This is a genomic window from Streptomyces sp. NPDC085866 (genome assembly GCF_044541035.1).
Taxonomy (GTDB): Bacteria; Actinomycetota; Actinomycetes; order Streptomycetales; family Streptomycetaceae; genus Streptomyces.
The window spans coordinates 1-57,671 of record NZ_JBITSQ010000014.1 but is presented as its reverse complement, the minus strand read 5'-3'; the positions used below and the strand labels follow the sequence as shown (position 1 = coordinate 57,671).

The following is a 57,671-nucleotide window of genomic DNA, read 5'->3' as shown; positions in this document are numbered from 1 at the left end:
GCGGCAGGGCGACCACGACCGTGAGCAGGAAGTGTGCGGTCGCGAAGCGCAGAAAGCGCAGCCCGCTGAGCCGCCAGCGCACCACGTAGTCCACGGCGAAGATCACCCAGAGGGCCAGCATCACGAGCGCGCACAGGCCGCGCCAGAAGGGCGCCAAGCCGGTCGCCAGGACGCGGATCGCGTAGGCCGTCAAGAAGACCAGTGAGGCCGCGAAGAGGGGAATCTCGGTGTGCTGCCCCCAACGGGCCTCGGGGCTGTCGTCGTCCACCGGCCAAGCTTGGCCGGTGAGTGCCCTCCTGCCGCCCCGGCGACACGCCGCGAACAGGCGAAGCCATATGCTGCCTTGCATGACGAGTGAGCCGGAGCAGCAGATCGGAGTGGGGACGCAGGACGCGTTCCAGCGCCTGTGGACGCCCCACCGGATGGCCTACATCCAGGGCGAGAACAAGCCGACCGGCCCGGGAGCCGGCGACGGCTGCCCCTTCTGCTCCATCCCGGCCAAGTCCGACGAGGACGGCCTGATCGTCCGCCGCGGCGAGCACGTGTACGCGGTACTCAACCTCTACCCGTACAACGGCGGCCACCTGATGACCGTGCCCTACCGGCACGTGGCCGACTACACCGACCTCACCGGGCCGGAGACCGCCGAGCTGGCCGAGCTGACCAAGCAGGCGATGACGGCCCTGCGCACCGCCTCCGGTGCGCACGGCTTCAACATCGGCATGAACCAGGGCACGGTGGCCGGCGCCGGCATCGCGGCCCACCTGCACCAGCACATCGTCCCGCGCTGGGGCGGCGACACGAACTTCATGCCGGTGGTCGGCCACACGAAGGTGCTGCCGCAGCTGCTGGCGGACACGCGGAAGATGCTCGCGGAGGCTTGGCCGGCGGCGTAGATCCCTGGGGCCCTCGGCAGGGGGCACCCCTACGCGTCGTACAGGTCCGCCTTCCGGGGCGACGCGTCCTGCACCAGGCCACTGAGCACGGACGAGCGGTTGCCGAACTTCGCCGTGTCCACGCCGTTCTCCGCCAGGACCCGGAGCGCTGCCGAGTGCACCACCCGCAGCACCGGCGTGGCCGCGCGCAGCGCGTCGTCGGCCATGAAGCGGTGCCGCCAGGGCTGGTCGGCCCAGGCGTGCCGGAGACCGAAGGGCTCGGGCAGCGCGAGGGAGCCGCCGAGCCAGTTGAGGAGCGGCGGATACCAGGTCAGCGGGGCGCGCGCGGCGAGCCTTACCACCTCGTCGGTGCGGACCAGCGGCAGCTTGACCGTCCGGGTCTCCCACGGCTTGAGGGACTTGGCGACCTCCTTGGTCGGCGCCGCCGACTTCGCGGTGAACAGCGGGTTCACCGGCCCCAGCGCGTGCCCGGTCACCTCGATGCGCAGCGTCTCGTGCAGCACGGTCACCGTGATCAGCATGGTGAGGACCAGCTGGCCGTCCCACAGGGTCCACTGCACGCCCAGATAGTGCCGGTCGCCGCTGCCGAACTGCTGCTTGTTGCAGATGTCCTGTATGGCGTGCGGCTTGACCTGGAACGCCTCGACGTCGGTGCCCCCGGGCCGGGACACCTCCTTGGCGTTCTCCCCGATCGGCGTGACGATCCAGTGCCGTATCGAGGGCCGCGGGAAGCCGCCGGTGTTCAGCGGGCCGCGCTCCAGCATCCGCAGCTGGTCGTGGATCGCGCGCACCACGTCCCAGCTGCGGAAGGGGTGGATCTCCCGGGTGGGGTCGGCGGGCACCAGGTCCTCGGCGAGCTGCCACGCACCCCAGCGGGTGCCCATGCCGAGTATGCCCTTGGGGCCTGCGTAGAAGACCGAGTTGGACTGCTGCTCGGCGCTGAGCCGGGCCAGCGACTGGCGCAGCTGCTCGGCCGCGGTCTCGCCGGGGCTGCGCGGCACGGCCTCGGGGACCTTGGCGCCGACGCTGGTGCCCGAGAGCAGGCCGTCCCAGCGCGCCCGCAGGTCCTTCGCGGTGCGCTCGCAGATCTGCTTGGCCCAGAACCAGCCCAGCACCGGGGCGACGACGCATCCGCGCGCGTACCACGCCCAGAACCCGCTGAACGGCATCTTCAGCAGGAAGAGCGCCGCGATCACACCGACCCCGGCGAGCAGGGCGGTGGCGAGCGCCCCGGCCCGCTTGTCGTCGCGCTTGGCGACGTACGTGCGCAGCTGGAAGACGAGCAGCCAGCCGATGAGGCCCGGCAGGAAGATCAGGCCGCACACCACCATGACCAGGGACAGCCGGTTGTCCCGCTCCCGGCGGATGTTGTTGGCCGCCAGGCAGTGCTCCACGACGACCTGGGGCTCGGCGCCGAAGGACTGGATGAGCGGCTTGCGCCCGGGCGCGAGCATGCGGTCGACGACGGCCCGCGAGAAGGCCTCGCCGAGGTTGGGCTTGAGCAGGGCGATCCGGCCGGCCTTGACCGTCGACTGGTGCCACTCGTTGTCGGTCTTCTTGATGTCCTCGACCACGTTGTCCCGGTAGGCCGCCGAGGCCAGCGCGAAGGTCGCCGCCTGTCCCTCGTCGCCGGACACGGGCACCTGCGGTCCGTCCCACTCCGTTCCAACCGACATTCCCGCCCCCATCGCCGCCGGTGTCGCTTCTGCGGCCTTCCCGACTTCCCTGCCCCGCACACCTGTTGAACAGCCCGTCGTGCCGATAACACGCCACTACCGCACGAGTTCGGCACACCGTGATCAGGTGATCAGCGTATCCGCAGCCACTGACACCGCGTCGGCGGACGGCCGAAGCCGCCCGCCGGCGCATGACGTCCACCGGTGGTGAACTACGCGGATTCTCCCGCCTGTTCGCGGATCCGCTCGGCGATCTGCGGCGGCATCGGCTCGTGCCGGGCGTACGCCCGGTCGAAGCGCGCCGTCCCGTGCGACAGGGAGCGCAGGTCGATCGCGTAGCGGCCGATCTCGAACTCGGGCACCTCGGCGCGGACCAGCGTCCGCCCGGAGCCCACCTGCTCGGTGCCGAGCACCCGGCCGCGCCGGCTCGACAGGTCGCTCATCACCGGGCCCACGTAGTCGTCGGCGACCAGCACCGTCACCTCGGCCACCGGCTCCAGCAGATGGATCCGCGTCTGGCCCGCGGCCTCGCGCAGGGCCAGCGCGCCCGCCGTCTGGAAGGCGGCGTCGGAGGAGTCCACCGAGTGCGCCTTGCCGTCCAGCAGCGTGATCCGCACGTCCACCAGCGGATACCCGGCGACCACGCCCTTCGCGGCCTGCGCCCGTACGCCCTTCTCCACGGACGGGATGAACTGGCGTGGTACGGCGCCCCCCACCACCTTGTCCACGAACTCGATGCCCGAGCCGCCCGGCAGCGGCTCCACCTCGATCTCACAGATGGCGTACTGCCCGTGCCCGCCGGACTGCTTGACGTGCCGACCGCGTCCCGCGGCCTTCGTCGCGAACGTCTCCCGGAGGGAGACCCGGTGCGGGACGACGTCGACCTGGACGCCGTACCGGCTGCGCAGCCGCTCCAGGGCGACGTCCGAGTGGGCCTCGCCCAGGCACCACAGGACCACCTGGTGGGTGTCCTGGTTCTGTTCGAGGCGCATCGTCGGATCCTCGGCGACCAGCCGGCTCAGCCCCTGCGAGAGCTTGTCCTCGTCCGCCTTGCTGTGCGCCTGGATGGCGAGCGGCAGCAGCGGGTCGGGCATCTGCCACGGCTCCATCAGGAGCGGGTCGTCCTTGGCCGAGAGCGTGTCCCCGGTCTCGGCGCGGCCGAGCTTGGCCACGCACACCAGGTCGCCCGCGACGGCGTGCGTCACCTGGCGCTGCTGCTTGCCGAAGGGCGTGGACAGGGCGCCGATCCGCTCGTCCACGTCGTGGTCCTCGTGCCCGCGGTCGGCCATGCCGTGCCCGGAGACGTGCACCGTCTCGTCGGGGCGCAGGGTGCCGGAGAAGACGCGGACCAGCGAGATCCGGCCGACGTACGGGTCGGAGGCGGTCTTCACGACCTCGGCGACCAGCGGGCCGCTCGTGTCGCAGGCCTTCAACTCGCGCGGCTTGCCGTCGATGGTGGTGACCCCGGGCATGGGGTGCTCGAACGGGGTCGGGAACCCGCCGGTGATCAGTTCCAGCAGCTCGACCGTGCCGAGGCCCTGCCGGGCGCCGTCGGCGGCGGGGGCCGCCGCCAGGACCGGGAAGAAGGTGCCGCGCGCGACGGCCCGCTCCAGGTCGTCGATCAGCGTCTTGACGTCGATCTGCTCGCCGCCCAGGTAGCGGTCCATGAGGGTCTCGTCCTCGCTCTCGGCGATGATCCCCTCGATGAGCCGGTTGCGGGCCTCCTCGATCTCCGGCAGCTGGTCCTCGCCGGGCTCGGACTCCTTGCGCTCGCCGGACGCGTAGTCGAACAGCTTCTGCGACAGCAGCCCGATCAGCCCGGTCACGGGCGCGTGCCCGTCGGGGCCCTCCGGCCCGCGCAGCGGCAGATACAGCGGCAGCACGGCGTCGGGGTCGTCGGCGCCGAAGGCCTCCGCGCACACCCGGGTCATCTCCTCGAAGTCCGCCCGGGCGGCCTCCAGGTGCGTGATCACGATCGCGCGGGGCATACCGACGGCCTGGCACTCCTCCCACACCATGCGGGTCGAGCCGTCCACGCCGTCCGATGCCGAGACGACGAAGAGGGCCGCGTCCGCCGCTCGCAGACCGGCCCTCAGCTCGCCGACGAAGTCGGCGTACCCAGGAGTGTCGAGGACGTTGATCTTGAACCCGTCCCATTCAACCGGGGCCAGGGAGAGCTGCACCGAGCGTTGCTGCCGGTGCTCGATCTCGTCGTAGTCGGAGACGGTGCCGCCGTCCTCCACGCGGCCCGCCCTGTTCACAGCCCCCGCGGTCAGCGCGAGGGCCTCCACCAGAGTCGTCTTGCCCGAACCGGAGTGGCCGACCAGCACCACATTCCGTACGGACGCGGGGTGGTCGGCCGCCTCTGCCCTGCCGGCGGCCCCGGGGTGTGTTTGCGCCTTGTCGCCCATGATCCTGCCTCCCGTGGACGGTGAGGTCACTGTGGGCGCGGACACGCGGCACCGCGTGCACTGGCGGCTCCTGCGACGCCCGCGGTCCTTCGAGCTTTCCACTCCCGTCATGCTGCGTCCATACGACGGACGCCGATCGCGCCACGCGCCCCCCGCGCGGGCGGGTGTGCAAGGGTTCACGGCACGTCTGCGGGTGCCCGCCCGTCACGTACGTGCGCGCGTGACTACGATGGGCCAGCCGGTGGCCACCAGGGCCGCGGCGCCACGACCGTCGGGAAGGCCATGCTGAACAAGTACGCGCGTGCATTCTTCACGCGTGTCCTCACACCGTTCGCCGCGTTTCTCATCCGGCGAGGCGTCAGCCCGGACGCGGTCACGCTCATCGGCACGGCCGGTGTGGTCGCGGGCGCGCTGGTCTTCTTCCCCCGGGGCGAGTTCTTCTGGGGCACGATCGTGATCACGCTGTTCGTCTTCTCCGACCTGGTCGACGGCAACATGGCCCGCCAGCTGGGCCGCTCCAGCCGCTGGGGCGCCTTCCTGGACTCCACGCTCGACCGGGTGGCCGACAGCGCGATCTTCGGCGGCTTCGCCCTGTGGTACGCGGGCAACGGCGACGACAACGCCCTGTGCGCCGTCTCGATCTTCTGCCTGGCCAGCGGCCAGGTGGTGTCGTACACCAAGGCGCGCGGCGAGTCGATCGGGCTGCCGGTCGCCGTCAACGGCCTCGTCGAGCGCGCCGAGCGGCTGGTGATCTCGCTGGTGGCGGCCGGTCTGGCCGGCCTCCACAAGTTCGGCGTCCCGGGCATCCAGATCCTCCTCCCGATCGCCCTGTGGATCGTCGCCGTGGGCAGCCTCGTCACTCTCGTGCAGCGGGTCGTCACCGTCCGTCGCGAGTCCGCCGAGGCGGAGGCCGCGGCGCAGCAGAACGCGTCCCAGGGGAGGGAGGCGGCGAAGTGAGCACCGCCGACCGGCTCACCGACGGGCTGTACGGCCTCGGCTGGAGCACCGTCAAGAAGCTTCCGGAACCCGTTGCGGTCCGCCTCGGCCGGTCCATCGCCGACCTCGCCTGGAGGCAGCGCGGCAAGGGCGTCCTGCGGCTGGAGGCGAACTACGCCCGCGTGGTGCCCGACGCCGGCCCCGAGCGCCTCGCCGAACTCTCCCGCGCGGGCATGCGCTCGTACCTGCGCTACTGGATGGAGTCCTTCCGGCTGCCCGCCTGGAGCGCCGAGCGCGTGAGGACGGGCTTCGACTGCACGGACGTGCACCACCTGACCGACGGGATCGCCTCCCCCCGGGGCCTGATCCTCGCGCTGCCGCACATGGCCAACTGGGACCTGGCCGGCGCCTGGGTCACCACCAAGCTTCAGACGCCGTTCACCACGGTCGCCGAGCGGCTGAAGCCCGAGACGCTCTACGACCGCTTCGTCGCCTACCGCGAGGGCCTCGGCATGGAGGTCCTGCCGCACAGCGGCGGCACCGCCTTCGGCACCCTGGCCCGGCGGCTGCGCGACGGCGGCCTGGTCTGCCTGGTCGCCGACCGTGACCTGTCCGCGTCCGGCGTCGAGGTCGACTTCTTCGGCGAGCGGACCCGGATGCCCGCGGGCCCGGCCCTGCTCGCCCAGCAGACCGGCGCGCTGCTGATGCCCGTCACGCTCTGGTACGACGACTCGCCCGTCATGAAGGGCCAGGTGCATCCCCCGATCGAGGTACCGGAGACAGGCAACCGGGCCGAGAAGACGTCTGTCATGACACAGGCACTGGCCGACGTCTTCGCCAAGGGGATCGCCGACCACCCGGAGGACTGGCACATGCTCCAGCGCCTGTGGCTCGCCGACCTCGACCCCGCGAAGGGACCCTCGTGAGAATCGGGATCGTCTGCCCGTACTCCTGGGACGTGCCCGGTGGCGTCCAGTTCCACATCCGCGACCTCGCCGAGTACTTCATCCGCCTCGGCCACGAGGTCTCCGTCCTGGCCCCGGCCGACGACGACACCCCGCTGCCGCCGTACGTCGTCTCGGCCGGCCGCGCGGTCCCGGTGCCGTACAACGGCTCGGTGGCCCGCCTGAACTTCGGCTTCCTGTCGGCCGCGCGGGTGCGGCGCTGGCTGCACGACGGCGCGTTCGACGTGGTCCACATCCACGAGCCGACCTCCCCGTCGCTCGGCCTGCTGACCTGCTGGGCGGCCCAGGGACCCATCGTGGCCACCTTCCACACCTCCAACCCCCGCTCGCGCGCGATGATCGCCGCGTACGCGATCCTGCAGGCCGCGCTGGAGAAGATCAGCGCGCGCATCGCGGTCAGCGAGTACGCCCGCCGCACCCTGGTCGAGCACCTGGGCGGCGACGCGGTGGTCATCCCCAATGGTGTCGACGTCGACTTCTTCGCCAAGGCCGAGCCGAACCCCGAGTGGCAGGGAGACACGCTCGGCTTCATCGGCCGGATCGACGAGCCGCGCAAGGGCCTGCCGGTCCTGATGAAGGCCCTCCCGAAGATCCTCGCCGCCCGCCCGCAGACGCGCCTGCTGGTCGCGGGGCGCGGGGACGAGGAGGCGGCCGTCGAGGCGCTGCCCGAGGAGCTGCGCTCCCGCGTCGAGTTCCTCGGCATGATCAGCGACGAGGACAAGGCGCGCTTCCTGCGCAGCGTCGACCTGTACCTCGCGCCCAACACCGGCGGCGAGAGCTTCGGCATCATCCTCGTGGAGGCCATGTCGGCGGGCGCCCCCGTCCTCGCCTCCGACCTGGACGCCTTCGTCCAGGTCCTCGACCAGGGTCAGGCCGGCGAGGTCTTCGCCAACGAGGACGCGGACGCCCTGGCCGAGGCCGCCGTCCGCCTGCTGGCGGACCCCGACCGCCGGGCCGAACTGCGCGAGCGGGGCAGCGTCCACGTACGCCGCTTCGACTGGTCCACCGTAGGCGCGGACATCCTGTCGGTGTACGAGACGGTCACCACCGGTACGTCGGCGGTGGCCACCGACGAGCGCACGGGATTCAGGGCACGGTTCGGGCTGGCGCGGGACTGAGGCGAGGGTCTGCTCCGGCCGGCCTCGCGGGCCGACTAACCTTCGCCCGTGACCGCAACCCTCATCTGGATCTTCGTCGCGCTCGTCGTCATCGGCCTGTACCTGAGCTGGACGGCCGGCCGGCTGGACCGGCTGCACGTGCGGATGGACGCCGCACGGGCCGCGCTGGACGCACAGCTCCTGCGGCGGGCCTCCGTGACGCAGGAACTGGCGACCTCGGGCGTGCTGGACCCGGCCGCCTCGATCGTGCTCTACGAGGCCGCGCACGCCGCCCGGCAGGCCGAGGAGGAGCAGCGGGAGGTGGCGGAGAGCGAGCTGAGCCAGGCGCTGCGCGCGGTGTTCGAGGATCCGCAGCAGGTCGAGGCCGTACGGGAGGCCCCGGGCGGCGAGTCGGCGGCCTGTGAGCTGGCCGAAGCGGTACGCCGGGTCCCCATGGCCCGCCGCTTCCACAACGACGCCGTGGGAGCCGCCCGCAGGCTCCGGGAGCACCGCAAGGTGCGCTGGTTCCGACTGGCCGGCCACGCCCCCTTCCCGCTGGCCTTCGAGATGGACGACGAGCCTCCCGCGGCCCTGGTGGAGCGGGTCTCCTGAACCTTTGGTGGACCAAAAGGATCCACCGGGTTGCCATTGGCCCTTGCTGTGGCCTGGTCCACTCGCGTTTCCTCTCTGGAGCAGAAAACCCTCTTTCACTTCAGTGAGGTCACCCGTGTCCACCACCGAGAACCAGGCTCCCGAGACCGGCACCGCCCGCGTGAAGCGCGGTATGGCCGAGCAGCTCAAGGGCGGCGTGATCATGGACGTCGTCACCCCGGAGCAGGCGAAGATCGCCGAGGACGCGGGCGCCGTCGCGGTCATGGCCCTGGAGCGGGTGCCGGCCGACATCCGCAAGGACGGCGGCGTGGCCCGCATGTCCGACCCGGACATGATCGAGGGCATCATCAACGCCGTCTCCATCCCGGTCATGGCGAAGTCCCGCATCGGCCACTTCGTCGAGGCCCAGGTGCTGCAGTCCCTCGGCGTCGACTACATCGACGAGTCCGAGGTCCTCACCCCGGCCGACGAGGTCAACCACTCCGACAAGTGGGCCTTCACCACCCCCTTCGTCTGTGGCGCCACCAACCTGGGCGAGGCCCTGCGCCGCATCGCCGAGGGCGCGGCGATGATCCGCTCCAAGGGCGAGGCCGGTACCGGCAACGTGGTCGAGGCCGTCCGCCACCTGCGCCAGATCAAGAACGAGATCGCCCGTCTGCGCGGCTACGACAACAACGAGCTGTACGCCGCCGCCAAGGAGCTGCGCGCCCCGTACGAGCTGGTCAAGGAGGTCGCCGAGCTGGGCAAGCTCCCGGTGGTCCTCTTCTCCGCCGGTGGTGTCGCCACCCCGGCCGACGCCGCGCTCATGCGCCAGCTCGGCGCCGAGGGTGTGTTCGTGGGCTCCGGCATCTTCAAGTCGGGCGACCCGGCCAAGCGCGCCGCCGCCATCGTGAAGGCCACCACCTTCTACGACGACCCGAAGATCATCGCGGACGCCTCCCGCAACCTGGGCGAGGCCATGGTCGGCATCAACTGCGACACCCTCCCCGAGGCCGAGCGCTACGCGAACCGCGGCTGGTAAGGCACCGGAACACATGAACACCCCCGTCATAGGCGTCCTGGCCCTCCAGGGCGACGTGCGGGAGCACCTCATCGCCCTGGCCGCGGCAGACGCCGTGGCCAGGCCGGTGCGGCGCCCCGAGGAACTCGCCGAGGTCGACGGTCTCGTCCTGCCCGGCGGCGAGTCCACCACCATCTCCAAGCTGGCCGTCCTCTTCGGAGTGATGGAGCCCCTCCGCGCGCGCGTACGCGACGGCATGCCCGTCTACGGCACCTGCGCCGGCATGATCATGCTCGCGGACAAGATCCTCGACCCGCGCTCGGGCCAGGAGACGATCGGCGGCATCGACATGATCGTGCGCCGCAACGCCTTCGGACGGCAGAACGAGTCCTTCGAGGCGGCGGTCGACGTCAAGGGTGTCGGGGGCGATCCTGTAGAGGGCGTCTTCATCCGCGCCCCCTGGGTCGAGTCCGTCGGGGCCCAGGCCGAGGTGCTCGCCGAGCACGACGGCCACATCGTCGCGGTCCGTCAGGGCAACGCGCTCGCCACGTCGTTCCACCCGGAACTGACCGGCGACCACCGCGTGCACTCCCTGTTCGTCGACATGGTGCGCGCCAACCGGACACCGGAGTCCTTGTAGGATCTCTGGAGTTCGTTGCAGAGATGGGTTACGCGAAGGAGACAGGCAGATGTCCGGCCACTCTAAATGGGCTACGACGAAGCACAAGAAGGCCGTGATCGACGCCAAGCGCGGCAAGCTCTTCGCGAAGCTGATCAAGAACATCGAGGTCGCGGCCCGCATGGGCGGCGTCGACATCGAGGGCAACCCGACTCTCTACGACGCCATCCAGAAGGCGAAGAAGCAGTCGGTCCCGAACAAGAACATCGACTCCGCGGTCAAGCGCGGCGGTGGTCTCGAGGCCGGCGGTGCCGACTACGAGACGATCATGTACGAGGGCTACGGCCCCAACGGTGTCGCGGTGCTCATCGAGTGCCTCACCGACAACCGCAACCGCGCCGCCTCCGACGTCCGCGTCGCCATGACCCGCAACGGCGGCAACATGGCCGACCCGGGCTCGGTGTCGTACATGTTCAGCCGCAAGGGCGTCATCATCGTCCCCAAGGGCGAGCTGACCGAGGACGACGTCCTGGGTGCCGTCCTGGACGCGGGTGCCGAGGAGGTCAACGACCTCGGTGAGACCTTCGAGGTCATCAGCGAGGCCACCGACCTGGTCGCGGTCCGCACCGCCCTCCAGGAGGCCGGGATCGACTACGACTCCGCCGAGTCCAGCTTCGTGCCGTCCGTCCAGGTCGAACTGGACGAGGAGGGCGCCAAGAAGATCTTCAAGCTGATCGACGCGCTCGAGGACAGCGACGACGTGCAGAACGTCTTCGCCAACTTCGATGTCAGCGACGAGATCATGGAGAAGGTCGACGCGTAGCGCCGCCGCGGGCTTCGCAGGTTCTCACGGGCCGACGGGACACCCCGTCGGCCCGTCGCCTTGTCGGGAGTTGGTGCGGGGCGTTGTCGGTGGCACCCGATAGCCTGCACAAACAGGCGATCGAAGGGAGGGGCGCGTGCGCGTGTTGGGGGTGGACCCGGGGCTGACGCGGTGCGGAGTCGGTGTGGTCGAGGGGGTCGCGGGCCGGCCGCTCACCATGCTCGGTGTCGGTGTCGTACGAACACCCGCGGACGCCGATCTGAGCCTCCGGCTGCTCGCCGTCGAGCAGGGCATCGAGGAGTGGCTGGACGAGCACCGACCCGAGTTCGTCGCCGTCGAACGCGTCTTCAGCCAGCACAACGTGCGCACGGTGATGGGCACCGCCCAGGCCAGCGCCGTCGCCATGCTGTGCGCCGCCCGGCGCGGCATCCCGGTCGCCCTGCACACCCCCAGCGAGGTCAAGGCCGCCGTCACCGGCAGCGGCCGCGCCGACAAGGCCCAGGTCGGGGCGATGGTCACCCGCCTCCTGCGGCTCAGCGCCCCGCCGAAGCCGGCCGACGCCGCCGACGCACTCGCCCTCGCCATCTGCCACATCTGGCGCGCCCCCGCCCAGAACCGGCTCCAGCAGGCCGTCGCCCGGCACACAGTCCACGCAACGAAAGGCCGTACGGCATGATCGCGTTCGTCAGCGGCCCGGTCGCCGCCCTCGCCCCCGACTCCGCGGTGGTCGAGGTGGGCGGCATCGGCATCGCCGTCCAGTGCACCCCGAACACGCTCTCCGGCCTGCGCATGGGCCGACAGACCAAGCTCGCCACCTCCCTGGTGGTGCGCGAGGACTCGCTGACCCTGTACGGCTTCGTGGACGACGACGAGCGCCAGGTCTTCGAACTGCTGCAGACCGCCAGCGGGGTGGGACCGCGCCTCGCCCAGGCGATGCTCGCCGTGCACACGCCTGACGCGCTGCGCCGTGCCGTCGCCACCGGTGACGAGAAGGCCCTCACCGCGGTCCCCGGCATCGGCAAGAAGGGCGCGCAGAAGCTGCTGCTCGAGCTGAAGGACCGGCTCGGCGCCCCCACCGGCGCCCCTGCGGTCGGGGCCCCGGTCACCCAGGGCTGGCGCGACCAGCTGCACGCGGCCCTCATCGGCCTCGGCTACGCCACCCGTGAGGCCGAGGAGGCCGTGACCGCAGTGGCGCCCCAGGCGGAGGCGGCGGGCGGCACACCCCAGGTGGGCCAGCTGCTGAAGGCCGCCCTGCAGACCCTGAACCGAGCCCGCTGACCCCCCCATAGCCGAAGGCACATCACATGAACTGGGACGACACGACCGACGGCGCCGCCGAGGAGCAGCTCGTCGGCCCAGCCGCGGAGCGGCTGGTGGGCTCTGTCGCCGACCGCGAGGACCAGGCCGTCGAGGCCGCCCTGCGCCCCAAGGACCTCGGCGAGTTCATCGGCCAGGAGAAGGTGCGCGAGCAGCTCGACCTGGTCCTGCGCGCCGCACGCGCGCGGGGGGCGACCGCCGACCACGTGCTGCTCTCCGGCGCGCCCGGCCTGGGCAAGACCACCCTGTCGATGATCATCGCGGCCGAGATGGGCGCACCCATCCGCATCACCTCCGGCCCCGCCATCCAGCACGCCGGCGACCTCGCCGCGATCCTCTCCTCCCTCCAGGAGGGCGAGGTCCTCTTCCTGGACGAGATCCACCGCATGTCCCGGCCCGCCGAGGAGATGCTGTACATGGCCATGGAGGACTTCCGCGTCGACGTCATCGTCGGCAAGGGCCCCGGCGCCACCGCCATCCCCCTGGAGCTGCCCCCGTTCACACTGGTCGGCGCCACCACGCGCGCGGGCCTGCTGCCGCCCCCGCTGCGCGACCGCTTCGGCTTCACCGCGCACATGGAGTTCTACGAGCCCGCCGAACTGGAGCGCGTCGTGCACCGCTCGGCGCACCTGCTCGACGTCGAGATCGAGCCGAACGGCGCCGCCGAGATCGCCGGCCGCTCCCGCGGCACGCCCCGTATCGCCAACCGTCTGCTGCGCCGCGTACGCGACTACGCACAGGTCAAGGCGGACGGCGTGATCACCCGCGAGATCGCCGCGGCCGCCCTCGCCGTCTACGAGGTCGACGCGCGCGGCCTCGACCGCCTCGACCGGGCCGTCCTGGAGGCGCTGCTGAAGCTGTTCGGCGGCGGTCCGGTGGGCCTGTCCACGCTCGCCGTCGCGGTGGGGGAGGAGCGCGAGACCGTCGAGGAGGTCGCCGAACCTTTCCTGGTCAGAGAGGGTCTGCTGGCCCGCACCCCACGGGGCCGGGTCGCCACTCCCGCGGCCTGGGCCCACCTCGGACTGACCCCGCCCCGCTCGCCTGCCGGGGGAAACGGACAACAGGACCTGTTCGGGGCGTGACGGCTCCGTGACGGCGAGGGCAATGGCGGGGGCAGGAACTCAGGTGCCATGCTGAGCGTTGTTCCATGCACGCGGACTCGCTTAGACTCCGCCGATGCCGCTCTTGTGGGCGGCGCCGACCAACCCCCATCCATCTGGCCGCTCACCGCGCGGTCGCGCGAAGGAAATTCCGTCCCGTGAATGCCTTTACCCTTCTCCCCTTCATCGTGCTCATCGCGGCCATGTTCCTGATGACGCGCTCGGCCAAGAAGAAGCAGCAGCAGGCCGCCAACATGCGGAACGAGATGCAGCCCGGCTCCGGTGTCCGCACCATCGGGGGGATGTACGCGACGGTCAAGGAGGTCAACGAGGACACCGTCCTCCTCGACGCCGGCCCCGGCGTGGACCTCCTCTTCGCCAAGAACGCGATCGGCGCCGTCCTCACGGACGACGAGTACAACCGCATCGTCCACGGCATCGAGCACGACCTGAAGTCCGACGCCGACATCGTCCCGGACGACGCCTCCTCCCTCACCGAGACCGACGAGTCTGCCGACGCCGCTGCCGCCGCCTCCGACGACAAGGCCGTGGACCTCGGTAAGAAGGACGCCGCCGAGGACAAGGCCGACGAGGCCCCCGAGGCCGCCGAGGACAAGGCGGACGAAGAGCCGAAGAAGACCGACGGCGACACCGACACGAAGTAGTCACGTCCGGGGTGCGGGGCGCGGTCCGACCGCACCCCGAGCACCCCGGGCGCGTCTGTTTTCCGTACGGGAGCCCGACACCATGTCATGGCCGACCGCGCCGACCGGGCGCGGGGCGGCCCGAGAGGGAGTACGAGAAGGTGGCAGCACCTAAGAAGGGCCGGAGCGCGAGCGCCCAGAGCAAGCCAGGGCGCTCGCTGGCCCTCATCCTGATCGCCATCGTGGCGCTGACCGGAGGGATGTTCGCCTCCGGGCACAAGACTCCGCGTCTCGGCATTGACCTCGCCGGTGGTACGAGCATCACGCTCAAGGCGAAGGCCGACCAGGGATCCGCGATCAACAAGGCCAACATGGACACCGCGGTCGACATCATGAACCGCCGTGTCAACGGCCTGGGCGTCTCCGAGGCGGAGGTGCAGACCCAGGGGAACGATCACATCATCGTGAACATCCCCAAGGGCACCAACTCCAAGGAGGCCCAGCAGCAGGTCGGCACCACCGCCAAGCTGTACTTCCGCCCGGTGCTCGCCAGCGAGCCCACGGGATCCGCCGCGAGCCCCTCGCCGAGCGGGTCCCCCAGCGGCAGCAGCTCGCCGAGCCCGTCGAGCAGCGCCTCCTCGAAGGAGAAGGCGTCCTCGTCCTCCTCCGGGTCCCCGACGCCGACGGCCACCGCCACCTCGCAGGGCCGCGCGGTCACCGACGCCCTGAAGGCCGACGCCACGCCGTCGTCCTCCGGCTCCCCGAGCGCCACGTCCTCGCCGAGCCCGTCCGCGTCGTCCTCCGGCGGCAGCGCCGAGGCCACCAAGCTCCAGGCGCAGTACGCCGCGCTGGACTGCTCCGACTCCGCCCAGCGCGCCAAGGCCGGCACGAACGCCAAGCCCGGCGAGCCCACCGTGGCCTGTGGTGAGAACAAGAAGGTCTGGTACAAGTACGTGCTCGGCCCGGCCGCCGTGGACGGCACCGAGGTCAAGAAGGCCGCGGCGGTCTTCGACACCCAGGGTGCCTCCGGCTGGCAGGTCCAGATGACCTTCACCTCCAGCGGGTCGAAGAAGTTCGCGAACATCACCGGCGAGCTGGCCAAGAACCAGTCCCCGCAGAACGAGTTCGGCATCGTCCTCGACGGCCAGGTCGTCTCCAGCCCGTTCGTGCAGACGGCCATCTCGGGCGGCCAGGCGGAGATCTCCGGCAGTTTCACGCAGAAGGAGGCGCAGAGCCTCGCCAACATGCTGTCCTACGGTGCGCTGCCGCTGTCGTTCCAGGAGGAGACCGTCACCACGGTGACCGCCGCACTCGGCGGTGACCAGCTGCACGCCGGTCTGCTCGCCGGCGCGATCGGTCTCGCGCTGGTCGTGATCTACCTGATCGCCTACTACCGCGGTCTGTCGATCGTGGCCATGGCCTCCCTGCTGGTCTCCGGGATCCTGACCTACGTGATCATGGCGCTCCTCGGACCGGCCATCCACTTCGCGCTGAACCTCCCGGCCGTCTGCGGTGCCATCGTCGCCATCGGTATCACCGCGGACTCGTTCATCGTGTACTTCGAGCGCATCCGGGACGAGATCCGCGAGGGCCGCACGCTGCGGCCCGCCGTCGAGCGTGCCTGGCCGCGCGCCCGGCGCACGATCCTCGTCTCCGACTTCGTGTCGTTCCTCGCGGCCGCGGTGCTGTTCATCGTGACCGTGGGCAAGGTGCAGGGCTTCGCGTTCACGCTCGGCCTGACCACCGTGCTCGACGTGGTCGTCGTCTTCTTCTTCACCAAGCCGCTGATGACGCTGCTCGCCCGCCGCAAGTTCTTCGCGAACGGCCACAAGTGGTCCGGCCTCGACCCGAAGAGCCTGGGTGCCCAGCCGCCCCTGCGCCGCACCCGCCGTCCCGCCGGTCCCGCCGCCGGCTCTGCCGACCCGAAGGAGGCGTGAGCGATGTCGAAACTCGGCAACCTCGGCGCTCGTCTGCACCGCGGCGAGATCAGCTACGACTTCGTCGGCAAGCGCAAGATCTGGTACGGCGTCTCGATCCTGATCACCATCACGGCCATCCTCGGCCTGGCGGTGCGCGGTCTGAACATGGGCATCGAGTTCCAGGGCGGCGCAGTCTTCACGACGCCGACGAGCATGAGCACGTCGGTCGCGAAGGCGGAGGAGTACGCGAAGTCCGCCTCCGGCCATGACGCGGTCGTACAGAAGCTCGGCAACGGCAGCCTGCGCATCCAGATCGCCGGTATCGACACCGACAAGTCGGACCAGATCAAGCAGACGCTGGCCAAGGACCTGAACCTCAACCCGGAGAAGCTCGCCGCCGACCTGGTCGGCCCGAGCTGGGGCGAGCAGATCGCCAACAAGGCCTGGGAGGGCCTGGCGATCTTCATGGTCCTCGTGGTGATCTACCTGGCGATCGCCTTCGAGTGGCGCATGGCCGTCGCGGCCCTGGTCGCGCTGATCCACGACATCACCATCACGAGCGGTATCTACGCCCTGGTCGGCTTCGAGGTCACGCCCGGTACGGTCATCGGTCTGCTGACGATCCTCGGTTACTCGCTCTACGACACGGTCGTCGTCTTCGACAGCCTCAAGGAGCAGACGAAGGACATCACCAAGCAGACCCGCTGGACGTACAGCGACATCGCCAACCGTTCGATCAACGGCACGCTGGTCCGCTCCATCAACACCACCGTGGTCGCGCTGCTGCCGGTGGCGGGCCTGCTGTTCATCGGTGGCGGCTTCCTCGGGGCCGGCACGCTGAACGACATCTCGCTGTCGCTGTTCGTCGGCCTCGCGGCCGGTGCGTACTCCTCGATCTTCATCGCCACGCCGCTCGTCGCCGACCTCAAGGAGCGCGAGCCGGCGATGAAGGCGCTCCGCAAGCGGGTCCTGGCCAAGCGTGCCCAGGCCGCCGCCGAGGAGGGCTTCGCGGACGCGCGGTCCGCCGCCGGTGACGAGCCCGATGACGCCGCTCCCGCCGTGGTGGGTCCGCGCAACCAGCCGTCGTCCCGCACCCGGGGCCGCGGCCGACCCTCGGGGAAGCGCCGATGACGGACATCAGGGAGTTGTTGCTCAGCCGCATCCGTGACGTGGCGGACTACCCGGAGCCCGGTGTGATGTTCAAGGACATCACGCCGCTCCTGGCGGACCCGGCCGCCTTCACGGCCCTCACGGACGCGCTGGCCGAGATCGCCGCCAACACCGGTGCGACCAAGGTCGTCGGCCTGGAGGCCCGGGGTTTCATCCTGGGCGCCCCGGTCGCGGTCCGCGCGGGCCTCGGCTTCATCCCCGTGCGCAAGGCGGGCAAGCTCCCCGGGGCGACCCTGCGTCAGGCGTACGACCTGGAGTACGGCTCGGCAGAGATCGAGGTGCACGCGGAGGACCTGTCCTCCGGTGACCGTGTGCTGATCGTGGACGACGTCCTCGCGACCGGTGGCACCGCCGAGGCCGCGATCCAGCTCATCCACCGGGCGGGCGCCGAGGTCTCCGGTCTCGCGGTGCTCATGGAGCTGGGCTTCCTGGACGGTCGTGCCCGTCTGGAGCCGGCGCTGAACGGGGCCCCGCTGGAGGCGCTGCTCCAGATCTGACAGGTCTGACGGAACCGAGCACCTGTGCTCCACGGCCGCTCCGGCACCACCGGGGCGGCCGTCGGCGTTCCGGTGCGGGACATGTGCCGCATGCCGGGAAAACACCTCGAAGCCACTTCCCGGAATCCCGCGCCCGTCCCTGGTGTTTCAGGGGTAGACGGTCCTCACAGCCGCCTGAAGGCGATGACTGGGCGCAGGATCGCTACCATGGGGTCTCCGGAGCCTGACCGGGGGACCCGGATCGCGCACGAGGAGTCCTCTTGCCAGACGAGGCCCAGCCACTGACCGCCGCCAAGCCCGAGCCCGCCTCGGCACCCGCGGCCAAGCCCGCGCCGAACGTGTCGCACGCGAAGAGCGACACCCGCGGGGCGGTCGAGCACGCCCAGTCCGCTCCCGTGGAGAAGGCTGCCGAAGTGGCCCGCCCCAAACCGTCCCCCAGCCTCGACTCCGCTCGAGCGGGGAGCACCCCGTCGCCCGGACGCCCGGCCACCAACCAGCCTGCCCGCACCGGCTCCTCCAACCGTGTCCGCGCCCGCCTCGCCCGTCTCGGTGTCCAGCGCGCGAACCCGTACAACCCCGTGCTGGAGCCGCTGCTGCGGATAGTGCGCAGCAACGACCCGAAGATCGAGAACTCGACGCTCCGGCAGATCGAGCGTGCCTACCAGGTCGCCGAGCGCTGGCACCGGGGGCAGAAGCGCAAGAGCGGCGACCCGTACATCACGCATCCGCTCGCCGTCACCACCATCCTCGCCGAGCTGGGCATGGACCCGGCCACCCTCATGGCGGGCCTGCTGCACGACACCGTCGAGGACACCGAGTACGGCCTGGACGACCTGCGCCGCGACTTCGGCGACGTCGTCGCCCTCCTCGTGGACGGCGTCACCAAGCTGGACAAGGTCAAGTTCGGCGAGGCCGCGCAGGCCGAGACCGTGCGCAAGATGGTCGTCGCGATGGCCAAGGATCCCCGCGTCCTGGTGATCAAGCTCGCCGACCGCCTGCACAACATGCGCACCATGCGCTACCTCAAGCGCGAGAAGCAGGAGAAGAAGGCGCGCGAGACGCTGGAGATCTACGCGCCCCTCGCCCACCGCCTGGGCATGAACACCATCAAGTGGGAGCTGGAGGACCTCGCGTTCGCGATCCTCTACCCCAAGATGTACGACGAGATCGTACGGCTGGTGGCCGAGAGGGCACCGAAGCGTGACGAGTACCTGGCCATAGTGACCGACGAGGTCCAGACCGACCTGCGCGCCGCCCGCATCAAGGCGACCGTCACCGGACGCCCGAAGCACTACTACAGCGTCTACCAGAAGATGATCGTCCGCGGCCGCGACTTCGCGGAGATCTACGACCTGGTGGGCATCCGTGTCCTGGTCGACACCGTCAGGGACTGCTACGCCGCCCTCGGCACCGTGCACGCGCGATGGAACCCGGTCCCCGGCCGGTTCAAGGACTACATCGCGATGCCCAAGTTCAACATGTACCAGTCGCTGCACACGACGGTCATCGGACCCAACGGCAAGCCCGTCGAACTGCAGATCCGCACCTTCGACATGCACCGCCGCGCCGAGTACGGCATCGCCGCGCACTGGAAGTACAAGCAGGAGGCCGTCGCCGGCGCCTCCAAGGTCCGCACCGACGTGCCCAAGGCGGGCAAGGGCAAGGACGACCACCTCAACGACATGGCGTGGCTGCGCCAGCTGCTCGACTGGCAGAAGGAGACCGAGGACCCCGGCGAGTTCCTGGAGTCCCTGCGCTTCGACCTCTCCCGCAACGAGGTCTTCGTCTTCACGCCCAAGGGCGACGTCATCGCGCTGCCGGCCGGCGCCACCCCGGTCGACTTCGCGTACGCCGTCCACACCGAGGTCGGTCACCGCACCATAGGAGCGCGGGTCAACGGCAGGCTCGTACCGCTCGAATCCACCCTGGACAACGGCGACTTGGTGGAGGTCTTCACCTCCAAGGCGCCCGGCGCGGGTCCGTCCCGCGACTGGCTCGGGTTCGTCAAGTCGCCGCGCGCCCGCAACAAGATCCGGGCCTGGTTCTCCAAGGAGCGTCGCGACGAGGCGATCGAGCAGGGCAAGGACGCCATCGTCCGCGCCATGCGCAAGCAGAACCTGCCGATCCAGCGCATCCTCACCGGTGACTCCCTCGTCACGCTCGCGCACGAGATGCGCTACTCCGACATCTCCGCGCTCTACGCGGCGATCGGCGAGGGCCATGTCTCCGCGCAGAACATCGTGCAGAAGCTCGTCCAGGCGCTCGGCGGCGAGGAGGCGGCCACCGAGGAGATCGACGAGGCCGTCCCGCCGACCCGCACCCGCGGCCGCAAGCGCCGCTCCAGCGCCGACCCCGGTGTCGTGGTCAAGGGCGTCGACGACGTGTGGGTCAAGCTGGCCCGCTGCTGCACGCCCGTCCCCGGCGACCCGATCATCGGCTTCGTCACGCGGGGTAGCGGTGTATCGGTTCACCGGAGCGACTGCGTCAACGTGGAGTCACTGTCCCGTGAGCCGGAGCGCATCCTCGACGTGGAGTGGGCGCCCACCCAGTCCTCGGTCTTCCTGGTCGCCATCCAGGTCGAGGCCCTGGACCGCTCCCGCCTGCTGTCGGACGTCACCCGCGTCCTGTCCGACCAGCACGTCAACATCCTCTCCGCGGCCGTCCAGACCTCCCGCGACCGCGTGGCCACCTCTCGCTTCACCTTCGAGATGGGCGACCCGAAGCACCTCGGCCACGTCCTGAAGGCCGTACGGGGCGTGGAGGGCGTGTACGACGTCTACCGTGTGACCTCGGCGCGCAGCCGGTCGTAGGGACACCCACGCACGAGGAAGGGCCCCGTACGCCACGTACGGGGCCCTTCTCGGTGCGAAGCGGGGATCAGCCGCCGAACTCCTGCAGGCCCTTCAGAGCCTGGTCCAGGAGCGCCTGACGGCCCTCCAGCTCACGCTCCAGCTTGTCGGCCTTGGCGTTGTTGCCCTGGGCGCGCGCCTGCTCGATCTGCGCCCGCAGCTTGTCCACGGCGGCCTGCAGCTGACCGGTCAGACCCTCGGCACGCGCGCGTGCCTCCGGGTTGGTCCGGCGCCACTCGGCCTCCTCGGCCTCCTGGATGGCCCGCTCGACCGCGTGCATCCGGCCCTCGACCTTCGGCCGCGCGTCCCGCGGGACGTGACCGATGGCCTCCCAGCGCTCGTTGACCGAGCGGAAGGCGGCCCGGGCGACCTTGAGGTCCGTGACCGGGAGGATCTTCTCGGCCTCCTCGGCCAGCTCCTCCTTGAGCTTCAGGTTCTCCGCCTGCTCGGCGTCCCGCTCGGCGAAGACCGAGCTGCGGGCGGCGAAGAACACGTCCTGGGCGCCGCGGAAGCGGTTCCACAGGTCGTCCTCGTGCTCGCGCTGGGCGCGGCCCGCGGCCTTCCACTCCGCCATCAGCTCGCGATAGCGCGCCGCCGTCGGACCCCAGTCCGTCGAACCGGACAGCGACTCGGCCTCGGCGACCAGCCGCTCCTTGGTCTTGCGGGCCTCCTCGCGCTGCGCGTCCAGCTGCGCGAAGTGGCCCTTGCGACGCTTGGAGAACGCCGACCGGGCGTGCGAGAAGCGGTGCCACAGCTCGTCGTCGGACTTGCGGTCCAGCCGCGGCAGCCCCTTCCAGGTGTCCACCAGCGCCCGCAGCCGCTCACCGGCGGCCCGCCACTGGTCGGACTGCGCCAACTGCTCGGCCTCGGCGACCAGGTCCTCCTTGGCCTTGCGGGCCTCGTCGGACTGCTTGGCCCGCTGGACCTTGCGCTCCTCACGCCTGGCCTCGACCGTCGCCACGAGCTTGTCGAGACGGGCCCGCAGCGCCTCCAGGTCGCCCACCGCGTGGTGCGCGTCCACCTGCTCGCGCAGGTGGTCGATCGCGGTCTGGGCGTCCTTCGCCGACAGGTCCGTCGTCTGCACTCGCTTCTCGAGGAGGCCGATCTCGACAACCAGGCCCTCGTACTTGCGCTCGAAGTAGGCAAGCGCCTCCTCAGGGGAGCCGGCCGCCCAGGAACCGACGACCTGCTCGCCGTCGGCCGTACGCACGTACACGGTCCCCGTCTCGTCGACGCGGCCCCACGGGTCGCTGCTCACAGCGCCTCCTCCACATGATGCCCGCGGGGGCCTCGGCGCCCCGGGCATCGTCCACAGTTTCGTCACGGCCAACATAGGCGACCAGCGGGTTGCCTGTCCGCATCCAGCGCGACCGAAATTCCGCAGTTGGCCGTGTTGAGCGCCGGTTCGGCGTCAGGACTTGGTGACCGTCGCCTTGTTGATCACGACCGTAGCGTTCGGGGCACCGTCACCGGCACCCGTGTTCTCGCCCGCGGCCGCGATCTTGTCCAGCACCTTCAGGCCCGCCGCGTCGATCGTGCCGAACGGCGTGTAGCTGGGCGGCAGCGGGCTGTCCTTGTAGACGAGGAAGAACTGGCTGCCGCCGGTGTGCTTCTGGCCGGTGTTGGCCATCGCCACCGTGCCCGCCGGGTACTTGTTGCCCTTCAGGCTCGCGTCCTTCAGGTTCTCGTCCGGGATCGTGTAGCCCGGACCGCCGCTGCCGACGCCCGTCGGGTCCCCGCACTGCAGCACGTAGATGCCGTTCGTGGTCAGGCGGTGGCACTTGGTGTGGTCGAAGAAGCCCTTGCCCGCCAGGAAGTCGAACGAGTTGACGGTGTGCGGCGCGGCCGACGTCTTCAGCGCGATGCCGATGTCACCGCACGTCGTCGCGAGTTTCATCGTGTACTTCGCCGACGTGTCGATCGACATCGCCGGCTCCTTCTTCCAGGTCTCCTTCTCGATGGAGCCCGCGGCCGGCTTCGCGCAGGGGTCCGGCGCCTTGCTGGTCGGCGCGGCGCTCGGCGTGACGTCGGCGCTCGCGTTGGTCTTCTTGTCGTCGTCGTTCTTGAGTACACCGGTCGTGTACAGCGCGACACTGCCGATCACGACCACGCCCAGTACCGACGCGATCACGGAGTTGCGCATATTCGCCTTGCGCCGCGCGCTGGTGCGTCGCTGCTGCTGCCGCAAGAACTTCTCCCGGGCGAGCTGACGCCGCCGCTGCTCCTGGCTGACCACCGGGTTCTCTCCTCATGCGTGTCGTGTGTCGACCGGTACGCGTGCGACCTGTGAGCCGACAGCTGCGTGTAGCCCCGTACCGTATATGGGTTCGCTGAGGAAACGGCAGCGCCGGTAGGCTCTGGACCACGGGCTGCCGGCCCGTAAGCCCTCCCGTATCGACACAACGAAGGACGATCGTGCTCATTGCCGGGTTCCCCGCCGGGGCCTGGGGGACGAACTGTTATCTCGTCGCCCCCGCCGCCGGTGAGGAGTGCGTGATCATCGACCCGGGCCACCAGGCCGCCCAGGGCGTCGAGGAAGCGCTGAAGAAGCATCGGCTCAAGCCCGTCGCCGTCGTCCTCACCCATGGCCACATCGATCATGTGGCCTCGGTCGTCCCCGTGTGCGGCGCGCACGACGTACCGGCCTGGATCCACCCCGAGGACCGGTACATGATGAGCGACCCCGAGAAGGCGCTCGGCCGGTCCATCGGCATGCCGCTCATGGGCGACCTGACCGTGGGGGAGCCGGACGACGTCAAGGAGCTGACCGACGGCGCGAGGCTCGCCCTCGCCGGGCTGGAGTTCTCCGTCGCGCACGCACCGGGCCATACCAAGGGGTCGGTGACCTTCCAGATGCCCGAGACCGCGGACATCCCCTCGGTCTTCTTCTCCGGGGATCTGCTGTTCGCCGGCTCCATCGGACGCACCGATCTTCCGGGTGGCTCCATGGAGGACATGCTCGACTCGCTGGCCCGCGTGTGCCTGCCGCTCGAGGACTCCACCGTGGTGCTGTCCGGCCACGGCCCCCAGACGACCATCGGCCAGGAGCGCGCCACCAACCCCTATCTGCGGCAGGTGGCGGCCGGCCAGGGAGCCTTCCAGGCTCCCCGACGAGGAATGTGACGAGAGAGCTTCCGTGAGCACCTTTCAGGCCCCCAAGGGCACGTACGACCTGATTCCGCCGGACTCCGCCAAGTACCTGGCGGTCCGCGAGGCGATCGCGGCCCCGCTGCGCAACTCCGGCTACGGCTACATCGAGACGCCCGGCTTCGAGAGCGTCGAACTCTTCGCACGCGGTGTGGGTGAGTCCACCGACATCGTCACCAAGGAGATGTACGCCTTCGAGACCAAGGGCGGCGACAAGCTGGCCCTGCGCCCGGAGGGCACGGCGTCCGTCCTGCGCGCGGCCCTGGAGGCCAACCTGCACAAGGTGGGCAACCTCCCGGTCAAGCTCTGGTACTCCGGCTCGTACTACCGCTACGAGCGCCCCCAGAAGGGCCGCTACCGCCACTTCTCCCAGGTCGGAGCCGAGGCGATCGGCGCCGAGGACCCGGCGCTGGACGCCGAGCTGATCATCCTCGCCGACCAGGCGTACCGCTCCCTGGGCCTCAGCGACTTCCGCATCCTGCTGAACAGTCTGGGCGACAAGGAGTGCCGTCCGGTCTACCGGGCCGCTCTGCAGGACTTCCTGCGCGGCCTGGACCTCGACGAGGACACGCAGCGCCGCACCGAGATCAACCCGCTGCGCGTGCTCGACGACAAGCGGGAGTCGGTCCAGAAGCAGCTGGGCGGCGCCCCGCTCCTGCGCGACTACCTGTGCGACGCGTGCAAGGCGTACCACGAGGAGGTCCGCGAGCTGATCTCCGCGGCGGGCGTGTCCTACGAGGACGACCCGAAGCTGGTCCGCGGCCTGGACTACTACACCCGCACCACCTTCGAGTTCGTGCACGACGGTCTGGGCTCCCAGTCCGCGGTGGGCGGCGGAGGCCGCTACGACGGCCTGTCCGAGATGATCGGCGGCCCCGCGCTGCCGTCCGTCGGCTGGGCCCTCGGCGTCGACCGCACGGTCCTCGCCCTGGAGGCCGAGGGTGTGGAGCTGGACATCCCGTCCGCGACCAGCGTCTACGCGGTGCCGCTCGGCGAGGAGGCCCGGCGGGTCCTGTTCGCGAAGGTCACCGAGCTGCGCAAGGCCGGTGTCGCCGCGGACTTCTCCTACGGCGGCAAGGGCCTCAAGGGCGCCATGAAGAACGCCAACCGCAGCGGGGCCCGCTACGCGATCGTCGCCGGCGAGCGCGACCTCGCCGAGGGCGTCGTGCAGCTCAAGGACATGGAGTCCGGCGAGCAGGCGGCGGTCGGCGTGAACGACATCGTGGCCGAGCTGCGGTCGCGGCTCGGTTAGCCGCACACGCGCGCGCGTGGGCGCCGGATGCTCCCTGGGGGCGTCCGGCGCCTTCGTCGTCCTCGGGTACGGGTGCTGTCCGGAACCGAACGGACGGGACCGGTCGTACGTACATCCTTATGCGGAGCGAACGGTGCGCACCCAGGTGCGTGCGGCACAATGACCGGTGCCCGAAGATGGTCCAACTCTCAAGTGACGGAATCGGCGTGATGAGCAAGACGACAGTCAAAGACGTCTCCACGGAGCCCGGGCCCGAGCGTGCCGTCGATGCACCCCACACGGTGGGCGGCAGCCGCGCCTTCGCCCTGCTGCTGGTGATCACCGGTGCCGCCGGACTGCTCGCCGCCTGGGTCATCACGATCGACAAGTTCAAGCTGCTGGAAGCCAAGGTCGAGGGCAAGACGTTCACCCCCGGGTGCAGCCTCAACCCGGTCGTCTCCTGCGGCAGCGTCATGGAGAGCAAGCAGGCCGCCGCCTTCGGCTTCCCCAACCCGATGCTCGGCCTGGTCTGCTACGGCATCGTCATCTGCGTCGGCATGAGCCTGCTGGCCCGTGCCCGCTTCCCGCGCTGGTACTGGCTGACCTTCAACTTCGGCACGCTCTTCGGCGTCGCGTTCTGCACCTGGCTGCAGTTCCAGTCCCTGTACCGGATCAACGCGCTGTGCCTGTGGTGCTCGCTGGCCTGGGTCGCCACGATCACCATGTTCTGGTACGTCACCTCGTTCAACATCCGCAACGACTTCCTGCCGTCCCCGCGCTGGCTGAAGTCCTTCTTCGACGAGTTCACCTGGGTCGTGCCGGTCCTGCACGTCGGGATCATCGGCATGCTGATCCTGACCCGCTGGTGGGACTTCTGGACCAGCTGACGGCCCGGACCGGATCGTCAGTGACGTACTGAGCTTTCCGGGGGACACCCCCGGGCCCCGGTAGGGTTTTCTGCGTGGAAGCCGACCTGTTCACCGCCGCAGCAGAAGAACGCCAGGAGAAGGACCCGGCCGGCAGCCCCCTGGCGGTCCGCATGCGCCCGCGCACCCTCGACGAGGTGGTGGGCCAGCAGCACCTGCTCAAGCCGGGATCCCCGCTGCGCAGACTGGTCGGCGAGGGCAACGGTGGCCCGGCCGGACCCTCCTCGGTGATCCTCTGGGGCCCGCCCGGCATCGGCAAGACGACCCTCGCCTACGTCGTGTCCAAGGCCACCGACAAGCGGTTCGTGGAGCTGTCGGCGATCACCGCGGGCGTCAAGGAGGTCCGCGCGGTCATCGACGGAGCCCGCCGCGCCACCGGCGGCTTCGGCAAGGAGACCGTCCTCTTCCTGGACGAGATCCACCGCTTCAGCAAGGCCCAGCAGGACTCCCTGCTCCCCGCGGTCGAGAACCGCTGGGTGACCCTGATCGCCGCGACCACGGAGAACCCGTACTTCTCGGTCATCTCCCCGCTGCTGTCCCGCTCCCTCCTCCTCACCCTCGAACCCCTCACCGACGACGACATCCGGGGACTCCTGAAGCGGGCGCTGACCGACGAGCGCGGCCTCAAGGCGGCCGTCTCCCTCCCCGAGGACGCCGAGGACCACCTCCTGCGCATCGCAGGCGGTGACGCCCGCCGCGCCCTGACGGCCCTGGAGGCCGCCGCCGGGGCGGCCCTCGACCAGGGCGAGACGGAGATCACCCTCCAGACCCTGGAGCAGACCGTCGACCGGGCCGCGGTGAAGTACGACCGCGACGGCGACCAGCACTACGACGTCGCCAGCGCCCTCATCAAGTCGATCCGCGGCTCCGACGTCGACGCCGCCCTGCACTACCTGGCCCGCATGATCGAGGCCGGCGAGGACCCCCGCTTCATCGCCCGCCGCCTGATGATCTCCGCCAGCGAGGACATCGGCCTGGCCGACCCGGGCGCGCTGCCCATCGCGGTCGCCGCCGCCCAGGCCGTCGCCATGATCGGCTTCCCCGAGGCCGCTCTCACCCTCAGCCACGCCACCATCGCCCTCGCGCTCGCCCCCAAGTCCAACGCCGCGACCACCGCGATCGGCGCCGCCATGGAGGACGTACGCAAGGGTCTGGCCGGAGCCGTCCCGCCGCACCTGCGGGACGGGCACTACCAGGGCGCGGCCAAGCTCGGCCACGCGCAGGGGTACGTGTACCCGCACGACCTGCCCGAGGGCATCGCCCAGCAGCAGTACGCCCCCGACGCCCTCAAGGACCGCGAGTACTACACGCCGACCCGGCACGGAGCCGAGGCCCGGTACGCGGACGCCGTCGAATGGACCCGCAAGCACCTCGGTCGCAAGCGGTCCTGAGCGCCCTGTAGAATCCCTCGAAGTGCTGAGTCCCGCGCAGTCAGAGCGGGACAGCCAGCCGGAGACCCAGTCCCTCGGGACTGACTCCAGGAGCGTCGCGCACCGTCGAACGGTGTCGCGGGCAGCCCACCACCACCCGGATCCCGGGAGAGGTCGGTGGGCCACTCGCGTGCTGCACGTATGTGCCCAGACCAGGGGAACGGCTGCCCGGCAGGTCCGATGCGGACCCGGCGGGATTCCCCGGCTGCGGATGCGACCTCCCTCAACGCTGACAAGCCGAAAACTAGGAAAGAGACAAAAGACAGTGGCGAACCAGTCCCGCCCCAAGGTCAAGAAGTCGCGTGCCCTCGGCATCGCGCTGACCCCGAAGGCCGTCAAGTACTTCGAGGCCCGCCCCTACCCGCCGGGTGAGCACGGCCGCGGCCGCAAGCAGAACTCGGACTACAAGGTCCGTCTGCTCGAGAAGCAGCGTCTGCGCGCGCAGTACGACGTGTCCGAGCGCCAGCTCGTCCGCGCCTACGAGCGTGCCTCCAAGGTCCAGGGCAAGACCGGCGAGGCCCTGATCATCGAGCTGGAGCGCCGCCTCGACGCGCTGGTCCTGCGTTCGGGCATCGCCCGCACGATCTACCAGGCCCGCCAGATGGTCGTCCACGGCCACATCCAGGTCAACGGCCAGAAGGTCGACAAGCCGTCCTTCCGCGTCCGCCCGGACGACGTCGTGCAGGTCCGCGACCGCTCCAAGGACAAGACGCTCTTCCAGATCGCCCGTGAGGGTGGCTTCGCCCCCGACGGTGAGACCCCGCGCTACCTGCAGGTGAACCTCAAGGCCCTGGCGTTCCGCCTGGACCGTGAGCCGAACCGCAAGGAGATCCCGGTGATCTGCGACGAGCAGCTCGTCGTCGAGTACTACGCCCGCTGATCCCAGCCCCGGCGCAGCACCTCAGCCCGCCGTCTCCCCGCCCTTCCGGGTGGGCGAGGCGGCGGGTTCGTGTTTCCCGGCGTCCCCGAGGGCATGCGACACCGGCCCGCGTGGCGCGGGAAGGGCCTGCAGCGGGCGCACACCGCCGCCTCCCAGCGCCCGCGCCACGGCCGCGTCCCCGTCCAGCCGCGCTCCCTCGCGCGCGCACTCCTCGTACCGCTCGTCGCCGAGTGCCTGCCGGGCCGTCGCCTCGCACAGCTCGTGCGGGGCGTTGTAGTAGGCGGAGCCGAAGAGCGGCAGCCCCACCGACGGCCACATCCGGCCTGCGGCGCCCTGCAGGACCGCCGCCTCGGCCGGGTCGCCCTGGGCCGCCGTCACCAGGGCGAGCAGTTCCAGGGACAGCACCGAGCCGAGCAGATCGTGGAAGGCGTGCGCGTTGTCCAGACAGTCCGCGAGCAGTTCCCGCGCGGCGGCCGGATCCCCGTCCCGCCAGGCCGCGTAGGCCAGCACGTACAGCGCGTACGAGCGCGCCCAGCGCTCGCCGTGGTCCTCGCACACCCGGCGCACGTCCTCGCACAGCCGCACCGCGTCCGCAAGGTCCCCCTGGAACGCCTGTGTCATCGCCAGCTCCACCTGGGCCATCAGCACGTTGCTGTTCAGCTCGCCGATCTCCCGGTAGCGGTCGAGGGCCGAGCGCAGCAGCGTTTCTGCGCGTGCCATGTCATCCGTGACCAGGGCCAGACAGCCGGTGCGGTGCTCCGCGTACGCCACCGCCGTCACGTCCGCGACCCGCTCCGCCTGCACCCGGCACTCCCGCAGCGCGGTCAGCGCCGGCACGGTGTCGCCCTGCAGGATCGCCACATAACCGAGCACCCACAGCGCCTTCAGCCGGGACTGCTCGTACTCCGAATCCAGCTCCACGCTGCGCTCCAGCCAGCGCCGGCCCTCCGACAGCCGCCCGCAACCCGCCCAGCAGAACCACAGCGAGCCCGCCAGGTACTGCCCCAGATGCGCCTCGTCCGGCTCGGTCAGGCAGAACTCCAGGGCGGTGCGCAGGTTCGGCAGCTCGGCCTCGACCCGCGCGGCCACCTCACGCTGCCGGGGCGAGAACCACTCCAGCTCGCACCAGGTCGCCAGGCCCAGGTACCAGTCGCGGTGCCGCCGCCGCAGCCGTACCGCGTCCCCCGTCGCCTCCAGCCAGTCGGCGCCGTAGGCCCGGACCGTGTCCAGCATCCGGTAGCGGGAGCCCGTCGGGGTCTCCTCGCGGGAGATGACCGACTGCGCGAGCAGCTCCGCCAGCACGTCCAGGACGTCCTCGGCGTCGAGCCCGTCCCCGCTGCACACGTACTCGGCCGCCTCCAGGTCGAAGGTCTGGGCGAACACCGAGAGCCGCGCCCACAGCAGCCGCTCGGTCGGGGTGCACAGCTCATGGCTCCAGCCGATCGCCGTACGCAGCGCCTGATGGCGGGGGAGAGCGTCCCGGCCGCCGCCGGTCAGCAGCCGGAACCGGTCGCCCAGCCGCTCCAGCAGCTGCGCCGGGGACAGCGCCCGCAGCCGCCCCGCGGCCAACTCCAGAGCCAGCGGGAGCCCCTCCAGCCGGCGGCACAGTTCCCGCACCACCGGGCAGTCGCCCGTCTGCGGCCCGTGCTGCCGGGCCCGGTCCGTGAACAGCTGGACCGCCTCGTCCTCGGCGAGCGGGGCCAGCGGGAACAGCCGCTCGCCGGTCAGCCCCAGCGGACGCCGTCCCACGGCCAGCACCCGCAGCTCCGGCAGCCTGCGCAGCAGCTCGGACACCAGGTCGGCGCAGGCCGCCACCAGATGCTCGAACCCGTCCAGCACCAGCAGGAATCGGCGGCCGGCGAGACGGTCGAGCAGGGTCTCCCGGGGTAACCGGGTGGTGTGGTCGGTCAGCCCCAGCGCCTCCACGACCGCGTACTCCACGAACTGCGGATCCCGAACCGGCGCCAGCTCGACCCTCGCCCAGGCCCGCGGCTCCGCTCGCGGCGCCGACCGGGCCGCCGCCCGTGCGGCCAGCCGGGACTTGCCCACGCCGCCGACCCCGGTCACCGTCACCAGCCGGGCCGCCTCCATCGCCTCGGCCAGCTCGGCGAGTTCGGCCGAGCGCCCGACGAAAGCGGTGAGTTCAAGGGGTGGATCGCCGTCCGTGGAGAGGTCGGGGCGCTGAGGAACTCGCATGGGACACGGAGCGTACTGAACCGTGTTCATTCCGTACAATCGCTTCCCGCAACTCCGCCGTCCGCCGACCGTAATCCGGTACGGAGCCCCACCCCTGGCGCGATAGGCTCGGTGCACTGCTATTTCATGGTCCAGATGTTCAGAGCACGTTTCAGGGAGCGGGTGCGCACAGTGTCCGGTGGAGAGGTGGCCGGGATCCTGGTGGCCGTCTTCTGGGCGATCCTGGTCTCCTTCCTCGCCGTCGCACTGGCGAGGCTGGCCCAGACGCTCAAGGCGACCACCAAGCTCGTGGCGGACGTGACCGACCAGGCCGTCCCGCTGCTCGCCGACGCCTCCGCCACCGTGCGTTCCGCGCAGACCCAGATCGACCGTGTCGACGCGATCGCCTCCGACGTCCAGGAGGTCACGTCGAACGCCTCCGCGCTCTCGACCACCGTCGCCTCCACCTTCGGCGGCCCGCTGGTCAAGGTCGCGGCCTTCGGCTACGGCGTGCGCCGGGCGATGGGCGGCCGCAAGGACGTGCCCGCCAAGGAGCCCAGGCGTACCGTGATCGTGGGCCGTACGGTCCCGGCGGCACGCAAGCGGAGCAACCGGGGAAAGAAGGACTGACCGAGCGATGTTCCGCCGTACGTTCTGGTTCACCACGGGTGTCGCCGCCGGTGTGTGGGCCACCACCAAGGTCAACCGCAAGCTGAAGCAGCTGACCCCCGAGAGCCTCGCCGCGACCGCGGCCAACAAGGCCCTGGAGACCGGTCAGCGCCTCAAGGACCGCGCGGTCGGCTTCGCGCTCGACGTCCGCGACAACATGGCACAGCGGGAGGCCGAGCTGGGGGAGGCGCTGGGCATCCAGGAGAACCCCGAACTCCCCGCACCTCGGCGGTACACCGCCATCGAGAACAGCGAGAACCGCAGCAACCCGAAGTACATCGAAGCCCCGATGTACTCGTACGACCGGAATGAGGACCACTGATGGAGTCGGCCGAGATTCGCCGCCGCTGGCTGAGCTTCTTCGAGGAGCGCGGGCACACCGTCGTCCCTTCGGCGTCGCTCATCGCGGACGACCCGACTCTGCTCCTCGTCCCCGCCGGCATGGTGCCCTTCAAGCCCTACTTCCTGGGTGAGGTCAAGCCGCCGTTCCCGCGCGCCACCAGCGTGCAGAAGTGCGTGCGCACGCCCGACATCGAAGAGGTCGGCAAGACCACGCGTCACGGCACGTTCTTCCAGATGTGCGGCAACTTCTCCTTCGGCGACTACTTCAAGGAAGGCGCCATCAAGTACGCCTGGGAGCTGCTCACCACGCCCCAGGACAAGGGTGGTTACGGCCTGGAGCCGGAGAAGCTCTGGATCACCGTCTACCAGGACGACGACGAGGCCGAACGCATCTGGCACGACGTCGTCGGCGTGCCCAAGGAGCGCATCCAGCGCCTCGGCATGAAGGACAACTACTGGTCCATGGGTGTCCCCGGACCCTGTGGCCCCTGTTCCGAGATCAACTACGACCGCGGCCCCGAGTTCGGCGTCGAGGGCGGCCCCGCCGTCAACGACGAGCGGTACGTGGAGATCTGGAACCTCGTCTTCATGCAGTACGAGCGTGGCGAGGGCATCGGCAAGGACAACTTCGAGATCCTCGGCGAGCTGCCCAGCAAGAACATCGACACGGGCCTCGGCATGGAGCGCCTCGCCATGATTCTGCAGGGCGTGCAGAACATGTACGAGATCGACACCTCCATGGCCGTCATCAAGAAGGCCACCGAGCTGACCGGCGTGGCCTATGGCGACGCCCACGACTCGGACGTCTCGCTGCGTGTGGTCACCGACCACATGCGTACGTCGGTGATGCTCATCGGCGACGGCGTCACCCCCGGAAACGAGGGCCGCGGCTATGTCCTGCGCCGCATCATGCGCCGCGCCATCCGTAACATGCGCCTGCTGGGTGCCACCGGCCCGGTCGTCCTCGACCTGATCGACACCGTCATCGCCATGATGGGCCAGCAGTACCCGGAGCTGGTCACCGACCGCGAGCGCATCGAGAAGGTCGCCCTCGCCGAGGAGAACGCCTTCCTCAAGACGCTGAAGGCCGGCACCAACATCCTGGACACCGCCGTCACCGAGACCAAGCAGGCCGGCTCCACGGTCCTGCCCGGCGACAAGGCGTTCCTGCTCCACGACACCTGGGGCTTCCCGATCGACCTCACCCTCGAGATGGCCGCCGAGCAGGGGCTGTCCGTGGACGAGGACGGCTTCCGCCGCCTGATGAAGGAGCAGCGGGAGCGCGCCAAGGCCGACGCCCAGGCCAAGAAGACCGGCCACGCCGGCGCCGGCGCCTACCGCGAGATCGCCGACAAGACCGGCGAGACCGACTTCATCGGCTACACCGACACCGAGGGCGAGACCACGATCGTCGGCATCCTCGTCGACGGCGTGTCCTCCCCGGCCGCCACCGAGGGCGACGAGGTCGAGATCGTTCTCGACCGTACCCCGTTCTACGCCGAGGGCGGCGGCCAGATCGGCGACACCGGCCGCATCAAGGTGGACTCCGGTGCCGTCATCGAGATCCGCGACTGCCAGAAGCCGGTCCCCGGTGTCTACGTCCACAAGGGCGTCGTCCAGGTCGGCGAGGTCACCGTCGGCGCCAAGGCCCACGCCTCGATCGACCACCGGCGCCGCAAGGCCATCGCCCGCGCCCACTCGGCCACCCACCTGACCCACCAGGCCCTGCGCGACGCCCTCGGCCCGACGGCCGCCCAGGCCGGTTCCGAGAACCAGCCCGGCCGCTTCCGCTTCGACTTCGGCTCCCCGTCGGCCGTCCCGACGGCCGTGATGACCGACGTCGAGCAGAAGATCAACGAGGTGCTCGCCCGCGACCTCGACGTACACGCCGAGATCATGGGCATCGACGAGGCCAAGAAGCAGGGTGCCATCGCCGAGTTCGGCGAGAAGTACGGCGAGCGCGTCCGCGTGGTGACCATCGGCGACTTCTCCAAGGAGCTGTGCGGCGGCACGCACGTGCACAACACCGCCCAGCTGGGCCTGGTGAAGCTGCTCGGCGAGTCCTCCATCGGCTCGGGTGTCCGTCGTATCGAGGCGCTGGTCGGCGTCGACGCCTACAACTTCCTCGCCCGTGAGCACACGGTCGTCGCCCAGCTCCAGGAGCTGATCAAGGGCCGTCCGGAGGAGCTCCCGGAGAAGGTCTCCGCCATGCTCGGCAAGCTGAAGGACGCCGAGAAGGAGATCGAGAAGTTCCGCGCCGAGAAGGTGCTGCAGGCCGCCGCCGGTCTCGCCGAGTCCGCCAAGGACGTCCGCGGTGTCGCCGTCGTCACCGGCCGGGTCCCGGACGGCACCACGCCGGACGACCTGCGCAAGCTGGTCCTCGACGTGCGCGGCCGCATCCAGGGCGGCCGGGCCGCCGTGGTCGCCCTGTTCACGGTCAACAACGGCAAGCCGCTGACCGTCATCGCCACCAACGAGGCCGCTCGCGAGCGCGGTCTCAAGGCCGGTGACCTGGTCCGTACCGCCGCCAAGACGCTCGGCGGCGGCGGTGGCGGCAAGCCGGACGTCGCCCAGGGCGGCGGTCAGAACCCGGCCGCCGTCGGCGAGGCCGTGGAGGCCGTCGAGCGACTCGTCGCCGAGACCGCCAAGTGACAGTTAAGTAAGGAAACGGTCGGAAATGCGCAGAGGACGCCGACTCTCGATCGACGTCGGGGACGCCCGGATCGGGGTCGCCTCGTGCGACCCCGACGGGATCCTCGCCACTCCGGTGGAGACCGTCCCCGGCCGGGACATCCCGGCCGCCCACCGCCGGCTCAGGCAGCTGGTGGAGGAGTACGAACCGATCGAGGTCGTCGTCGGACTCCCTCGCTCCCTCAAGGGGGGCGAGGGCCCGGCCGCGCAGAAGGTACGCGCCTTCGTCCAGGAACTCGCCAAGGGCATCAAGCCCGTTCCGGTCCGGCTGGTGGACGAGCGGATGACGACCGTGACGGCCAGTCAGGGACTGCGCGCCTCGGGGGTGAGATCCAAGAAGGGCCGGGCCGTCATCGACCAGGCAGCAGCCGTCATCATCCTGCAGCAGGCCCTGGAATCCGAACGGGTGTCAGGTAAACCACCCGGCGAGGGCGTCGAAGTGGTCATCTGATCGCGATACGGTAACGTTCCGCGCGATGCGGCGGTGTTCGAACAGCCGCCGCACAGCAAGAGGCGGAACGGAAGCCGGTCCACCGGCCATGCGACCGTCGGCCTCGCGGCTCTAGGGGATCGATGACTGAGTATGGCCGGGGCCCTGGCTCCGAACCGTGGCATCCGGAGGACCCGTTGTACGGGGACGGCGGATGGAGAGGACAGCAGGCCCACGTGGGCCAGCAGTCCTCCTACGACGGCCAGGCGCAGCAGCAGTACCCGCAGCCGCAGTACGGCGACTGGACCCAGGACCAGCAGTCCGGGTACGACCAGCAGCAGTACCAGTACTACAACGAGCAGGGCCAGCAGCAGTACGGCCAGCAGTACACCGGTCAGGACCAGCAGTACGCGGTGCAGACCCCGCAGCAGTACCAGCACCAGGAACACCAGGGCGGCTGGGACGCGTCCGGCACGCACGGCCAGGTGCCGTACACGCCCGACCCCGGCGACCCGTACGGCCAGCAGCCCGCGGCCTACGGCGGGGAAGCGCCCGACTTCTACGGCACCGAGGACGCCTACCCGCCGCCGGTGCCGCCCAGCCGCAGGCGTCCCGAGTCGAAACCGGAACCGGACCCCGAGACCGGCTGGGACCCGGGCGAGGACCAGGGCGAGCACGCCTTCTTCGCCGGAGGCGGCGATGACGACGATGCCGACGACGAGGCGGACAGCCGGTCCGGCCGTGGCGAACGGCGCGGCAAGAAACCCGTCAAGAGCAAGAAGCGGCGCACCGGCTGCGCCTGCATGGTGGTCGTCCTGGTCTTCGGCGGGGGCCTCGGTACCGTCGGTTACTTCGGCTACAAGTACTACCAAAATCGTTTCGGCCCTGCCCCGGACTATGCGGGCAGCGGCAACGGCGAGCAGGTCACGGTCACCATCCCGAAGGGCGCCGGCGGCTGGGAGGTCGGTCAGAAGCTGAAGGAGGCGGGCGTCGTCGAGAGCGCGGAGGCGTTCGTCTCCGCGCTGCAGGCGAACCCCAAGGGCAAGGGGCTCCAGCAAGGCGTCTATACGCTGGAGAAGCAGATGTCCGCCGCCAGCGCCGTGCAGTTGATGTTCGACCCGAAGAGCCAGAACAACGTGATCGTCACACCCGGCGAGCGCAACGCGGGTGTCTACGCGGCGATCGACAAGAAACTCCAACTGTCCACCGGCACCACTCGGAAGATCGCCAAGCAAGAATACAAGAAGTTCGGTCTGCCGAGCTGGGCGCAGAACAGCAGCGCAATCCAGGACCCGTTGGAGGGTTTCCTGTTCCCGGGTACCTATGCGGCCGCGAAGGGCATGAAGCCCGACGCGATCCTGAAGCAGATGGTCACCCAGGCCAAGGAGAGGTACGCCACCTACGACCTGCCGTCGAAGGCGAAGACGCTGGGTCTGGACAACGCCTTCCAGCTCATCACGGTCATGAGCCTGGTCCAGGCCGAGGGCAAGACGCACGACGACTTCCGCAAGATGGCGGAAGTGGTCTACAACCGTCTGAAGCCCACCAACACCGAGACCAACCAGCTGCTCCAGTTCGACTCGACGTACAACTACCTCAAGGGCACGAGCAACATCCACATCTCCGAGAAGGAGATCAACAGCAATCAGAGCCCGTACAACACGTACACCCACAAGGGCCTTCCGCCCGGTCCGATCGGCAACCCCGGTGAGGACGCGATGAAGGCGGCACTGAATCCGACGCACGACGGCTGGATGTATTTCGTGGCGACCGACGGTGTGAACAACACCGAATTCGCCAAGACCAACGAAGAATTCGAAAAGCTCAAGGACAAATTCAATGCCTCCTCGGGCAACTGACGCCCGCCGGGCTGCCGTGCTCGGTTCGCCCATCGCCCACTCCCTCTCCCCGGTGCTGCACCGGGCGGCCTACGACGCACTCGGACTCACCGACTGGTCGTACGGCCGCTTCGAGATCGACGAGGCCGCCCTGCCCGGCTTCATCGAGAAGCTCGGGCCGGAGTGGGCGGGGCTGTCGCTGACCATGCCGCTGAAGCGGGCGGTCATCCCGTTGGTGGACGAGATCAGTGAGACGGCCGCGTCGGTCGATGCCGTCAACACCGTGGTCTTCACCGAGGACGGCCGCCGCATCGGCGACAACACCGACATCCCGGGCATGGTGGCCGCCCTGCGCGAGCACGGCATCGAAGAGGTCGGATCCGCGGCGATCCTCGGTGCCGGCGCCACCGCCTCCTCGGCGCTGGCCGCGCTCGCCCGGATCTGCACCGGCGAGGTCGTCGCCTACGTCCGAAGCGAGGCCCGCGCCGCCGAGATGCGCCAATGGGGCGAGCGGCTCGACGTGGACGTCCGTACGGCGGACTGGGCGGACGCCCAGCAGGCCCTGAAGGCGCCCCTGGTGATCGCCACCACCCCGGCCGGCACCACCGACGCCCTCGCCACCGCCGTACCCGAGCGCCCCGCCACCCTCTTCGACGTGCTCTACGAGCCCTGGCCCACCGAGCTGGCGGCCCGCTGGTCGATGTTCGGCGGCGCCGTCGTCAGCGGCCTCGACCTGCTCGTCCACCAGGCCGTTCTCCAGGTCGAGCGGATGACCGGCATCTCCCCGGCGCCCCTGGAAGCCATGCGGCACGCCGGCGAGAAGGCGCTCGCCGCGCGCTGAACGGCCGCCTCCGTTCCGCCGCCCCGTCCCGCCTGCTGGACCAGCGGCCGGATACCGACCCCGGACGTGGGAGGATCGGAGGTGGCGGACCGGGGTCGCGCACCCGGTCGCGCCGTCGCCGTACGCGAGGACGCGCGTACTCAGGGCAGTACCGGGCGCGAACACTGAGGAGCACCGTTGAGCAGGCTGCGTTGGCTGACCGCGGGGGAGTCCCACGGTCCCGCACTTGTCGCGACGCTGGAGGGGCTTCCCGCCGGCGTGCCGATCACCACGGAGATGGTGGCGGACCACCTGGCGCGGCGGCGGCTCGGCTATGGCCGCGGTGCGCGGATGAAGTTCGAGCGTGACGAGGTCACCTTTCTGGGTGGCGTCCGGCACGGTCTCACCATGGGCTCCCCGGTCGCGATCATGGTGGGCAACACCGAGTGGCCCAAGTGGGAGCAGGTCATGGCGGCCGACCCGGTCGACCCCGAGATCCTCGACGGCCTCGCCCGCAACGCGCCGCTGACCCGGCCCCGGCCCGGCCACGCCGACCTCGCCGGCATGCAGAAGTACGGCTTCGACGAGGCCCGTCCGATCCTGGAGCGCGCCTCCGCCCGCGAGACCGCCGCGCGCGTGGCGCTCGGCGCCGTCGCCCGCTCCTACCTGAAGGAGACGGCCGGCATCGAGATCGTCTCCCACGTCGTCGAGCTGGCCTCCGCCAAGGCCCCCTACGGCGTCTACCCGACCCCGGCCGACGTCGAGAAGCTGGACGCCGACCCGGTGCGCTGCCTGGACGCCGACGCGTCGAAGGCGATGGTCGCGGAGATCGACCAGGCCCACAAGGACGGCGACACGCTCGGCGGCGTGGTCGAGGTGCTCGCCTACGGCGTCCCGGTCGGCCTCGGCTCGCACGTGCACTGGGACCGCCGGCTGGACGCCCGGCTCGCCGCCGCCCTCATGGGCATCCAGGCGATCAAGGGCGTCGAGGTCGGCGACGGCTTCGAGCTGGCCCGGGTGCCCGGCTCCAAGGCGCACGACGAGATCCTCAGCACCCCCGAGGGCATCAAGCGGTCCAGCGGGCGCTCCGGCGGCACGGAGGGCGGCCTGAGCACCGGCGAGCTGCTGCGCGTGCGCGCCGCGATGAAGCCGATCGCCACCGTGCCCCGGGCCCTGCAGACCGTCGACGTCTCCACCGGCGAGGCCGCCCAGGCCCACCACCAGCGCTCCGACGTGTGCGCGGTCCCGGCCGCCGGCATCGTCGCCGAGGCCATGGTGGCGCTCGTCCTGGCCGACGCCGTCGCGGAGAAGTTCGGCGGCGACTCCGTCCCGGAGACGCGGCGGAACGTGCAGTCGTACCTCGACAACCTCGCCATCCGGTGACCGCCGTGCCTGCGGTCGTACTGGTCGGCCCGATGGGCGTGGGCAAGTCCACCGTCGGCCGACTGCTGGCCGAGCGCCTCGGGGTCGTCTACCGGGACACCGACGACGACATCGTCGCCGCCGAGGGCCGGACCATCGCCGAGATCTTCGTGGACGACGGCGAGTCCGTCTTCCGCGCGATCGAGAAGCGCGCGGTGCACACCGCGCTCGCCGAGCACGAGGGCGTCCTCGCGCTCGGCGGCGGGGCGATCCTCGACGCGGACACGCGCTCGCTGCTCGGTGGGCACCGGGTGGTCTACCTCTCCATGGACGTGGAGGAGGCGGTCAAGCGCACCGGCCTCAACGCGGCCCGCCCGCTGCTCGCGGTCAACCCGCGCAAGCAGTGGCGCGAGCTGATGGAAGCCCGCCGCCACCTGTACGAGGAGGTCGCCACCGCCGTCGTGCCGACCGACGGCCGCACCCCCGAAGAGGTCACCCGAGCAGCGCTGGACGCACTGGAGTTGAAGGAAGCATGAGCGAGGCAGTCACCCGGATCCAGGTCGCCGGCACCGCGGGCACCGACCCGTACGAGGTACTGGTCGGCAGGCAACTCCTGGGCGAGCTGGCCGGGTTGATCGGCCCGAAGGCCAAGCGCGTCGCGGTGATCCACCCCGAGGCGCTCGCCGAGACCGGGGACGCACTGCGCGCCGACCTGGCCGAGCAGGGCTACGAGGCCGTCGCCGTCCAGGTGCCCAACGCGGAGGAGGCCAAGACCGCCGAGGTCGCCGCCTACTGCTGGAAGGCGCTGGGCCAGTCCGGCTTCACCCGCACCGACGTCATCGTCGGCGTGGGCGGTGGCGCCACCACGGACCTCGCCGGGTTCGTGGCCGCGACCTGGCTGCGCGGAGTGCGCTGGATCGCCATCCCGACCACCGTGCTGGCCATGGTGGACGCGGCGGTCGGCGGCAAGACCGGCATCAACACCGCCGAGGGCAAGAACCTGGTCGGCGCGTTCCACCCGCCGGCCGGTGTCCTGTGCGACCTGGCCGCACTGGACTCCCTCCCGGTCAACGACTACGTCTCCGGGCTCGCGGAGATCATCAAGGCCGGCTTCATCGCCGACCCGGTGATCCTCGACCTCATCGAGGCCGACCCCGAGGCCGCTCGCACTCCGGCCGGCCCGCACACGGCCGAGCTGATCGAGCGCTCGATCCGGGTCAAGGCGGACGTCGTCTCCTCCGACCTGAAGGAATCCGGGCTCCGGGAGATCCTGAACTACGGCCACACGCTCGGTCACGCGATCGAGAAGAACGAGCGCTACAAGTGGCGGCACGGCGCGGCGGTCGCGGTCGGCATGCACTTCGCGGCCGAACTGGGGCGTCTGGCGGGCCGGTTGGACGACGCGACGGCGGACCGCCACCGCACCGTCCTCGAGTCGGTCGGCCTGCCGCTGCACTACCGCTACGACCAGTGGCCCAAGCTGCTGGAGGCGATGAAGGTCGACAAGAAGTCCCGCGGTGACCTGCTGCGCTTCATCGTCCTGGACGGGCTGGCGAAGCCGACCGTCCTGGAGGGCCCGGACCCGGCCGTCCTCCTCGCCGCCTACGGAGAAGTGGGCCAGTAGGAAGTGGGCCAGTAAGTCCTCTGCTGTTCCCTTCCGTCCGATTCCCTTTCCGGGCCGGGCACTTCGGACCGCCCCCGGTCGTTTCACCAAACGACGGCCGGGGGCGGTACCGTTCGGTAGGGAGCGGGCTCCGTACCCGCCTGCCAGCGCCAAATGTGTGTACGAGACGGAGTGGCAACGGATGCAGCACGCAGTGGGGTCTCCGCTGCCGCCGCCCCACCAGCCGGGGCAGGGACCGCACGCCGGCTGGGCGTCGGCCGCACACCACCCGGGAGCCCCACAGGGTCCCGCACCCGTGCCCCCGCCGCCACCCGGCTACCCCGGAGTCGGACCGGGATCCGTCCCCCCGTCGGCCCCCATGTCGCCCGCGCCTCCGCAGCACGCCCCCGTCCCGCCGCCCGACACGACCGGTCATGTACCGCTGCCGCCCGGCGGTCCGGTCGGTGTGCCCACCGCGCCTCCGGCCGCGGCCGCCGTCCCCGACCCGACGACCACCACCCTGGCGGTCCTGCTGATCGGGCCCGCGGGCGCAGGCAAGACGAGCGTGGCCAAGTACTGGGCGGACCACCGCCGGGTGCCCACCGCCCACATCAGCCTGGACGACGTACGCGAATGGGTCCGCGCGGGCTACGCGAACCCGCAGTCCGGGTGGAACGACAACTCCGAGGCCCAGTACCGCCTGGCCCGCCGCACCTGCGGCTTCGCCGCCCGGAACTTCCTGGCCAACGGCATCTCGTGCATCCTTGACGACGCCGTCTTCCCGGACCGCCCCGTCGTGGGCCTCGGTGGCTGGAAACGGCACGTCGGCCCCGGCCTGCTCCCGGTCGTCCTCCTTCCGGGCCTCGACATCGTCCTGGAACGCAATGCCGAGCGCACCGGCAACCGCCGCCTCACCGACGAGGAGGTGGCCCGCATCCACGGCCGCATGGCCGGCTGGTACGGCTCGGGCCTCCCGATCATCGACAACTCCCAGCTGGACGTCCCCGGCACGGCCCACGTACTGGACGACGTCCTGACCAGGGCCATCGCAAGCCCACCGAGCTGGTAGCCGAGGGACGACCGGTCCTGCCGTAGGGATGCGGGACCGTATCGATGCGCGGCTGCGCAGTGCGGGTGCGATCACCCCCCCACCGGCCCGCACCCGGAAACGCCACCGGTCCCACCCCACTCGGCCCCCATCAACCAGCACAAGCCGGACAAAACTCCTACGATCATCTCATGTCAGAGGTGTACGCGACCCGCCGAGCCCAGCTCAGGGAACGCTGCAACGCGGCCGGCACCGCAGCAGCGCTCATCTCGCGCCCCGCCAACGTGCGCTATCTCGCCGGTGCAGCCCCACGGGGCTCCGTGCTGCTGCTGGGCAAGAGCGAGGATCTGCTGGTCTGCGCCGGCCCGCTGGACGACCGGCCGACCGAGGGCCGTCCCGACGAGGCCCTGATCGTGCATGTCCTGCCCACGCCGGGTGGCGACTCCGCGGTCACGGCAGCCGGCCTCGCCGCAGCACAGGGGGCCGAATCCCTCGCAGTGGAGGAACACCACCTCACCGTCGCCCGCCACCGGGCCCTGTCCTCCGTCGCCCCCAGGCTGCGCCTCGCCGACCTCGGTGGAGCCGTCGAGCAGCTCAGGGTCGTCAAGGACGAGGAGGAGATCTCCTGCCTCCGCATCGGCGCCGAGATCGCCGACCAGGCCCTCGGTGAGCTGCTGGAGTCCATCCTGGTCGGCCGCACGGAACGGCACCTGGCGCTGGAGCTGGAGCGGCGCCTGGTCGACCACGGCGCCGACGGGCCCGCGTTCGCGACCTCGGTGGCCACTGGCCCGAACTCCGGCCGCCGCGGCCACCGGCCCACCGACCGCCGTGTGGAGGAGGGCGACTTCCTCTCCGTCTGTCTGGGCGCCACCTACCGCGGCTACCGCTGCGAGATCGGCCGCACCTTCGTCATCGGCACCTCGCCCGCCGACTGGCAGATCGAGCTGTACGACCTGGTTTTCGCAGCCCAGCGGGCCGGACGCGAGTCCCTGGCGCCGGGCGCCGCCTACCGCGAGGTCGACCGTGCGGCACGCCAGGTGCTCGGCTCCGCGGGCTATGCTGAGGCTCTACCGCCGCTGACGGGACACGGCGTCGGACTCGAAATCGACGAGGACCCGCAGCTGGCCCCTGCGGCCATGGGTAAACTGGACGCTTGCGTGCCGGTCACCGTCGAACCGGGGGTCCACCTCCCGGGCCGGGGCGGCGTCCGGATCGATGACACGCTCGTCGTACGCCCTGAGGCGGACGGCGGACCCGAGCTACTCACCATCACGACCAAGGAGCTGCTCGCGCTCTAGCCTCGCGCTGTGCGCGTGCCCCGGGGTCGTACGTCAGTCCAGGAGATTCCGCAACCGTGGCTTCCACGAACGACCTCAAGAACGGCATGGTGCTCAAGCTCGAAGGCGGCCAGCTCTGGTCCGTCGTCGAGTTCCAGCACGTCAAGCCCGGCAAGGGCCCGGCCTTCGTGCGCACCAAGCTCAAGAACGTGCTCTCCGGCAAGGTCGTCGACAAGACCTTCAACGCCGGTGTCAAGGTCGAGACGGCCACTGTCGACAAGCGCGACATGCAGTTCTCGTACATGGACGGCGACTACTTCGTCTTCATGGACATGGAGACCTACGACCAGCTGATGGTCGACCGCAAGGCCGTCGGCGACGCCGCCAACTTCCTCATCGAGGGCTTCACCGCCACCGTCGCGCAGCACGAGGGCGAGGTGCTCTTCGTCGAGCTCCCGGCCGCCGTGGAGCTCGTCATCCAGGAGACCGAGCCGGGCGTCCAGGGCGACCGCTCCACCGGTGGCACCAAGCCCGCCACCCTGGAGACCGGCCACCAGATCCAGGTCCCGCTCTTCATCACCACCGGTGAGAAGATCAAGGTCGACACCCGTACGAGCGACTACCTCGGCCGGGTGAACAGCTAACCGTGGCTGCCCGCAACACGGCTCGCAAGCGCGCCTTCCAGATCCTCTTCGAGGGCGACCAGCGCGGCGCCGACGTCCTGACGGTCCTCGCGGACTGGATCCGGCTGTCCCGGTCCGACACCCGGCAGCCGCCGGTGAGCGAGTACACGATGCAGCTGGTCGAGGGCTACGCGGAGCACGCGAGGCGCATCGACGAGCTGATCTCCCAGTACGCGGTGGGCTGGACCCTCGACCGGATGCCGGTCGTCGACCGGAACATCCTGCGCCTGGGCGCCTACGAGCTGATCTGGGTGGACGAGACCCCGGACGCCGTCGTCCTGGACGAGATGGTGCAGATCGCCAAGGAGTTCTCCACGGACGAGTCGCCCTCGTTCGTGAACGGTCTGCTCGGCCGGCTCAAGGAGCTGAAGCCGTCGCTGCGCCGGGACGAGGCGTAAGCGGTACGACAAGCGCCAAAGGGCCCGCAGCGAGCGCATGCTGCGGGTCCTTTGGCGTTCTGTGCCCACAACGCCGTGGAAGCGCCGCGGGAGGGCGGGTGCGGGCCGGCTGCGGCTGGTCGCGCCCAGGCGGCGGAGCCGTACAAAAAGCCGCCGGGGTGGCCCGAACCGTACGGTTCGGGCCACCCCGGCGGCACGTTTCTGCTCAGATGCTGCAGGCGGTCAGGCCTCTTCGTGGGTGGCGACCGCGCGACGCGCGTCCGCGTCCAGGACGCCCCAGCTGATCAGCTGCTCGGTCAGGACCGAGGGGGACTGGTCGTAGATGACGGCGAGGGTGCGCAGGTCGTCCTGGCGGATCGAGAGCACCTTGCCGTTGTAGTCGCCGCGCTGGGACTGGATGGTCGCCGCGTAGCGCTGCAGGGGGCCCGCCTTCTCGGCCGGCACGGTGGCCAGCCGCTCCAGGTCCAGGACGAGCTTCGGCGGCGGCTCGGCGGCGCCGCCCGGCGTGGTACCCGGCAGGAGCTCCTGCACGGGGACACCATAGAAATCGGCCAACTCGGCGAGACGCTGCACGGTCACGGCGCGGTCACCGCGCTCATATGAACCGACCACCACGGCCTTCCAGCGACCCTGGGACTTCTCCTCGACACCGTGGAGGGAAAGGCCCTGCTGGGTGCGGATGGCCCGGAGCTTGGCCCCGAGCTGTTTGGCGTATTCGCTGGACATATAGCTCCCCGGACACTGTGTCGACGCGGTCGGCTGGGTTTCCCGCCGCGCGGCTGGTAACTCACTGTGAGGTTACGCAGCGTGACTCTCATGCGTCAAGCCGAATGGTCCACACCGACTCTTCCGTGGTAGTGGCAACCGATTGCGCCAAGTGGGTGATCGACGCCCGCTCCGGACCTGCTACGGTAGATGGCGCAAATCCGACGTCCTTTAAGGTCCGTCCCGTGAGGCGGAGAAGGAGGTCCGTTTCGTATGGACTCGCACGCGAACCTGCATGCGTCCGATGCGCGGCCCGTACTCGAAGGCCCCGACATCGCACGAGTGCTGACCCGTATCGCCCACGAGATCGTCGAGCGCGCCAAGGGCGCCGACGACGTGGTGCTCCTCGGCATTCCGACCCGGGGTGTCTTCCTCGCCCAGCGGCTCGCCGCCAAGCTGGAGCAGATCACCGACCGCAAGGTCCCCGTCGGCTCGCTCGACATCACCATGTACCGCGACGACCTGCGCATGCACCCGCCGCGTGCGCTGGCCCGCACCGAGATCCCCGGTGACGGCATCGACGGCCGTCTGGTCGTCCTCGTCGACGACGTGCTCTTCTCCGGGCGCACCATCCGTGCCGCCCTCGACGCCCTGAACGACATCGGGCGCCCGCGCGCGGTCCAGCTCGCGGTCCTGGTCGACCGTGGCCACCGCGAACTGCCCATCCGCGCCGACTACGTCGGCAAGAACCTCCCCACGTCGCTGCGGGAGACGGTCAAGGTCCAGCTCGCCGAGGAGGACGGTCGCGACACCGTGCTGCTCGGTGCGAAGCCGGCCGACCAGTAGCAAGTCAGGCGCGCACGGCCGCTTCGGCGTGCCGACACGCGCACCGGTTTGCCTCAATCCTCCCGATGAACTGCCTTACGGAGCCTGACAGATGCAGCGTCATCTCATCTCGGCCGCCGACCTCACCCGCGACGACGCCGTCCTGATCCTCGACACCGCCGAGGAGATGGCCCGGGTCGCCGACCGGCCGATCAAGAAGCTGCCGACCCTGCGCGGCCGCACGATCGTCAACCTCTTCTTCGAGGACTCCACCCGGACCCGGATCTCCTTCGAGGCCGCCGAGAAGCGGCTGTCCGCGGACGTCATCAACTTCTCCGCCAAGGGCTCCAGCGTGTCCAAGGGCGAGTCCCTGAAGGACACCGCGCAGACCCTGGAGGCGATGGGCGTCGACGCCGTCGTCATCCGGCACGGCGCCTCCGGAGCCCCCTACCGCCTGGCCAACTCCGGCTGGATCGACGCCGCCGTCATCAACGCCGGTGACGGCACCCACCAGCACCCCACGCAGGCCCTGCTGGACGCCTTCACCATGCGCCGCCGCCTGGTCGGTCGGGACGCCGGCCTCGGCCAGGACCTGGCCGGCAAGCGGATCACCATCGTCGGCGACGTCCTGCACAGCCGGGTCGCCCGCTCCAACGTCGACCTGCTGCACACCCTCGGCGCCGAGGTCACCCTCGTCGCGCCGCCCACCCTGGTGCCGGTCGGCGTCGAGACCTGGCCCTGCGAGGTGTCGTACGACCTCGACAGCACCCTGCCGAAGTCCGACGCGGTGATGATGCTCCGGGTCCAGCGGGAGCGGATGAACGCCGCCTTCTTCCCGACCGAGCGCGAGTACTCGCGGCGCTACGGCCTCGACGGCGAGCGCATGGCGAAGATGCCCGAGCACGCCATCGTGATGCACCCCGGCCCGATGGTCCGCGGCATGGAGATCACCGCCGAGGTCGCCGACTCCGAGCGCTGCACCGTCGTCGAGCAGGTCGCGAACGGCGTCTCCATCCGGATGGCCGTCCTGTACCTGCTGCTCGGTGGAAACGAGCCCGCCGTCACCCACACCCGCACCAACGAGGAGAAGTAAGAACCATGAGCAAGATCCTTATCCGTGGTGCGAAGGTGCTCGGCGGCGAGCCGCAGGACGTGCTGATCGACGGCGGGACGATCGCCGAGGTGGGCGCCGGACTCAGCGCCGAGGGCGCCGAGGTCGTCGAGGCCGCCGGCAAGGTGCTGCTGCCGGGCCTGGTCGACCTGCACACCCACCTGCGCGAACCGGGCCGCGAGGACTCCGAGACCGTGCTGACCGGCACGCGCGCGGCCGCCTCCGGCGGCTACACCGCCGTGTTCGCCATGGCCAACACCTTCCCGGTCGCCGACACCGCCGGTGTGGTCGAGCAGGTCTACCGGCTCGGCCAGGAGCACGGCTACTGCGACGTCCAGCCCATCGGCGCCGTCACCGTCGGCCTGGAGGGCCGCAAGCTCGCCGAGCTGGGCGCGATGCACGAGTCGGCCGCCGGGGTCACCGTCTTCTCCGACGACGGCAAGTGCGTGGACGACGCCGTGATCATGCGCCGGGCGCTGGAGTACGTGAAGGCCTTCGGCGGTGTCGTCGCCCAGCACGCGCAGGAGCCGCGGCTCACCGAGGGCGCCCAGATGAACGAGGGCATCGTCTCGGCCGAGCTGGGCCTGGGCGGCTGGCCGGCCGTCGCCGAGGAGTCGATCATCGCCCGGGACGTGCTGCTCGCCGAGCACGTCGGCTCCCGGGTGCACATCTGCCACCTCTCGACCGCGGGCTCGGTGGAGATCGTCCGCTGGGCCAAGTCCCGCGGCATCCAGGTCACCGCCGAGGTGACCCCGCACCACCTGCTCCTCACCGACGAGCTGGTGCGCACCTACAACCCCGTCTACAAGGTCAACCCGCCGCTGCGCACCGAGCGGGACGTGCTCGCCCTGCGTGAGGCGCTCGCCGACGGCACGATCGACATCGTCGCCACCGACCACGCCCCGCACCCGCACGAGGACAAGGACTGCGAGTGGGCCGCGGCCGCCATGGGCATGGTCGGTCTGGAGACCGCGTTGTCGGTGGTTCAGGAGACCATGGTCGACACCGGGTTGCTGGACTGGGCCGGCGTCGCCGACCGCATGTCCGTCAAGCCGGCGCAGATCGGACAGGCCACCGGTCACGGCCGTCCCGTCTCGGCTGGTGAGCCCGCCAACCTCACCCTCGTCGACACGGAATACCGTGGCTCGGTGGACCCCGCGGGCTTCGCCTCACGCAGCCGCAACACCCCGTACGAGGGACGCGAGCTGCCGGGCCGTGTCACCCACACGTGGCTGCGGGGCAAGGCCACGCTCGTCGACGGGAAGCTCACGTGACACCTGTAATCCTGCTGGCCGAGGCCCAGAAGTCGGCCGAGGTCACCGACTGGCCCGCCCGCATCGGCTGGCTGATCGGCCTCGCCCTCTTCGTCGCGCTCATCTACTGGCTGATGCGCGAGGGCTGGAAGTGGCGCGGCACGCTCCAGGGCGACCTGCCCGAGCTGCCCAGCGCGCCGCAGGAGCCCGGCGAGGCCAGACTGACGATGAGCGGCCGCTACCACGGCTCGACCACGGCCGGGCAGTGGCTGGACCGCATCGTGGCCCACGGCCTCGGCACCCGCAGCCGGGCCGAGCTCACCCTCTCGGACGCGGGCCTGGAGGTCGTACGCCCCGGGGCGACCGACTTCTTCGTCCCCACCGCCGAGCTGCGCGGGGCCCGGCTCGACAAGGGCATCGCCGGCAAGGTCCTCACCGAGGGCGGCCTGCTGGTGGTGACCTGGGCCCTCGGGGACAAGCTGATCGACTCCGGCTTCCGCTCCGACCACGCGGCCGAGCACACCGAATGGGTCGACACCCTCAACCAGATGACCAACGACACGGAAGGCGCACGATGACGACCTCCACCAGGGGAGCCGCCAAGGTTCCCGCCGTACTCGTCCTGGAGGACGGCCGCACCTTCCGCGGCCGTGCCTACGGGGCCGTGGGGGAGACCTTCGGCGAGGCCGTGTTCTCCACCGGTATGACCGGCTACCAGGAGACCCTCACCGACCCGTCGTACGACCGCCAGATCGTCGTCGCGACCGCCCCGCAGATCGGCAACACCGGCTGGAACGACGAGGACGACGAGTCGAGCCGTATCTGGGTCTCCGGCTACGTCGTGCGCGACCCCGCGCGCGTGCCGTCCAACTGGCGGGCCAAGCGCTCCCTGGACGACGAGCTGGTCGCGCAGGGCGTGGTCGGCATCTCCGGGATCGACACCCGCGCCCTCACCCGCCACCTGCGCGAGCGCGGCTCGATGCGCGCCGGCATCTTCTCCGGCGAGGCCATCGCCCCCGAGGCCGAGCTGCTCGAGCGCGTACAGGCCCAGCCGCACATGAAGGGCGCGAGCCTCTACGAGGAGGTCGCGACCAAACAGGCGTACGTCGTCCCCGCGATCGGTGAGAAGCGCTTCACCGTCGCTGCCATCGACCTCGGCATCAAGGGCATGACCCCGCACCGCATGGCCGAGCGCGGCATCGAGGTGCACGTCCTCCCGGCGACGGCCTCCGTGGACGACGTCTACGCCGTCGCCCCGGACGGCGTCTTCTTCTCCAACGGCCCCGGCGACCCGGCCACGGCCGACGGCCCGGTGGCCCTCATGTCCGCCGTCCTGGAGCGCAGGACGCCGCTGTTCGGCATCTGCTTCGGCAACCAGATCCTCGGCCGCGCCCTCGGCTTCGGCACCTACAAGCTGAAGTACGGCCACCGGGGCATCAACCAGCCGGTCCAGGACCGTACGACCGGCAAGGTCGAGGTCACCGCGCACAACCACGGCTTCGCCGTCGACGCGCCGCTCGACAAGGTCAGCGACACGAAGTTCGGCCGCGCCGAGGTCTCGCACGTCTGCCTGAACGACGACGTCGTGGAGGGGCTGCAGCTGCTCGACCAGCCGGCCTTCTCCGTCCAGTACCACCCCGAAGCGGCAGCGGGCCCGCACGACGCCGCCTACCTGTTCGACCGCTTCGTTTCCCTGATGGAGGGCCAGCGTGCCTAAGCGCACCGATATCCAGTCCGTCCTGGTCATCGGCTCCGGCCCGATCGTCATCGGCCAGGCCGCCGAGTTCGACTACTCCGGCACCCAGGCGTGCCGCGTGCTCAGGGCCGAGGGCCTGCGCGTGGTCCTCGTCAACTCCAACCCGGCGACGATCATGACCGACCCGGAGATCGCCGACGCCACCTACGTCGAGCCGATCACCCCCGAGTTCGTCGAGAAGATCATCGCCAAGGAGCGCCCGGACGCCCTGCTGCCCACCCTGGGCGGCCAGACGGCCCTGAACACCGCCATCTCGCTGCACGAGAACGGTGTCCTGGAGAAGTACGGCGTCGAGCTGATCGGCGCCAAGCCCGAGGCGATCCACAAGGGCGAGGACCGCGACCTGTTCAAGGCCGTGGTCGAGGCCGTCAAGGCGAAGATCGGGTACGGCGAGTCCGCCCGCTCGGTCATCTGCCACTCGATGGACGACGTCCTCAGGGGCGTCGAGCAGCTCGGCGGCTACCCGGTCGTCGTCCGCCCGTCCTTCACCATGGGCGGCGCCGGCTCCGGCTTCGCGCACGACGAGGAGGAGCTGCGCCGCATCGCCGGTCAGGGCCTCACCCTCTCGCCGACCACCGAGGTGCTCCTGGAGGAGTCCATCCTCGGCTGGAAGGAGTACGAGCTGGAGCTGATGCGCGACAAGCACGACAACGTCGTGGTCGTCTGCTCCATCGAGAACTTCGACCCGATGGGCGTGCACACCGGTGACTCGATCACCGTCGCGCCCGCGATGACGCTGACCGACCGCGAGTACCAGATCCTGCGCGACGTCGGCATCGCCGTCATCCGCGAGGTCGGCGTCGACACCGGCGGCTGCAACATCCAGTTCGCGGTGAACCCCGAGGACGGTCGGGTGATCGTCATCGAGATGAACCCGCGCGTGTCGCGCTCCTCGGCGCTCGCCTCCAAGGCGACCGGCTTCCCGATCGCCAAGATCGCCGCCAAGCTCGCCGTGGGCTACACCCTGGACGAGATCCCGAACGACATCACCCAGGAGACCCCGGCCTCCTTCGAGCCCACGCTCGACTACGTGGTCGTCAAGGCCCCGCGGTTCGCCTTCGAGAAGTTCCCGCAGGCCGACTCCACCCTCACGACCACCATGAAGTCGGTCGGCGAGGCCATGGCCATCGGCCGCAACTTCACCGAGGCCTTCCAGAAGGCGCTGCGCTCGCTGGAGAAGAAGGGCAGCCAGTTCACCTTCGTCGGTGAGCCCGGCGACAAGGAAACGCTGCTGCGCGAGGCCGTGCGCCCCACCGACGGCCGGATCAACACGGTCATGCAGGCCGTCCGCGCGGGCGCCACGCCCGAGGAGATCTTCGAGTACACGAAGATCGACCCGTGGTTCGTGGACCAGCTCTTCCTGATCAAGGAGATCGCGGACGAGCTGGACGCGGCGCCCGAGCTGACCCGCGAGCTGCTCGCCGAGGCCAAGCGGCACGGTTTCTCCGACCAGCAGATCGGTGAGATCCGCGGCCTGCGCGAGGACGTCGTCCGCGAGGTCCGGCACGCCCTCGGCATCCGCCCGGTCTACAAGACGGTCGACACCTGCGCCGCCGAGTTCGCCGCGAAGACGCCGTACTTCTACTCCTCCTACGACGAGGAGACCGAGGTCGCGCCCCGCGAGAAGCCCGCGGTCATCATCCTGGGCTCCGGCCCGAACCGCATCGGCCAGGGCATCGAGTTCGACTACTCCTGCGTCCACGCCTCCTTCGCGCTGTCCGACGCCGGGTACGAGACCGTGATGGTCAACTGCAACCCGGAGACCGTCTCCACGGACTACGACACCTCCGACCGCCTGTACTTCGAGCCGCTGACGCTGGAAGACGTGCTGGAGATCGTCCACGCGGAGTCCCTCGCCGGCCCGATCGCGGGCGTGGTCGTCCAGCTGGGCGGCCAGACCCCGCTGGGCCTCGCGCAGGCCCTGAAGGACAACGGCGTGCCGATCGTGGGCACCCCGCCCGAGGCGATCCACGCCGCTGAGGACCGCGGCGCCTTCGGCCAGGTCCTCGCCGAGGCCGGCCTGCCCGCGCCCAAGCACGGCACGGCCACCACCTTCGCCGGCGCCAAGGCCATCGCCGACGAGATCGGCTACCCGGTCCTCGTCCGGCCCTCCTACGTCCTCGGCGGGCGCGGCATGGAGATCGTCTACGACGAGGCCCGCCTCGCCTCCTACATCGCCGAGTCGACCGAGATCAGCCCCTCCCGGCCGGTCCTCGTCGACCGCTTCCTGGACGACGCCATCGAGATCGACGTCGACGCCCTGTACGACGGCGAGGAGCTGTACCTAGGCGGCGTCATGGAGCACATCGAGGAGGCCGGCATCCACTCCGGCGACTCGGCGTGCGCCCTGCCCCCGATCACCCTCGGCGGCTTCGACATCAAGCGCCTGCGCGCCTCCACCGAGGCCATCGCGCGCGGCGTCGGCGTGCGCGGCCTGATCAACATCCAGTTCGCGATGGCGGGCGACATCCTGTACGTCCTCGAGGCCAACCCGCGAGCCTCCCGTACGGTCCCCTTCACCTCGAAGGCGACCGCGGTGCCGCTCGCGAAGGCCGCCGCCCGGATCTCGCTGGGCGCGACCATCGCCGAGCTGCGCGCCGAGGGCCTGCTGCCGCAGACCGGCGACGGCGGCGAGCTGCCGCTGGACGCGCCGATCTCCGTCAAGGAGGCCGTGATGCCGTGGTCGCGCTTCCGTGACATCCACGGCCGCGGCGTCGACACCGTCCTCGGCCCGGAGATGCGCTCCACCGGCGAGGTCATGGGCATCGACTCCGTCTTCGGCACGGCGTACGCCAAGTCGCAGGCGGGCGCCTACGGTCCGCTGCCCACCAAGGGCCGCGCGTTCATCTCGGTCGCCAACCGGGACAAGCGCTCGATGATCTTCCCGGCCCGCGAGCTGGTCGCGCACGGCTTCGAACTGCTCGCCACCTCCGGTACGGCCGAGGTCCTCAAGCGCAACGGCATCAACGCCACGATCGTGCGCAAGCAGTCCGAGGGCACCGGCCCGAACGGCGAGCGGACCATCGTCCAGCTCATTCACGACGGCGAGGTCGACCTCATCGTCAACACCCCGTACGGCACCGGCGGCCGCCTCGACGGCTACGACATCCGTACGGCCGCGGTGGCGCGCTCCGTGCCGTGCCTGACGACCGTCCAGGCGCTCGCGGCGGCCGTCCAGGGCATCGACGCCCTCAACCACGGTGACGTGGGCGTCCGTTCGCTCCAGGAACACGCGGAACACCTGACCGCGGCCCGCGACTAGCAGCCCTGAGGGGGACACCGAAAACGGTGTCCCCCTCTTCGTGAGGACACCATGTACAAGATCTTTTTCAGTCTCGTCTTCAAGCACATGGACCCCGAGGAGGCCCACTACCTGGCCTTCCGCTGGATCCGACTCGCGGTCCGCATCCCCGTGCTGCGCACCTTCGTCGCGGCCGCCCTCGCGCCCCGCTACAAGGAGCTGCGCACCGAGGCCTTCGGGCTGCGCATGCACGGCCCCTTCGGGCTCGCCGCGGGCTTCGACAAGAACGCCGTGGCCATCGACGGCATGTCGATGCTGGGCTTCGACCACGTCGAGATCGGCACGGTCACCGGTGAGGCGCAGCCCGGCAACCCCAAGAAGCGGCTGTTCCGGCTGGTCGCGGACCGGGCGCTGATCAACCGCATGGGCTTCAACAACGACGGCTCGCTCGCCGTCGCGGCCCGTCTGGCCACGCGCGAGCCGGTCTTCAAGACCGTCGTCGGCGTCAACATCGGCAAGACCAAGGTCGTCTCGGAGGCGGAGGCCGTCGGCGACTACGTGAAGTCGGCCGAGCGCCTCGCGCCGTACGCCGACTACCTCGTCGTGAACGTCTCCTCGCCGAACACGCCCGGCCTGCGTAACCTCCAGGCCACCGAGGCGCTGCGTCCGCTGCTCACCGCCGTACGCGAGGCCGCCGACCGTACGGTCGCCAACCGGCGTGTTCCGCTCCTGGTGAAGATCGCCCCGGACCTCGCCGACGAGGACATCGACGCGGTCGCCGACCTCGCCGTGGAGCTGGGTCTGGACGGCATCATCGCCACCAACACCACCATCGCGCGCGAGGGTCTCGGTTTGAAATCCGAACCCTCGCTGGTGAAGGAGACCGGCGGACTCTCCGGCGCGCCCCTGAAGGCGCGCTCCCTGGAGGTCCTGCGCCGCCTGTACGCGCGCGTGGGCGACCGGATCACCCTGGTGGGTGTCGGCGGCATCGAGACCGCCGAGGACGCCTGGCAGCGCATCCTGGCCGGTGCCACGCTGGTGCAGGGGTACAGCGCCTTCATCTACGAGGGCCCCTTCTGGTCCCGTGCCATCCACAAGGGCCTCGCCGCGCGCCTGCGCACCAGCCCGTACGCCACCCTCGCCGACGCGGTCGGCGCCGACGTGAGGAAGCCCGCATGACCTCGTTCGAGCCCTTCGGTGCCCGTCTGCGCCACGCGATGGACGAGCGCGGCCCTCTCTGTGTCGGCATCGACCCGCACGCCTCCCTGCTCGCCGAGTGGGGCCTGAACGACGACGTGGCCGGTCTGGAGCGGTTCAGCCGCACGGTCGTCGAGGCGGTGGCCGACCGGGTCGCCGTCATGAAGCCGCAGAGCGCCTTCTTCGAACGGTTCGGCTCGCGCGGCGTCGCCGTCCTGGAGAAGGCGGTCCAGGAGGCCCGCGCGGCCGGCACCCTGGTCGTGATGGACGCCAAGCGCGGCGACATCGGCTCCACCATGGCCGGGTACGCGGAGGCCTTCCTGCACAAGGACGCCCCGCTGTTCTCCGACGCCCTCACCGTCTCGCCCTACCTCGGCTACGGCTCCCTCAGCCCGGCCGTCGCGCTGGCCAGGGAGAGCGGTGCCGGACTGTTCGTCCTGGCCCTCACCTCGAACCCGGAGGGGCCGGAGGTCCAGCACGCGGTCCGCGCCGACGGACGCACCGTGGGCGCGACCATGCTGGCCCACCTCGCCGCCGAGAACGCGGGCGAGGAGCCGCTGGGCTCCTTCGGGGCGGTCGTCGGCGCCACGGTGGGCGACCTGTCCTCCTACGACCTCGACATCAACGGTCCGCTCCTCGCGCCCGGTGTCGGCGCTCAGGGCGCGACGGCGGCCGACCTTCCCAAGGTCTTCGGGTCGGTGGTGCGCAACGTCGTCCCGAACGTCAGCCGGGGCGTGCTGCGACACGGTCCCGACGTCGGGGCGCTGCGCTCGGCCACGGAGCGCTTCGCGGAGGAGATCAGGGCCGCTGTCAGCGCCGGCTGAGATCTCCGCCGCGCGTTCCCATCGACGACACCAGGGCGACTTGAGTGTGAATACATCCTCAAATCGAGGGCAGTATGTCTGAAATGTCCGGCCTGGCGGCGGCTGACCAGTACTTTTCCGCTGTTCTCGCTGACTCTGGCGGACTTGCCCGCTAGTCTCCGAGCAGTGGGGGCACCTCCCACGCCGTTAAGGCAGTGGGGGAGAACGGGCAGCGTGTTGCTCGTAGCTCCCCAGGTGTGGGGCGACTAGGTTCCTCACCGGTCCGTATCCGACAGTTCGACATCCGAGGTGACGTAGGCGTGGCTCTTCCGCCCCTTACCCCTGAACAGCGCGCAGCCGCGCTCGAAAAGGCCGCCGCGGCTCGCCGGGAGCGGGCCGAGGTCAAGAATCGACTCAAGCACTCCGGCGCCTCCCTTCACGAGGTCATCAAGCAGGGCCAGGAGAACGACGTCATCGGCAAGATGAAGGTCTCCGCCCTGCTCGAGTCCCTGCCGGGCGTGGGCAAGGTCCGCGCCAAGCAGATCATGGAGCGTCTGGGCATCTCCGAGAGCCGCCGCGTGCGCGGTCTCGGTTCGAACCAGATCGCGTCCCTGGAGCGTGAGTTCGGCAGCACCGGTTCCTGAGTCCGGCTCCTGCCGGACCGGGCGTCCCGGGCACCCCGGGATTGCTGGAATAATCGCTGCATGAGTGAACGTCCGCGGCTGACCGTGCTCTCCGGCCCTTCGGGGGTCGGCAAGAGCACGGTCGTCGCCCATATGCGCAAGGAACACCCAGAGGTCTGGCTCTCGGTGTCGGCCACCACCCGCAAGCCGCGCCCCGGCGAGCGGCACGGAGTCCACTACTTCTTCGTGACCGACGAGGAGATGGACAAGCTGATCGCCAACGGCGAGCTGCTGGAGTGGGCCGAGTTCGCCGGCAATCGCTACGGCACGCCCCGCGCGGCCGTGCTGGAGCGGCTGGAGAACGGTGAGCCCGTGCTGCTGGAGATCGACCTCCAGGGCGCCCGGCAGGTCCGTGACTCGATGGCCGACGCCCAGCTGGTGTTCCTGGCTCCGCCCTCGTGGGAGGAGCTGGTGCGCAGGCTCACCGGCCGGGGGACCGAGTCGCCCGAGGTCATCGAGCGTCGCCTGGAGGCGGCCAGGACCGAGCTGGCGGCCGAGCCGGAGTTCGACGTGACCTTGGTCAACACCTCCGTCCAGGATGTGGCGAGCGAGCTGCTAGCCTTGATGGACGTTGTGTGATCGTGACTGCCGTCCCCCAGCGGGTGTCGGCCGGTCACACCGACTGAATCTTTCCCATCCATCGGAAGGTAGAGCGTGTCCTCTTCCATCACCGCGCCCGAGGGCATCATCAACCCGCCGATCGACGAGCTTCTCGAGGCCACCGACTCGAAGTACAGCCTCGTGATCTATGCGGCCAAGCGTGCCCGCCAGATCAACGCGTACTACTCGCAGCTCGGCGAGGGTCTCCTCGAGTACGTCGGTCCGCTCGTCGACACCCACGTCCACGAGAAGCCGCTCTCGATCGCTCTGCGTGAGATCAACGCGGGTCTGCTGACCTCCGAGGCCATCGAGGGCCCGGCTCAGTAGTACTTTCAGATCGCGGTTGACTTATCCACAGGCCCGGCAGCGCTCCTGCCGGGCCTGTGGTGTGTGATGGTCTCGTAGGGTTCCGAGCCGGGGAGAGACGACGGTGGACAAGCCGAAGGTCGTACTGGGGGTCAGCGGTGGCATCGCCGCGTACAAGGCCTGTGAGCTGCTGAGAAGGTTCACGGAATCGGGTCACGACGTGCGCGTGGTGCCCACCGACTCCGCGCTGCACTTCGTCGGGGCCGCCACTTGGTCCGCACTGTCCGGCAACCCGGTCTCCACCGAGGTCTGGGACGACGTCGACGAGGTCCCGCACGTCCGCATCGGCCAGCACGCCGACCTGGTCGTGGTGGCCCCGGCGACCGCCGACATGCTCGCCAAGGCCGCCCACGGCCTCGCCGACGACCTGCTGACCAACACACTCCTCACCGCCCGCTGTCCGGTCGTCTTCTCGCCCGCGATGCACACCGAGATGTGGGAGCACCCCGCCACCCAGGAGAACGTGGCCACGCTGCGCCGCCGCGGCGCCGTCGTGATCGAGCCCGCGGTCGGCCGCCTCACCGGTGTCGACACCGGCAAGGGGCGGCTGCCCGACCCGGCGGAGATCTTCGAGGTCTGCCGCCGGGTGCTGGCCCGTGGCGTCACCGAACCCGACCTCGCGGGCCGCCACGTCGTCGTCTCGGCCGGCGGCACCCGCGAGCCGCTCGACCCGGTTCGCTTCCTCGGCAACCGCTCCTCCGGCAAGCAGGGCTACGCCCTCGCCCGCACGGCCGCGGCCCGCGGCGCCCGGGTGACCCTGATCGCGGCCAACACCTGCCTGCCCGACCCGGCCGGCGTCGACGTCGTCCCGGTGGGCACCGCCGTGCAGATGCGTGAAGCGGTCCTCAAGGCCGCCGCGGACGCCGACGCCGTGGTGATGGCCGCGGCCGTCGCCGACTTCCGCCCCGCGGCCTACGCCGCCGGAAAGATCAAGAAGAAGGACGGCCAGGACCCCGCCCCGATCGTCCTGGTGCGAAATCCGGACATTCTCGCCGAGGTTTCGGCCGACCGTGTCCGCCCCGGACAGGTCGTCGTCGGCTTCGCGGCGGAGACGGACGACGTCCTCGACAACGGCCGCACCAAGCTCGCCCGCAAGGGGTGCGACCTCCTCGTCGTCAACGAGGTGGGGGAGCGCAAGACGTTCGGTTCGGAGGAGAACGAGGCCCTTGTACTGGGCGCCGACGGCAGCGAGACCCCCGTGCCGCACGGTCCGAAGGAGGCGCTCGCGGACATCGTCTGGGACCTCGTGGCCGCTCGTCTCGGATGATCGCGTTCCACCGTTCGGAGCCGTCTGATTCAGCCGATCGGTGTCTTCCCGCCACATGACATTCCCCACGACAATGTCGCGTGGCGGCCCTGGCCAAGCCCGCTCGGCATTGTGCAGAATGCCCGTGCCGCAGGTCACAGCGCTCCCGAGAGGCGAGACAGGTGGGCCGGTGGCCGAGTGCGACCGATAAACTGTTGTCGGACGACGCCGGGCGCAGCTCCCGCGTGGTCCGACAATGATCAGCCAGCAGCCGCTGCAACCCCAGGGAGCGTTGTGTCCCGTCGCCTGTTCACCTCGGAGTCCGTGACCGAGGGTCACCCCGACAAGATCGCTGACCAGATCAGCGACACCATTCTCGACGCGCTTCTGCGCGAGGACCCGAC

54 protein-coding genes (1 of these 54 running past the window's edge) are annotated in these 57,671 nt (G+C 70.3%); 47 read left to right on the top strand and 7 right to left on the bottom strand.

What is annotated here, in order from left to right:
* Positions 1-268: the 5' end (the start) of a potassium channel family protein gene (locus ACIF83_RS32105; protein WP_393475774.1), read on the bottom strand. Its footprint begins 392 nt before the window's first position; the window shows 268 of its 660 coding nt (coding positions 1-268); it begins with the start codon at positions 266-268; its stop codon lies off the left edge, out of view.
* Positions 269-335: 67 nt separating this feature from the next.
* On the opposite strand from ACIF83_RS32105, the gene ACIF83_RS32100 reads away from it, so the two are divergent.
* Positions 336-896, top strand: a complete 561-nt coding sequence (locus tag ACIF83_RS32100) for an HIT family protein (RefSeq protein ID WP_393475771.1) — start codon at positions 336-338, stop codon at positions 894-896.
* Positions 897-925: 29 nt separating this feature from the next.
* Here the strand turns inward: ACIF83_RS32100 and ACIF83_RS32095 are convergent, their stop codons facing one another.
* Positions 926-2,572: a hypothetical protein gene (locus ACIF83_RS32095; RefSeq protein WP_393475768.1), complete on the bottom strand. Its 1,647-nt coding sequence runs from the start codon at positions 2,570-2,572 to the stop codon at positions 926-928.
* 212 nt (positions 2,573-2,784) lie between these two features.
* Positions 2,785-4,983, bottom strand: coding sequence for an elongation factor G-like protein EF-G2 (locus tag ACIF83_RS32090; protein WP_393475765.1), 2,199 nt, complete (start codon positions 4,981-4,983; stop codon positions 2,785-2,787).
* 282 nt (positions 4,984-5,265) lie between these two features.
* Between ACIF83_RS32090 and pgsA the strand changes: the two genes are divergently transcribed.
* From pgsA to ACIF83_RS32015, 15 genes are all read left to right on the top strand, one after another.
* Positions 5,266-5,940, top strand: coding sequence for a phosphatidylinositol phosphate synthase (gene pgsA, locus ACIF83_RS32085; RefSeq protein ID WP_393475762.1), 675 nt, complete (start codon positions 5,266-5,268; stop codon positions 5,938-5,940).
* Entirely contained in the window at positions 5,937-6,845 is a 909-nt protein-coding gene (locus ACIF83_RS32080; RefSeq protein WP_399732168.1) for a phosphatidylinositol mannoside acyltransferase, read from the top strand. The genes pgsA and ACIF83_RS32080 overlap by 4 nt, the downstream gene beginning before the upstream one ends.
* The gene (locus tag ACIF83_RS32075; protein ID WP_393475756.1) at positions 6,842-8,002 is read left to right on the top strand and encodes a glycosyltransferase family 4 protein; all 1,161 of its coding nucleotides are present in this window, start codon (positions 6,842-6,844) and stop codon (positions 8,000-8,002) included. Before ACIF83_RS32080 ends, ACIF83_RS32075 begins: the two co-directional genes overlap by 4 nt.
* Before the next feature lie 48 nt (positions 8,003-8,050).
* Positions 8,051-8,593 (top strand): hypothetical protein, encoded by a 543-nt coding sequence (locus ACIF83_RS32070; RefSeq protein ID WP_393475753.1) that lies wholly within the window; start codon positions 8,051-8,053, stop codon positions 8,591-8,593.
* A 115-nt stretch (positions 8,594-8,708) separates the two neighbouring features.
* Positions 8,709-9,614, top strand: coding sequence for a pyridoxal 5'-phosphate synthase lyase subunit PdxS (gene pdxS / locus ACIF83_RS32065; protein WP_381664545.1), 906 nt, complete (start codon positions 8,709-8,711; stop codon positions 9,612-9,614).
* A 13-nt stretch (positions 9,615-9,627) separates the two neighbouring features.
* The gene (gene pdxT, locus ACIF83_RS32060) at positions 9,628-10,233 is read left to right on the top strand and encodes a pyridoxal 5'-phosphate synthase glutaminase subunit PdxT (protein ID WP_398139507.1); all 606 of its coding nucleotides are present in this window, start codon (positions 9,628-9,630) and stop codon (positions 10,231-10,233) included.
* A 49-nt stretch (positions 10,234-10,282) separates the two neighbouring features.
* Positions 10,283-11,035, top strand: a complete 753-nt coding sequence (locus ACIF83_RS32055) for a YebC/PmpR family DNA-binding transcriptional regulator (RefSeq protein WP_393475747.1) — start codon at positions 10,283-10,285, stop codon at positions 11,033-11,035.
* A 136-nt stretch (positions 11,036-11,171) separates the two neighbouring features.
* On the top strand, positions 11,172-11,711 hold the full coding sequence (gene ruvC, locus ACIF83_RS32050) for a crossover junction endodeoxyribonuclease RuvC (protein ID WP_094220709.1): 540 nt from the start codon (positions 11,172-11,174) through the stop codon (positions 11,709-11,711).
* A complete protein-coding gene (ruvA, locus tag ACIF83_RS32045; protein ID WP_393475744.1) occupies positions 11,708-12,313 on the top strand; it encodes a Holliday junction branch migration protein RuvA in 606 nt (201 codons plus the stop codon). Before ruvC ends, ruvA begins: the two co-directional genes overlap by 4 nt.
* Positions 12,314-12,339: 26 nt before the next feature.
* Positions 12,340-13,434, top strand: a complete 1,095-nt coding sequence (gene ruvB / locus ACIF83_RS32040; RefSeq protein ID WP_393475741.1) for a Holliday junction branch migration DNA helicase RuvB — start codon at positions 12,340-12,342, stop codon at positions 13,432-13,434.
* 176 nt (positions 13,435-13,610) lie between these two features.
* Positions 13,611-14,117: a preprotein translocase subunit YajC gene (gene yajC, locus ACIF83_RS32035; RefSeq protein WP_399732159.1), complete on the top strand. Its 507-nt coding sequence runs from the start codon at positions 13,611-13,613 to the stop codon at positions 14,115-14,117.
* Between the two features lie 140 nt (positions 14,118-14,257).
* The gene (secD, locus tag ACIF83_RS32030) at positions 14,258-16,033 is read left to right on the top strand and encodes a protein translocase subunit SecD (protein ID WP_385166207.1); all 1,776 of its coding nucleotides are present in this window, start codon (positions 14,258-14,260) and stop codon (positions 16,031-16,033) included.
* Between the two features lie 3 nt (positions 16,034-16,036).
* Complete coding sequence (gene secF, locus ACIF83_RS32025; RefSeq protein ID WP_385166205.1) at positions 16,037-17,146, top strand: protein translocase subunit SecF; 1,110 nt, start codon at positions 16,037-16,039, stop codon at positions 17,144-17,146.
* A complete protein-coding gene (locus ACIF83_RS32020; RefSeq protein ID WP_386574855.1) occupies positions 17,143-17,682 on the top strand; it encodes an adenine phosphoribosyltransferase in 540 nt (179 codons plus the stop codon). Before secF ends, ACIF83_RS32020 begins: the two co-directional genes overlap by 4 nt.
* A gap of 260 nt (positions 17,683-17,942) precedes the next feature.
* The gene (locus tag ACIF83_RS32015) at positions 17,943-20,492 is read left to right on the top strand and encodes a RelA/SpoT family protein (RefSeq protein WP_399732155.1); all 2,550 of its coding nucleotides are present in this window, start codon (positions 17,943-17,945) and stop codon (positions 20,490-20,492) included.
* 67 nt (positions 20,493-20,559) lie between these two features.
* Here the strand turns inward: ACIF83_RS32015 and ACIF83_RS32010 are convergent, their stop codons facing one another.
* Together ACIF83_RS32010 and ACIF83_RS32005 are read right to left on the bottom strand one after the other, a co-directional pair.
* Positions 20,560-21,789, bottom strand: a complete 1,230-nt coding sequence (locus ACIF83_RS32010) for a DUF349 domain-containing protein (RefSeq protein ID WP_393475730.1) — start codon at positions 21,787-21,789, stop codon at positions 20,560-20,562.
* Between the two features lie 153 nt (positions 21,790-21,942).
* Complete coding sequence (locus ACIF83_RS32005) at positions 21,943-22,767, bottom strand: peptidylprolyl isomerase (RefSeq protein WP_393475727.1); 825 nt, start codon at positions 22,765-22,767, stop codon at positions 21,943-21,945.
* Between the two features lie 179 nt (positions 22,768-22,946).
* Between ACIF83_RS32005 and ACIF83_RS32000 the strand changes: the two genes are divergently transcribed.
* The 5 genes from ACIF83_RS32000 to rpsD all read left to right on the top strand — a co-directional run bounded on the left by ACIF83_RS32000 (position 22,947) and on the right by rpsD (position 28,145).
* Positions 22,947-23,654 carry an MBL fold metallo-hydrolase gene (locus tag ACIF83_RS32000; protein WP_393475724.1) on the top strand — a complete coding sequence of 236 codons (708 nt, stop codon included), beginning with the start codon at positions 22,947-22,949 and terminating at the stop codon, positions 23,652-23,654.
* A 13-nt stretch (positions 23,655-23,667) separates the two neighbouring features.
* Positions 23,668-24,930, top strand: coding sequence for a histidine--tRNA ligase (gene hisS / locus ACIF83_RS31995; protein ID WP_393475721.1), 1,263 nt, complete (start codon positions 23,668-23,670; stop codon positions 24,928-24,930).
* A 209-nt stretch (positions 24,931-25,139) separates the two neighbouring features.
* Positions 25,140-25,796 (top strand): vitamin K epoxide reductase family protein, encoded by a 657-nt coding sequence (locus tag ACIF83_RS31990; RefSeq protein WP_393475718.1) that lies wholly within the window; start codon positions 25,140-25,142, stop codon positions 25,794-25,796.
* A 74-nt stretch (positions 25,797-25,870) separates the two neighbouring features.
* Entirely contained in the window at positions 25,871-27,226 is a 1,356-nt protein-coding gene (locus tag ACIF83_RS31985; protein ID WP_398139505.1) for a replication-associated recombination protein A, read from the top strand.
* A gap of 304 nt (positions 27,227-27,530) precedes the next feature.
* Positions 27,531-28,145, top strand: a complete 615-nt coding sequence (rpsD, locus tag ACIF83_RS31980; protein ID WP_066996810.1) for a 30S ribosomal protein S4 — start codon at positions 27,531-27,533, stop codon at positions 28,143-28,145.
* 21 nt (positions 28,146-28,166) lie between these two features.
* Here the strand turns inward: rpsD and ACIF83_RS31975 are convergent, their stop codons facing one another.
* The gene (locus ACIF83_RS31975) at positions 28,167-30,341 is read right to left on the bottom strand and encodes an ATP-binding protein (protein WP_399732149.1); all 2,175 of its coding nucleotides are present in this window, start codon (positions 30,339-30,341) and stop codon (positions 28,167-28,169) included.
* A gap of 135 nt (positions 30,342-30,476) precedes the next feature.
* Between ACIF83_RS31975 and ACIF83_RS31970 the strand changes: the two genes are divergently transcribed.
* The 13 genes from ACIF83_RS31970 (at position 30,477) to nusB (ending at position 43,481) form a co-directional block, all read left to right on the top strand.
* Complete coding sequence (locus ACIF83_RS31970; protein WP_399732146.1) at positions 30,477-30,950, top strand: DUF948 domain-containing protein; 474 nt, start codon at positions 30,477-30,479, stop codon at positions 30,948-30,950.
* 7 nt (positions 30,951-30,957) lie between these two features.
* The gene (locus ACIF83_RS31965; protein ID WP_393475707.1) at positions 30,958-31,311 is read left to right on the top strand and encodes a hypothetical protein; all 354 of its coding nucleotides are present in this window, start codon (positions 30,958-30,960) and stop codon (positions 31,309-31,311) included.
* Positions 31,311-33,983, top strand: a complete 2,673-nt coding sequence (gene alaS, locus ACIF83_RS31960; protein ID WP_399732143.1) for an alanine--tRNA ligase — start codon at positions 31,311-31,313, stop codon at positions 33,981-33,983. The genes ACIF83_RS31965 and alaS overlap by 1 nt, the downstream gene beginning before the upstream one ends.
* A gap of 25 nt (positions 33,984-34,008) precedes the next feature.
* On the top strand, positions 34,009-34,473 hold the full coding sequence (gene ruvX / locus ACIF83_RS31955; RefSeq protein ID WP_399732140.1) for a Holliday junction resolvase RuvX: 465 nt from the start codon (positions 34,009-34,011) through the stop codon (positions 34,471-34,473).
* 122 nt (positions 34,474-34,595) lie between these two features.
* On the top strand, positions 34,596-36,311 hold the full coding sequence (gene mltG / locus ACIF83_RS31950; protein WP_393475698.1) for an endolytic transglycosylase MltG: 1,716 nt from the start codon (positions 34,596-34,598) through the stop codon (positions 36,309-36,311).
* Positions 36,292-37,131 carry a shikimate dehydrogenase gene (locus tag ACIF83_RS31945; protein WP_393475695.1) on the top strand — a complete coding sequence of 280 codons (840 nt, stop codon included), beginning with the start codon at positions 36,292-36,294 and terminating at the stop codon, positions 37,129-37,131. Before mltG ends, ACIF83_RS31945 begins: the two co-directional genes overlap by 20 nt.
* 177 nt (positions 37,132-37,308) lie before the next feature.
* Positions 37,309-38,493, top strand: coding sequence for a chorismate synthase (aroC, locus tag ACIF83_RS31940; protein WP_393475692.1), 1,185 nt, complete (start codon positions 37,309-37,311; stop codon positions 38,491-38,493).
* 32 nt (positions 38,494-38,525) lie between these two features.
* Complete coding sequence (locus tag ACIF83_RS31935; RefSeq protein WP_393476584.1) at positions 38,526-39,008, top strand: shikimate kinase; 483 nt, start codon at positions 38,526-38,528, stop codon at positions 39,006-39,008.
* On the top strand, positions 39,005-40,096 hold the full coding sequence (aroB, locus tag ACIF83_RS31930; RefSeq protein ID WP_393475689.1) for a 3-dehydroquinate synthase: 1,092 nt from the start codon (positions 39,005-39,007) through the stop codon (positions 40,094-40,096). The genes ACIF83_RS31935 and aroB overlap by 4 nt, the downstream gene beginning before the upstream one ends.
* Before the next feature lie 181 nt (positions 40,097-40,277).
* Positions 40,278-41,144 carry a Pro-rich N-terminal domain-containing protein gene (locus ACIF83_RS31925; RefSeq protein WP_399732135.1) on the top strand — a complete coding sequence of 289 codons (867 nt, stop codon included), beginning with the start codon at positions 40,278-40,280 and terminating at the stop codon, positions 41,142-41,144.
* 170 nt (positions 41,145-41,314) lie between these two features.
* Positions 41,315-42,421, top strand: coding sequence for an aminopeptidase P family protein (locus tag ACIF83_RS31920; RefSeq protein WP_393475683.1), 1,107 nt, complete (start codon positions 41,315-41,317; stop codon positions 42,419-42,421).
* A gap of 56 nt (positions 42,422-42,477) precedes the next feature.
* Positions 42,478-43,044, top strand: a complete 567-nt coding sequence (gene efp, locus ACIF83_RS31915) for an elongation factor P (RefSeq protein WP_030048852.1) — start codon at positions 42,478-42,480, stop codon at positions 43,042-43,044.
* Positions 43,045-43,046: 2 nt separating this feature from the next.
* Complete coding sequence (gene nusB / locus ACIF83_RS31910) at positions 43,047-43,481, top strand: transcription antitermination factor NusB (protein WP_097255767.1); 435 nt, start codon at positions 43,047-43,049, stop codon at positions 43,479-43,481.
* Positions 43,482-43,703: 222 nt separating this feature from the next.
* On the opposite strand, the gene bldD is transcribed toward nusB, so the two are convergent.
* Complete coding sequence (bldD, locus tag ACIF83_RS31905) at positions 43,704-44,207, bottom strand: transcriptional regulator BldD (RefSeq protein ID WP_014671524.1); 504 nt, start codon at positions 44,205-44,207, stop codon at positions 43,704-43,706.
* Between the two features lie 252 nt (positions 44,208-44,459).
* On the opposite strand from bldD, the gene pyrR reads away from it, so the two are divergent.
* From pyrR to ACIF83_RS31840, 13 genes are all read left to right on the top strand, one after another.
* Positions 44,460-45,032 carry a bifunctional pyr operon transcriptional regulator/uracil phosphoribosyltransferase PyrR gene (pyrR, locus tag ACIF83_RS31900; protein WP_393475676.1) on the top strand — a complete coding sequence of 191 codons (573 nt, stop codon included), beginning with the start codon at positions 44,460-44,462 and terminating at the stop codon, positions 45,030-45,032.
* A gap of 91 nt (positions 45,033-45,123) precedes the next feature.
* Complete coding sequence (locus tag ACIF83_RS31895) at positions 45,124-46,104, top strand: aspartate carbamoyltransferase catalytic subunit (RefSeq protein ID WP_393475673.1); 981 nt, start codon at positions 45,124-45,126, stop codon at positions 46,102-46,104.
* 5 nt (positions 46,105-46,109) lie between these two features.
* Positions 46,110-47,396 (top strand): dihydroorotase, encoded by a 1,287-nt coding sequence (locus ACIF83_RS31890; protein ID WP_393475670.1) that lies wholly within the window; start codon positions 46,110-46,112, stop codon positions 47,394-47,396.
* A complete protein-coding gene (locus tag ACIF83_RS31885) occupies positions 47,393-47,953 on the top strand; it encodes a hypothetical protein (RefSeq protein ID WP_399732128.1) in 561 nt (186 codons plus the stop codon). Before ACIF83_RS31890 ends, ACIF83_RS31885 begins: the two co-directional genes overlap by 4 nt.
* On the top strand, positions 47,950-49,092 hold the full coding sequence (gene carA, locus ACIF83_RS31880) for a glutamine-hydrolyzing carbamoyl-phosphate synthase small subunit (RefSeq protein ID WP_393475664.1): 1,143 nt from the start codon (positions 47,950-47,952) through the stop codon (positions 49,090-49,092). Before ACIF83_RS31885 ends, carA begins: the two co-directional genes overlap by 4 nt.
* On the top strand, positions 49,085-52,393 hold the full coding sequence (gene carB, locus ACIF83_RS31875) for a carbamoyl-phosphate synthase large subunit (RefSeq protein ID WP_399732125.1): 3,309 nt from the start codon (positions 49,085-49,087) through the stop codon (positions 52,391-52,393). Before carA ends, carB begins: the two co-directional genes overlap by 8 nt.
* A gap of 51 nt (positions 52,394-52,444) precedes the next feature.
* Entirely contained in the window at positions 52,445-53,551 is a 1,107-nt protein-coding gene (locus ACIF83_RS31870) for a quinone-dependent dihydroorotate dehydrogenase (RefSeq protein WP_399732122.1), read from the top strand.
* Positions 53,548-54,393: an orotidine-5'-phosphate decarboxylase gene (gene pyrF, locus ACIF83_RS31865; protein ID WP_398139495.1), complete on the top strand. Its 846-nt coding sequence runs from the start codon at positions 53,548-53,550 to the stop codon at positions 54,391-54,393. Before ACIF83_RS31870 ends, pyrF begins: the two co-directional genes overlap by 4 nt.
* 299 nt (positions 54,394-54,692) lie before the next feature.
* On the top strand, positions 54,693-55,016 hold the full coding sequence (locus ACIF83_RS31860) for an integration host factor (protein WP_003977346.1): 324 nt from the start codon (positions 54,693-54,695) through the stop codon (positions 55,014-55,016).
* Positions 55,017-55,076: 60 nt separating this feature from the next.
* On the top strand, positions 55,077-55,634 hold the full coding sequence (gene gmk, locus ACIF83_RS31855) for a guanylate kinase (RefSeq protein ID WP_393475653.1): 558 nt from the start codon (positions 55,077-55,079) through the stop codon (positions 55,632-55,634).
* 75 nt (positions 55,635-55,709) lie between these two features.
* On the top strand, positions 55,710-55,982 hold the full coding sequence (gene rpoZ, locus ACIF83_RS31850; protein WP_005319902.1) for a DNA-directed RNA polymerase subunit omega: 273 nt from the start codon (positions 55,710-55,712) through the stop codon (positions 55,980-55,982).
* 103 nt (positions 55,983-56,085) lie between these two features.
* On the top strand, positions 56,086-57,288 hold the full coding sequence (gene coaBC / locus ACIF83_RS31845) for a bifunctional phosphopantothenoylcysteine decarboxylase/phosphopantothenate--cysteine ligase CoaBC (protein WP_399732117.1): 1,203 nt from the start codon (positions 56,086-56,088) through the stop codon (positions 57,286-57,288).
* Positions 57,289-57,561: 273 nt separating this feature from the next.
* The coding region (locus tag ACIF83_RS31840; RefSeq protein ID WP_392327156.1) for an S-adenosylmethionine synthetase N-terminal domain-containing protein at positions 57,562-57,671 on the top strand (110 nt) is incomplete at its 3' end.

Coding starts and splice junctions, on each gene's coding strand:
- ACIF83_RS32100 (WP_393475771.1), top strand. CDS start 336: ATGCTGCCTTGCATGACGAGTGAGCCGGAGCAGCAGATCGGAGTGGGG.
- ACIF83_RS32095 (WP_393475768.1), bottom strand. CDS start 2,572: ATGTCGGTTGGAACGGAGTGGGACGGACCGCAGGTGCCCGTGTCCGGC.
- ACIF83_RS32090 (WP_393475765.1), bottom strand. CDS start 4,983: ATGGGCGACAAGGCGCAAACACACCCCGGGGCCGCCGGCAGGGCAGAG.
- pgsA (WP_393475762.1), top strand. CDS start 5,266: ATGCTGAACAAGTACGCGCGTGCATTCTTCACGCGTGTCCTCACACCG.
- pdxT (WP_398139507.1), top strand. CDS start 9,628: ATGAACACCCCCGTCATAGGCGTCCTGGCCCTCCAGGGCGACGTGCGG.
- ACIF83_RS32055 (WP_393475747.1), top strand. CDS start 10,283: ATGTCCGGCCACTCTAAATGGGCTACGACGAAGCACAAGAAGGCCGTG.
- ruvA (WP_393475744.1), top strand. CDS start 11,708: ATGATCGCGTTCGTCAGCGGCCCGGTCGCCGCCCTCGCCCCCGACTCC.
- ruvB (WP_393475741.1), top strand. CDS start 12,340: ATGAACTGGGACGACACGACCGACGGCGCCGCCGAGGAGCAGCTCGTC.
- secF (WP_385166205.1), top strand. CDS start 16,037: ATGTCGAAACTCGGCAACCTCGGCGCTCGTCTGCACCGCGGCGAGATC.
- ACIF83_RS32020 (WP_386574855.1), top strand. CDS start 17,143: ATGACGGACATCAGGGAGTTGTTGCTCAGCCGCATCCGTGACGTGGCG.
- ACIF83_RS31990 (WP_393475718.1), top strand. CDS start 25,140: ATGAGCAAGACGACAGTCAAAGACGTCTCCACGGAGCCCGGGCCCGAG.
- ACIF83_RS31975 (WP_399732149.1), bottom strand. CDS start 30,341: ATGCGAGTTCCTCAGCGCCCCGACCTCTCCACGGACGGCGATCCACCC.
- ACIF83_RS31970 (WP_399732146.1), top strand. CDS start 30,477: ATGTTCAGAGCACGTTTCAGGGAGCGGGTGCGCACAGTGTCCGGTGGA.
- ACIF83_RS31965 (WP_393475707.1), top strand. CDS start 30,958: ATGTTCCGCCGTACGTTCTGGTTCACCACGGGTGTCGCCGCCGGTGTG.
- alaS (WP_399732143.1), top strand. CDS start 31,311: ATGGAGTCGGCCGAGATTCGCCGCCGCTGGCTGAGCTTCTTCGAGGAG.
- ruvX (WP_399732140.1), top strand. CDS start 34,009: ATGCGCAGAGGACGCCGACTCTCGATCGACGTCGGGGACGCCCGGATC.
- mltG (WP_393475698.1), top strand. CDS start 34,596: ATGACTGAGTATGGCCGGGGCCCTGGCTCCGAACCGTGGCATCCGGAG.
- ACIF83_RS31945 (WP_393475695.1), top strand. CDS start 36,292: ATGCCTCCTCGGGCAACTGACGCCCGCCGGGCTGCCGTGCTCGGTTCG.
- ACIF83_RS31935 (WP_393476584.1), top strand. CDS start 38,526: ATGGGCGTGGGCAAGTCCACCGTCGGCCGACTGCTGGCCGAGCGCCTC.
- aroB (WP_393475689.1), top strand. CDS start 39,005: ATGAGCGAGGCAGTCACCCGGATCCAGGTCGCCGGCACCGCGGGCACC.
- ACIF83_RS31925 (WP_399732135.1), top strand. CDS start 40,278: ATGCAGCACGCAGTGGGGTCTCCGCTGCCGCCGCCCCACCAGCCGGGG.
- ACIF83_RS31920 (WP_393475683.1), top strand. CDS start 41,315: ATGTCAGAGGTGTACGCGACCCGCCGAGCCCAGCTCAGGGAACGCTGC.
- bldD (WP_014671524.1), bottom strand. CDS start 44,207: ATGTCCAGCGAATACGCCAAACAGCTCGGGGCCAAGCTCCGGGCCATC.
- pyrR (WP_393475676.1), top strand. CDS start 44,460: ATGGACTCGCACGCGAACCTGCATGCGTCCGATGCGCGGCCCGTACTC.
- ACIF83_RS31895 (WP_393475673.1), top strand. CDS start 45,124: ATGCAGCGTCATCTCATCTCGGCCGCCGACCTCACCCGCGACGACGCC.
- ACIF83_RS31890 (WP_393475670.1), top strand. CDS start 46,110: ATGAGCAAGATCCTTATCCGTGGTGCGAAGGTGCTCGGCGGCGAGCCG.
- carA (WP_393475664.1), top strand. CDS start 47,950: ATGACGACCTCCACCAGGGGAGCCGCCAAGGTTCCCGCCGTACTCGTC.
- ACIF83_RS31870 (WP_399732122.1), top strand. CDS start 52,445: ATGTACAAGATCTTTTTCAGTCTCGTCTTCAAGCACATGGACCCCGAG.
- pyrF (WP_398139495.1), top strand. CDS start 53,548: ATGACCTCGTTCGAGCCCTTCGGTGCCCGTCTGCGCCACGCGATGGAC.
- gmk (WP_393475653.1), top strand. CDS start 55,077: ATGAGTGAACGTCCGCGGCTGACCGTGCTCTCCGGCCCTTCGGGGGTC.